The sequence below is a fragment of the Pseudomonas sp. HMSC063H08 genome (genome assembly GCF_001813645.1).
In the GTDB taxonomy this organism is placed as follows: domain Bacteria; phylum Pseudomonadota; class Gammaproteobacteria; order Pseudomonadales; family Pseudomonadaceae; genus Pseudomonas; species Pseudomonas aeruginosa.
This window is the reverse complement of record NZ_KV813599.1, coordinates 1-48,928: the sequence shown is the minus strand read 5'-3', so window position 1 is coordinate 48,928 and position 48,928 is coordinate 1. Positions and strand designations below refer to the sequence as shown.

The window sequence follows — 48,928 nt, the reverse complement described above, 5'->3', positions numbered from 1 at the left end:
CGCATTATAGGGAGATAGAAACTGGCGTCAACGATTATTTCAAAAATAATTCACATAACCGCCGGAAGCGCTTTCAGCCCACCGAAACCGCCTCGCCAGCCGGCTTTTTCTGCGCCAGCAGGTAGAGCCCGACGAGGAAGCCGACCAGGCACAGAGTGACCACGTAGTAAGCCGGCCCCATCGGGCTCTGCTTGAGCAGCAGGGCCACCGCCATCGGCGTCAGCCCACCGAAGATGGCGTAGGCCAGGTTGTAGGAAAAGGACAGGCCGGAGAAACGCACAACCGGTGGGAACGCATTGACCATCACGTAGGGAACGGCGCCGACGATGCCGACGAAGAAGCCGGTCAGTGCATATAAAGGAAAGAGCCAGTCCGGGTGGGCCTTGAGGTTGCCGTAGAAGCTCCAGGACACCAGCGCCAGCAGCACGCTACCGGCGACGAAAGTCAGCCCCGCGCCGAAACGATCCGCCATGCGCCCGGCGACGATGCAGCCAAGGGTCAGGCAGACGATCGCCAGGCTGTTGGCCTTGAGCGCCGTGGCGGCATCGAAGCCGTATACGCTCTGCAGAACGGTAGGGGTCATCAGGATGACCACCACGATCGCGGCCGACAGCACCCAGGTCAGCAGCATCGACACCAGGACGGCGCCACGATGATCGCGGACCACCGCTTTCAACGGCACTTCCTCTGCCAGTGCCTTGCGTTGCTGCAGCTCGGCGAATACCGGCGTCTCGTGCAGCCAGCGGCGCAGGTAGACCGAGAACAGGCCGAACACCCCGCCGAGCAGGAAGGGTATCCGCCAGGCGTAGTCCTGCACCTCTGTCGCGCTATAGAAGCTATTGATCGCAGTAGCCACCAGCGAGCCCAGCAGGATGCCCGCCGTCAGGCCGGAAGTCAGCGTCCCGCAGGCATAACCGACATGCCGTGCCGGTACATGCTCGGCGACGAAGACCCAGGCCCCCGGTACCTCCCCGCCAATCGCGGCGCCCTGGATCACCCTCAGCAGGAGCAGCGCCAGGGGCGCCCAGATGCCGATCTGCGCGTAGGTCGGAAGCAGGCCCATGATCAGGGTCGGCACCGCCATCATGAAGATGCTCAGGGTGAACATGCGCTTGCGCCCGAGCAGGTCGCCGAAGTGGGCCATGATCACGCCGCCCAGCGGCCGCGCCAGGTAGCCGGCGGCGAACAGGCCGAAGGTTTGCAACTGACGCAGCCATTCCGGCATGTCCGCCGGGAAGAACAGCTTGCCGACCACGGTGGCGAAGAACACGAAGATGATGAAGTCGTAGAACTCCAGCGCTCCACCCAGGGCGGAGAGGGACAGGGTCTTGTAGTCGCTGCGGGTCAATGGACGCTGGGCCGGCGCCTCGGGAGCATTCGCGGATGGCATGTCGGGATTGTTCTCTTTATTCGTTCAGCAAGCATGAGCGGGGTTCGACCGGCAGGCGTGTCGACCTGCGACCCGGGGACGCAGGAGCGAAACCATAGCAAATCGACGAATGTCCACACAGTCGGTCGAAGAGAGAACCGGGCGGTCGTCGGCCGCCCTACTCCTCTATATAATGCCCGGGCGCCTCTGAAAGCTGTCCCAAGACCTTGCACCGGCAGGCGTTTTGGGAGAGTTTTCCCCTAAACCGCGCTTGAACAAGAAATCCGGGGGGCACGAGGCCCTTACCTATGATCGAGCTTGAACAAGAAGACCCCATTCCCCAGGGAGACCTGGCCTTGCAGATTACCGCGCTGCCGCGCGAAACCAACGGTTTCGGCGATATCTACGGCGGTTGGCTGGTATCCCAGATGGACCTGGCGGGAACCGCCATGGCCAGCAAGATCGCCGGCGGCCGTATCGCCACCGTCGCCATCGACCGCATGGCCTTCATGGTGCCGGTCGCGGTAGGTGCCCAGCTTTCCTTCTATACCCAGACCCTGGAAGTCGGTCGCAGCTCGATCCGCATGCTGGTCGAGGTGTGGAGCGACGACCCGCTGTCCAGCGAATGGCGCAAAGTCACCGAGGCGGTGTTCGTGTTCGTCGCCATCGATGGCAGCGGGCGCACCCGCCCGGTCCCGCCACGCCGGGGCTAGACGCAGGAACGCCGGCTATCGCCGGCGTTCTTGTTTGCGCGTTCCTCAGGCCCGCACGGGGTTGCCGCGTACCGGCGCATCCCCGGCCACGTAGTACTTCGCCGTGCTGCGCGGCAGCGGCTGGCGACCGCGGATCCTGTCGGCGATCTTCTCGGCCATCATGATGGTGGTGGCATTGAGGTTGCCGGTGATGATCAGCGGCATGATCGACGCATCCACCACTCGCAGTCCTTCCATGCCATGGACCCGTCCCTGGCCATCGACCACCGCCATGTCGTCGCTGCCCATCTTGCACGAGCAGGATGGGTGGAAAGCGGTCTCCGCATGGTTGCGGATGAACTCGTCGAGTTCGGCGTCCGACTGCACGTTCACCCCTGGGCTCAACTCGCGGCCCCGATAGGGGTCCAGCGCCGGCTGGTTCATGATCTCGCGGGTCAGCCGGATGCCGTCGCGGAACTCCTGCCAGTCCTGCTCGTGGGACATGTAGTTGAACAGGATGCTCGGATGCTGGCGCGGGTCCCTGGACTTCAGGTGGATGCGCCCGCGGCTCGGCGAGCGCATCGAGCCCATGTGCGCCTGGAAGCCGTGCTCCTGCACGCCCTTGCTGCCGTTGTAGTTGATCGCCACCGGGAGGAAATGGAACTGGATGTTCGGCCATTCGAACGCTTCGCGGGTTCGGATGAAGCCGCCAGCCTCGAACTGGTTGCTGGCGCCGAGGCCCTTGCCGAGGAACAGCCACTGGGCACCGATGGCCGGCTGGTTCCACCATTTGGTCGCCGGGTAGATCGACACCGGCTGCTTGCAGGCGTACTGCAGGTAGAGTTCCAGGTGATCCTGCAGGTTGGCGCCGACGCCCGGCAGGTCATGCACCACCGGGATGTCCAGGTCGCGCAGCAGGGCCGCCGGGCCGACGCCGGAGCGTTGCAGCAATTGCGGCGAGGCGATCGCGCCGCTGCACACCAATACTTCGCGGCGGGCGTGGGCGGTGACCGGGTTGTCGCCGTTGCCCACCAGGTAGGAGACGCCGATGGCGCGCTTGCCGCTGAACAGGATGCGGTCGCTCAGGGCGTGGGTGACGATGGTCAGGTTGGGCCGGCCGCGGGCCTGGTCCAGGTAGCCGCGCCCGGTGGCGGCGCGACGGCCCTCCGGGGTGACGGTCCGGTCCATGGGGCCGAAGCCTTCCTGCTGGTAGCCGTTGAGGTCATCGGTTCGCGGGTAGCCGGCCTGCACGCCGGCCTCGACCATCGCATGGAACAGTGGGTTGTTGCCGGCCTTCGGCGTGGTCACGCTGACCGGGCCGTCGCCGCCATGGTAGTCGTTGGGGCCGATGTCCCGGGTTTCCGCCTTGCGGAAGTACGGCAGGCAGTCGAGGTAGCTCCAGTCCTCGAGGCCCGGCTCCTTGGCCCAGCCGTCGAAGTCCAGGGCGTTGCCGCGGATGTAGCACATGCCGTTGATCAGCGAGGAGCCGCCCAGGCCCTTGCCGCGACCGCACTCCATGCGGCGGTTGTTCATGTAGGGCTCGGGGTCGGTCTCGTAGGCCCAGTTGTAGCGCCGCCCCTGCAGCGGGAAGGCAAGGGCCGCCGGCATCTGGGTGCGGAAGTCGAAGCGGTAGTCGGGACCGCCGGCTTCGAGCAGCAGGACGCTGACGTCGGCATCTTCGGTGAGGCGGGTAGCGAGTACGTTACCGGCAGAGCCGGCTCCGATGATGATGTAGTCGAATTCCTGGGACATGCAGGCCTTCCTCTTTTCTCGGCATGACACCGGCCGCGACGCTGGCGCGCCGGTGTCTGGAAGTTCGGAATGGCCGGTGTCAGGGAGCGTTGCCTGGGACCGGCCTGGTTAGGGGTTCGAGCGCTGCGTCGAGGCTCAGAACACCGAGGCGTAGTCGCCCAGCTCCACTTGCACGGACTTGATGCGAGTGTAATGAGCCAGGGTGGTGAGACCGTTCTCGCGACCGACACCGGATTGCTTGTAACCGCCGACCGGCATTTCCGCCGGCGACTCGCCCCAGGTATTGATCCAGCAGATGCCGGCTTCCAGGCGATGGATGGCGCGGTGGGCGCGGGCCAGGTCCTGGGTCACGACGCCGGCGGCGAGGCCGTACTCGGTATCGTTGGCGCGGCGGATCGCCTCGTCTTCGTCGTCATAGACCAGGATGCTCATCACCGGGCCGAAGATTTCCTCGCGGACGATGGTCATGTCGTCGCGGCAATCGGTGAACACGGTCGGCGCGACGTAGGCGCCATTGCCGAACGCTCCATCGGTCACACGCTCGCCGCCGCACAGCAGGCGAGCCTTCTGCGCCTTGCCGGACTCGATGTAGCCGAGCACGCTTTCCATGTGCGGGAAGCTGACCAGCGGGCCGAAGTTGGTGTTCTCGTCCTGCGGGTCGCCGAGACGGATGCGCTGCACGCGCTCCAGTACCTTGGCTTCGAAGCGGGCCTGCTGGGAACGGTGGATGAACACCCGGGTGCCGTTGGTGCAGACCTGGCCGGAGCTGAAGAAGTTGGCCATGACGGCGATGTCGGCGGCACGGTCGAGGTCTGCGTCGGGGAAGATGATCAGCGGGGACTTGCCGCCCAGCTCCATGGTCACTTCCTTCAGCGACGAGCTGGAAGCGCTGGCCATGACTTTCTTGCCGGTGGAGGTGCCACCGGTGAAGGAGATCTTCTCGATCAGCGGGTGCTCGGTCAGCCACTGGCCGACTTCGCGTCCGCTGCCGGTGAGCACGTTGAACACGCCGTCCGGCACGCCGGCCTCGGTGTAGATCTCGGCCAGCTTGAGGGCAGTCAGCGGGGTGACTTCGCTGGGCTTGAAGATCATCGCGTTGCCGGCAGCGAGGGCCGGGGCGGATTTCCACAGGGCGATCTGCACCGGGTAGTTCCAGGCGCCAATGCCGGCGACCACGCCCAGCGGCTCGCGGCGGGTGTAGACGAAACTGGTTTCGCGCAGGGGAATCTGCTCGCCTTCGATGGCCGGGACCAGGCCGGCGTAGTACTCGAGCACGTCGGCGCCGGTGACGATGTCCACCGAGCGGGTTTCCGCCAGCGGCTTGCCGGTATCCAGGGTTTCCAGGGCGGCCAGTTCGTCGTTGCGCTCGCGGAGGATGTCGACGGCGCGACGGAGGATGCGCGAGCGCTGCATGGCGGTCATCGCCGCCCACACCTTCTGCCCCTCGACGGCGCTCTGCACGGCCCGCTCGACGTCTTCCCTGGAAGCCCGCTGGACCTTGGCGAGCACTTCGCCGTTGGCCGGGTTGATGGTCTCGAAGGTGGCGCCACTGCTGGCCTCCACGTAGCGACCGCCAATGTAGAGCTTCTGTTCTTCGAATCGGGCCATGTTGCAGTCCTCTCTTATCGGTATCGCAGGCGCAAGGCGGCGCCGCGGGGGTTTTCGTCCCTACCCCGACTGTTTTGCCAACTGCTGGTCGAGGTAGTCGTAAGCGATGTTCAGGGCCTCGTCGGTATCGAAGGCGTCGCCGGTCAGCGCGCCACGCAACCACAGGCCGTCGATCAGGGCCGCCAGGCCGCGTGCCGCGGCGCGGGCGTCGTCCGCCGAGAGCTGGCGGCGGAACTGGTAGCACAGGTTCGAATACAGGCGATGGTCGTTGACCCGCTGCAATCGACGCAGTGCCGGCTGGTGCATGCTGGTCGCCCAGAACGCCAGCCAGGTCTTCATCGCCGGACCATTGACCTGGCTGTCGTCGAAGTTGCCTTCGACGATCGCTCGCAGGTGCGCCCTCGGACTGTCGTCGTAGAGCGCCGCGCGGCGTTCGCGTACGGCCTTGCTCAAGGCGCTGAGCAGGTGCCGCATGGTCGCTTCCAGCAAGCCGTTCTTGTCCTGGAAGTAGTGGCTGATGATGCCGTTGGAAACACCCGCCAGGCGGGCAATCAGGGCGATGCTGGCGTCTCCCATGCCGACCTGATCGACCGCCTCCAGGGTGGCGTGAATCAGTTGCGAGCGGCGGATGGGCTGCATACCGACCTTGGGCATTGCTATCTCCTCTCGTCGATGGGTGCGTGCGGGCACCGACCGACGTCATTGGTGGCCAGTCTATTTTGTTTTTATTGAACGTTCAATCAACTAAGAATAAGCTCGGCGTCCATGAGCGGCTCCCAGCCTGCGTGCAACCTGGCCCGCGCCGTTCATCACCTCGTCGCCGAAGTCCGCCAAGGATCGCAGAATCCGGGCTTCAAGTGGGGTGGCAATGCTGTGTCTGTAGTCCGCGGCCATAAGCCGCCATGCTTTCACTGCCATGGGGTCATCCTCCAATGAGTACTGCTTCGCCAATAAAAACAAACGAGCAGGTACGTCTGAATCCGATCGTGTTCTTCGGCTCGACCGCACTGATCCTGGTTCTGACCGCCGCCCTCATCCTCTATCCCGACAGCGCCGGAGCCTTGCTCGGCCGCATCCAGGCGTGGCTGTCGCACAGCTTCGGCTGGTACTACATGCTGGCCATCGGCGCCTACCTGTTCTTCGTCGCCTGGGTGGCCTTCTCGCGCTTCGGCACCCTCAAGCTCGGCGAGGAGCATGAAAAGCCGGACTTCAGCTACGGCGCCTGGGCCGGCATGCTGTTCTCCTCCGGGATCGGCATCTCGCTGCTCTACTTCGCCGCATCCGAGCCGATCGACCACCTCTACCACCCGCCCGAAGGCGTTCCCGGCAGCCCTCAGGCGGCGCGCCAGGCGCTGCAACTGACCTTCCTCCACTGGGGCCTGCACGGCTGGGCGATCTATGCCCTGGTCGGCCTCGCCGTCGGTTATTTCGCCTACCGCCATCGCCAGCCGCTGGCGTTGCGTTCGGCGCTCTATCCGATCCTCGGCGAGCGCTGGGTGAAAGGCGCCGCGGGCCACGCGGTGGATTGCTTCGGCATCTTCGTCACCCTTCTCGGGCTGGTGACCAACCTGGGCATCGGCGCCTTGCAGGTGTCGTCCGGTCTCGAGTACCTGACCGGCATGCCGCACAGCAAAGGCACCCTGCTGGCGGTGATCCTGGTGATGAGCCTGGTCGCCACCCTGGCGGCGGTCTCCGGTGTCGAGAAAGGCATCCGCCGGCTGTCCAACCTGAATATCGTGCTGTTCAGCTCGCTGCTGCTGTTCGTGCTGGTCTGCGGTTCGACCCTGGAACTGCTCAACGGCTTCGTACAGAACCTCGGCGACTATCTCGACGGCCTGGTGCTGAAGACCTTCGACCTCTACGTCTACACCGGTGCCGGCGCCGGCAAGAGCGAGGAATGGCTGGGCCTGTGGACCCTGTTCTACTGGGCCTGGTGGATTTCCTGGGCGCCCTTCGTCGGTATGTTCATCGCCCGCATCTCCCGTGGTCGCAGCGTGCGCGAACTGGTCTGCGGGGTGCTGCTGATCCCGCTGGGCTTCACCCTGGCCTGGCTGTCGGTATTCGGCAACAGCGCCCTGGACCTGGTGATGAACCACGGCGCGACCGACCTGGGCAAGGCCGCGCTGGAACAGCCGTCGATGTCGATCTACCTGCTGCTGGAACACTATCCGCTGTCGAAGATCGTCATCGGCCTGTCGATCTTCGTCGGCTTCGTGCTGTTCCTCACCCCGGCGGATTCCGGCTCGGTGATGCTGGCCAATCTCTCGCGCAGCGGCGGCGAGCTGGACGAGGACGCGCCGAACTGGCTGCGCATCCTCTGGTCGGCCGTCGTCACGCTAGTCACCATCGGCCTGCTGTTCGCCGGCAACTTCACGGCGATGCAAACCGTCGTGGTGCTCGCCGGGCTACCGTTCTCGGCGGTGCTGATCCTGTTCATGTTCGGCCTGCACAAGGCCATGCGCGCCGACTACGAGGCCCAGGTCGGCGACCGCCGCACCTACCAGCCAGTGCCGGCGCCAACCCAGCACCAGACCTGAATCCGGCGCCGCTAGGGCGCCCTCGCCAATCAGGTGCGTACTTGGCCCGGCGTTTCGCCGGGCCTTTCTTTTCTGCCGCCCGGCGCCCGTCGCATGCCGCAGGAACCGGCGCGCGGGAGCGTGCGAAAGGAAGAACAGACGGAAAAAGCGCGGAGGATAAACGCGAATGCCCGGCAGCGCCGGGCATTCGCAGCGGCCCCGAGCGGGCCTTGGGGGTCAGCCGAGGTTCTTGCCCAGCAGCGCGTGGTACAGCTCGCTGTCGCCGAGCACCCCGACCACCCTGTCCTGCTCCTGCAGAACCAGCTTGTGGCCGGTCTGGTAGCGAATCTGCAGGGCATCGCGCATACGGATGCTGACATCCACCAGGGTCGGTTCGCGGCGCAGCTTCTCCACCGGGTCGCCCTGGCGCCAGCGTTGCAGGTCGATGACGTTGCTGCCCTGGCGCGCGCCCTTGAGCACGTCGCCTTCGCTGAGACCGATCCAGCAGTCGCGGCCCTGGTCGAAGCAGATCTCGTCGTTCTGCCGGATGCACTGGTCGAGGCCACGCATCAGGCTCTGGCCGCACAGCACGTTGAGCGGGTTGGTATGGGCGACGAAGGTACGCACGTAGTCGTCCGCGGGGCTCAGCACGATCTCTTCCGGCTTGCCGTGCTGGATGATCCGGCCGTCCTTCATGATCGCGATGCGGGTGCCGATCTTCAGCGCCTCGTCGAGGTCGTGGCTGACGAACACGATGGTCTTGTGCAGTTGCCGTTGCAGCACCAGCAGTTCGTCCTGCAATTGCTGGCGGATCAGCGGGTCGAGGGCGGAGAACGGTTCGTCCATCAGCAGGATGTCGCCATCCATCGCCAGCGCGCGAGCCAGGCCGACGCGCTGCTGCATGCCGCCGGAGAGCGAGTCGGGACGCTTGTCGCGCCACTGCGAGAGACCGACCAGCTCGAGCTTCTCGTCGATCAGCTTCTTCCGCTCGGCGGCCGGACGGCCCTGCATCTCCAGGCCGAAGCCGACGTTCTCGGCCACCGTCAGCCAGGGCATCAGGGCGAACTTCTGGAACACCATGGCGATGCGCTTGGTGCGCATGGCCTTGAGGGTCGCCGGCGAGCAGTTGGCGATGTCCACCTGCGAACCTTCGTGCTCGATCAGCAGCTTGCCGCGGCTGACCTTGTTCAGGCCGTTGATGCAGCGCAGCAGGCTCGACTTGCCGGAGCCGGAAAGTCCCATCAGCACGCAGATCTCGCCGCGGTTGACGTCCAGGCAGGCGTCCTCGACGCCGAGCACCTGGCCGGTGCGCTTGAGGATCTCGGCGCGGCCGAGGCCCTGGTCGAGGAGCTTCAGGGCTTCCTTGGTGTGGGTGCCGAAGATGACGTCCACATGGTCGAATCGGATCGCGGTCATGGCTTATTTCCCCTTCACGGCGCGCTGCTTGCACACCCGGTCGAGCAGGATGGCGAGCAGGACGATGGCCAGGCCGGCTTCGAAGCCGAGGGAGATGTCGGCGGTGTTCAGCGCGTTCACCACCGGCTTGCCGAGGCCATCGGCGCCGACCAGCGCGGCGATCACCACCATCGACAGGGAGAGCATGATGCATTGGGTGATGCCGGCGGCGATGCTCGGCATCGCGTGCGGCAGCTCGATGCGCGTGAGCAGTTGCCAGCGCGAGCAGCCGAAGGCCTTGCCGGCGTCGAGCAGCTCCGCCGGAACGTCCTGGATACCCAGGCAGGTCAGGCGGATCGGCGCGGCGACGGCGAAGATCACCGTGGAGATCAGGCCCGGCACCACGCCGAGACCGAACAGGGTCAGGGTCGGGATCAGGTAGACGAAGGTCGGTACCGTCTGCATCAGGTCCAGCAACGGCCGCAGCGCGGTGTAGAACCACGGCTTGTGCGCGGCGACGATGCCCAGCGGCACGCCCACGGCGATGCACACCAGGGTGGCGAATATCACCTGGGCGAGGGTTTCCATGGTCTCCTGCCAGTAGCCCAGGTTGAGGATCAGCAGCAACGAGGCCAGGGCGAACACGGTCAGCCCCCAGCTGCGCTGGATGAAATGCACCAGCCCTACCAGCAAGGCGATCAGCACCAACGGGTTGAACCAGAGCAAGCCGTTGGTGACGCCATGGATGAGGAACTCCAGGGTGTCGGAGATCTTGTCGAAGAACGATGCGCCATGCAGGGTCAGCCAGTCGACGAAACCGGCGATCTGCTCTCCCAGCGGGAGCTTGTGATCAGTCAGGAACATAATCAGGGTCCATCAAGAGCGGGAAATGAACGACCGGTCGCCTACTTGGCGAACGCCAGCTTGGCCGCGGCTGCGGCAGGCTGCCCGTCGCGGGTGGTGACACCGGCCAGCCAGGCATCCAGCTGTTCCGGGTGATCCTTCAACCAGGCCTTAGCGGCTTCCTCGGGTTTCTTGTTTTCGTTGAGTACCGCGTCCATCAGCTTGTTCTCCATCTCGAGGGTGAAGCTGAGGTTCTTCAGCAGTTGGCCGACGTTGGCGCACTCCTGGGCGTAGCCCTTGCGCACGTTGGTGTAGATGGTCGCGCCGCCATAGTTGGGGCCGAAGAAGTCGTCGCCGCCTTCCAGGTACTTCATCTGGAAGCGGGTATTCATGGGGTGCGGCTCCCAGCCGAGGAACACCACCCACTGGTTGCGCCGGATGGCCCGCTGCACCTGCGAGAGCATGCCCGCCTCGCTGGATTCCACCAACTTGAACTTGCCCAGTTCGAAGGCGTTCTTGTCGATCATGCTCTGGGCGACGCGGTTGCCGTCGTTGCCCGGCTCGATGCCATAGATCTTGTTGCCCAGCTTGTCGGAGAACTTCGCGATATCGGCGAAGCTGCGCAGGCCGCCGTCGTAGACGTACTGGGGAACCGCCAGGGTGTACTTGGCGCCCTCCAGGTTGGCGCGCAGTGTCTCGACCGTACCTTTCTCGGCGTACTGCTTGATGTCGTTGGTCATGGTGGGCATCCAGTTGCCCAGGAATACGTCGAGGTCGTTGTTGGCCAGGGAGCGGTAGGTCACCGGCACCGAGAGCAGATTGACCTTGGTCTTGTAGCCGAGGGACTCGAGGACCTGGCGGGTGACCGCGGTGGTCACTGTGATGTCGGTCCAGCCGACGTCGGCGAAACGCACCGACGCACAGGATTCGGGCTCCGCGGCCTGGGCTGCCAGCGGTGCGCACAGAGACACGGCCAGCAGCCAAGACTTGCAACCTTTCATAGCGAACTCCTCTGCAGGGTAAGGCGCCGGCGCTACCCCGAAGGGCGCGGCGGTCTGTCTGTATCGGGCCGACCGGTAGCGGCCCTCAGCGGGCAATTCGTGAACGATCATGAAACAGGACGCATCCGTCGCCTACAGGGTGGGTCGCAACCAGTGCAGGCGGGGTCGCATTCAGTACCCGCTGTGTCGCATTCAATCATAGTGGTCTTTGCCGGCGACCAGCGGATGCCGTTTTCGGAGCGGCGCGAGCCCGTTCTCATTCCGACGCCGTGCAGGTGCAGACGCCCCCCGGCCGCAGAGGTTCCCCGATCCGGGCGCGGACGCGGCGCTTTTGGACATGGCCGGGTCGGTGGCGGATGCGGCCCGCCTCGGGGAAAGCCCGATGATGCGCAGGAATCGCGGGCGGAGGAGCCGCCACCCCCACTACGCAGGCACGGATGCCGCGGCAATCCCGGAGGCCGGCATGGCTATCAGTGTGTTCGACCTTTTCAAGATCGGTATCGGCCCGTCCAGTTCGCATACCGTCGGCCCCATGCGCGCCGCCGCGCTGTTCACCGCTGCCCTGCGCCAACGCCAGGCGCTGTCGGCGGTGCGGCGTCTCGAAGTGCGCCTGTACGGCTCGCTGTCCGCCACCGGCGTCGGCCACGGCACCGATCGCGCGGTGATCATGGGCCTGATGGGCGAATGGCCGGATCGTATCGACCCGACCCAGATCGCCCCGCGCATGGCCGCGCTGCTCGATAGCGGCCTGCTGCAACTGGACGGCCGCGTGGCGGTACCGTTCGACTGGGTGCGCGACATGCGCCTGCTCGACGAGAACCTTCCCTACCACCCCAACGCCATGACCCTGGTCGCCTACGGCGAGCAAGACGAACTGCACCAGGAGACCTACTACTCGGTGGGCGGGGGCTTCGTGGTCGATGCGGCACAGGCCGCCTCGGGACAGCTCGACCAGGACCACACGGTGCTGCCCTACGACTTCTCCAGCGCCGAGGAACTGTTGCTGCTGTGCAAGCGCCACAACCTGCGGGTATCCGAGCTGATGCTGGCCAACGAACGCATCTGGCGCAGCGAGACCGATATCCGCGAAGGCCTGCGGCGCATCTGGCAGGCGATGCGCGATTGCGTCGACAACGGGTTGCGCAACGAAGGCATCCTTCCCGGCGGGCTCAACGTGCAACGCCGCGCCGCGCGCCTGCACCGCAACCTGCAGGAGATCGGCAAGCCCAACGTGATCGGCTCGACCCTCAGCGCCATGGAATGGGTCAACCTGTTCGCCCTGGCGGTGAACGAGGAGAACGCCGCCGGCGGACGCATGGTCACCGCGCCCACCAACGGCGCGGCGGGGATCATCCCGGCGGTGCTGCACTACTATATGAAGTTCAATCCCGACGCCCAGGACCGCGACGTCGTCGACTACCTGCTGGCCGCCGCCGCGGTGGGCATCCTGTGCAAGAAGAACGCCTCGATTTCCGGCGCCGAGGTCGGCTGCCAGGGCGAGGTCGGCTCGGCCTGCGCGATGGCCGCCGCCGGCCTGGCGGAAGTCCTCGGCGCCACCCCGGCGCAGGTCGAGAACGCTGCCGAGATCGGTCTGGAACACAACCTCGGGCTGACCTGCGACCCGGTTGGCGGGCTGGTCCAGGTGCCCTGTATCGAGCGCAACGCGATCGCCGCGGTGAAGGCCATCAACGCGGCGCAAATGGCCTTGCGCGGCGACGGCCAGCATTTCATCTCGCTGGACAAGGTGATCCGCACCATGCGCGACACCGGCGCCGACATGCACGACAAGTACAAGGAAACCTCGCGCGGGGGCCTGGCGGTGAACGCCATCGAGTGCTGAACCGGAATTGCTCACGAAACGATCGAGACGCCACTTTTTGGCGCATATGACGCGTGACCGGGCGGTCGCCATCCGTCACACTGCGGGGTAACGGCTCGCCGCCCGTCGTTACCTTTGTCGCCACGGCCGCTGCCCCGCCTTCTCGCCGGGGGCCGCCCTGGTGCTACCGAAATGCCCAGGCGCGCGGCGCGCCGCCAGCCGTCGCCCATGCTGTCGTTGTGCCAGGCCCGAGTGGAAATGCCGGGCTAAAGCCTTCCGGCTTTTTTGATTGAACGACCAATCAATATAGGCATGGCATTTGCCTTGCTCTGGTTACAAGCAACGCCGACGGCGTGGCCCAAGCAGCCACCCGGAAATTCCAACAATCATAAAAAAAGCCTCGTGAGAGGCCTGCTTGCTCAGCGTGAGGAGATACACCCATGACCACGTACGCGCCCGGAGTTCCGCCACAGAACCGAAATCCGCAGTCCATCGGCTTCCTGCTGCTGGATAACTTCACCCTGATCTCCCTGGCCTCGGCGGTGGAACCGTTGCGCATGGCCAACCAGCTCTCGGGACGCGAACTCTACCGCTGGCATACGCTGAGCCTGGACGGCCGCCAGGTCTGGGCCAGCGACGGCCTGCAGATCACCCCCGACGCCGGTACCGACAACGCCCCGGCAGTGGATTGCGTGATCGTCTGCGGCGGCGTCGGCATCCAGCGCAGCGTCACCCGCGAGCACGTCACGTTCCTCCAGGCCCAGGCCCGCCAGGGTCGGCGCCTCGGCGCGGTGTGCACCGGCAGTTGGGCGCTGGCCCGCGCCGGCCTGCTCGACGGCTACGATTGCAGCGTGCACTGGGAATGCCTGGCGGCGATGCAGGAAGCCTTCCCCCGGGTGGCCATGAGCACCCGCCTGTTCTCCATCGACCGCAACCGCTTCACCTCTTCCGGCGGCACCGCGCCGATGGACATGATGCTGCACCTGATCGGCCGCGAGCATGGCCGCGAGCTGTCGGCGGCGATCTCCGAGATGTTCATCTACGAGCGCATCCGCAACGAGCAGGACCACCAGCGCGTGCCGCTCAAGCACATGCTCGGCACCAACCAGCCGAAGTTGCAGGAGATCGTCGCGCTGATGGAGGCCAACCTGGAGGAACCGATCGACCTCGACGAACTGGCGGTCTACGTCAACGTCTCGCGTCGCCAGCTCGAGCGGCTGTTCCAGAAGTACCTGCACTGCTCGCCGTCGCGCTACTACCTGAAGCTGCGCCTGATCCGCGCCCGCCAGTTGCTCAAGCAGACGTCCATGTCGATCATCGAGGTGGCCTCGGTCTGCGGCTTCGTCTCCACCCCGCACTTCTCCAAGTGCTACCGCGAGTACTTCGGCATCCCGCCGCGCGACGAGCGCCAGGGTCAGCCGCTGGGCCAGCCGGTGGTGCTGATGCCGATCCCGCAGGACCTGGCGCTGATGCCCAACTCCTCGGCGCTGTCGGCCCTGAGCCAGGCGCAGGGCGAGTCGACCTTCGCCAGCGTGCGGATCTGACCGCGCGTCCCTGCCCGCCCGTCCACGGGGGCGGGCAGGGCCTTGTCAGCCCCGCGGCACCAGCGCCGGCAGCAGTTGCCGGGAAATCGCCTCGCGCACCGCCGGCAGCAGCGTGGCGTGCCCGCCGAGCATGTCCTCCACCAGCCGCCGCAGCGCCTGGGCGCGCTCCGGGCTGAGGCCGCGCACGGCGTATTCGCAGGCCTGCTCCGGAGTCGAGTCCGGCGGCACGCTGAAGCCCAGCGCCTGCAGGCGTTCGCGGAAATCGTCCTGGTCGATCAGATCGGCGTGCATCATCGCGGCAGCTCCTTCGATGGGGATTGCCATCGATTCTGCTGAGCCCACGTCGCTCCCGGCAAGGGGGCTGTCCCGCCTGGACATGGGCAGGTCGTTTTCGGCTAATTCGACCGTCAGCGACACCGCCACAATCACCTCCAGCGGCTTGCGGAATGCAGCGGACGGCTTCCGGAAAACGCCAGACTCACACTGAGGGCCGTTCCTGGCTCCTTTTTCATCCCCCTCCGCGCGTCGGGCGCGGCAGGGGGATCTTTTTACCGGGAGCCGGCTAGCCGGCGCCGAGTCCCGCCCGACAGTGTTCCCAGAAGCGCTCGAAGCCCGGCGAGAGGAACTTGTCGCGCTGGCGCAGCATGTAGAAACGCCGGCGCAACGGCGGCAGGCTGCTGCGCAGTTCGACCAGCGCGCCGGAGGCCAACTGTTCCTCGACCACCCAGCGCGAGAGGCAACTGATGCCCAGCCCGGCGGCGACGCTGTGCTTGATCGCCTCGGAGCTGCCCAGGTCCAGGCTGTCTTCCAGGTAATGCAGGTGGCCCAGCAGGGCGTGGCTGACCTCCTCGCGCGTGCCCGAGCCGGGCTCGCGCAGCAGCCAGCGCGCACGGCGCAGGGCCTCGCGGGAGACCTGGGTGCGCAAGGCCAGCGGGTGGCCGGGCGCCGCCACCACGATCAGGCTGTCCTCGAGCCAGGGCTCCACCCGCAGGCCCGGCTCGTGGCAGGGGCCTTCGATGAGGCCGATGTCCGCCGCGAAGGTCACCACGTCCTGCACCGCCGAACCGGTGTTGCCGATGCTGGCGTTGACCCTCACCCCCGGCTGCTCCCGCTCGAAGGAGGCCAGCAGGCGTGGCAGCACGTAGTTGCCGATGGTGCTGCTGGCCGCCACCGTCAGGCTCGCCTGGGGCGCGGCGGAAACCGCGAACTGCTGCTCCAGTTGCGCCACCCCGTCGAGCAGGCGCAATGCCTGGGGCAGGAAGCGGCGGCCGACCTCGTTCAGTTGCAGGCGCTTGCCGACCCGGTCGAACAGGCGCGTGGAAAGCTGCGACTCCAGCTCGTTGAGCGCAGCGCTGGTGGCCGACTGCGACAGCGAGATGGATTCCGCCGCCGCCGTGGTACTGCCGCAGCGAGCCACCGCACAGAAGATCTGGAGCTGACGGAAACTGAGGGCCATGGACTCACCTACCTGTTTTTCAGGTATTTAATACAGAAACTATTCGTTTCACAAATTCATGCCCGCTACCTAACCTGCGTCCCGTGACCTCACCTGAGGAGCGAAGGATGCACACCCTCCCCGTCAAGACCGGTACCAGACCCCTGGCCCAGGTCCAGAAACTCATCCCCGGCCTGCTGCTCAGCGCCGCCCTGGCCGGCGCGGCGATCCTCCTGGGTCGTTCGCAATGGTTGCAGCACAACGGCATCAGCGCGCTGACCCTGGCCATCGTGCTCGGCATCGTCGTCGGCAACACCCTGTACCCTCGGATCGCCGCCGGCAGCGCCGCCGGCGTCGGCTTCTCCAAGCAGATCCTGCTGCGCGCCGGGATCATCCTCTACGGCCTGCGCCTGACCTTCCAGGACATCGCCGGCGTCGGATTGCACGGCGTGCTGCTGGACGCCCTGATGCTCGCCAGCACCTTCGGCCTGGCGTGCCTGCTCGGCACCCGGCTGTTCGGCCTGGACCGCACCACCACCCTGCTGATCGGCGCCGGCAGTTCGATCTGCGGCGCCGCCGCGGTGATGGCCACCGAGCCGGTGGTGCGCGGCCGCGCCGAACAGGTCGCGGTGGCGGTCTCCACCGTAGTGGTGTTCGGCACCCTGGGCATCTTCCTCTATCCGGCGCTGTTCCAGTTCGACCAGGACTGGGGGCTGCTGCCACGCGACCCTGGCACCTGGGGCGTGTACATCGGCGCCACGGTGCACGAGGTGGCCCAGGTGGTCGCCGCGGGTCGCTCGATCGGCATAGAGGCAGCGGATACCGCGGTGATCGCCAAGATGGTCCGGGTAATGATGTTGGCGCCCTTCCTGATCCTGCTCTCGGCCTGGCTGGCACGCGACAAGGCGCACCGCCGGCAGCACAGCGGCGCGACCAAGATCACCATTCCCTGGTTCGCCGTCGGCTTCGTACTGGTCGCCGGGCTCAACTCGCTGGTCAGCCTGCCGCCGGCGCTGGTCAGCCACGTCAACGACCTCGACACCTTCCTCCTGGCCATGGCAATGGCCGGCCTCGGCCTTGGCACGCACCTCTCGGCGATCCGCCGCGCCGGCCTCAAGCCGCTGCTGCTGGCCGCCCTGCTATTCGCCTGGCTGGTGCTCGGCGGTGGATTACTCACCCGCCTGGCGCTCGCCTGAGTCCTCCGCCAGGAAGCCCTGCACGGCCCGTCGCAAGGCCTCGTGCAGGGCTTCCACCTCGTCGATGCCGTGGCCGCGCAGGCAGCCATGGACCAGCCCGTTTCCCGGATAGAACCCTGCCTCGCCACCCGCCGCGCGTAGCGCTGCGCCATAGCGCTCGCCGTCGTCGCGCAGCGGATCGAATTCGGCGACCGCCACGAAGGCCGGCGGCAGGCCAGTGAAATCAGCGGCCTCCAGGGGCAGCGCCAGCGGCTGTCGGTGCAGCGCCGCCAGCGGCAGGTAGGCGTCCAGGCACGCCTGCACATCGCCGAGGCCGAGCAACGGCGCGTCGACGCAGTCGATCCGCGAGGGCGATGGCGCGGCGGACAGCAAGGGATAGAGCAATATCTGCGCAGCCGGCGACGGCGCGCCGCCATCGCGCAGGGCCAGGCACAGCGCCGCCGCCAGGTTGCCGCCGGCGCTGTCGCCGGCCACCAGCAGGCGTCGCCCATCCAGCGCTTCGTCCAGCTCGCCCAGGCTCAGCGCCTGCCAGGCACGCAGGCAATCCTGCAATGCCGCCGGGAACGGATGCTCCGGCGCCAGTCGGTAATCCACCGCCAGCACCAGCAGGCCCAGGCGCGCCGCCAGGTCGGCGCAGATGAAATCGTGTGAATCGAGGCCGCCGAGCATCCAGCCACCACCGTGCAGGTAGAGCAGCGCCGGCCAACCGCCGGGCGGTGCCGGGCGGTCGGGGCGATAGCGGCGCACGCGCACCGGCGGCGCGGCCGGCAAGCAGGAGTCGAGCACCCGCAAACCGGCCGGGCGCGGCGGCGCGAACGCCTGGCACATCCGCGCGTAGGCCGCACGTTGCGCATCCAGGCGCGGACTGTCGCTGGCGAACGCCCGGCTGTGCTCGACGAAGCGCCACATCGCCGGAGACAGCGGATACTTCGCAGCCATCGCGCTCAGCGCAGCGGCGGCAGGCCGATCACCCGACCGACACCTTCCGGCACGGGGAGCGCGCGATGTGCCTCGGCGAGCGCCTCGACCCGCGCCAGCACCTCGCCTGCGAACGGCACCGAGCGCGGGCCGTCGAGGCTGACGTGGAGCAGCATCTGCTCGCTCAGCGCCAGCGCCTGCCCGCTGCCAGGCAGGTACAGGGCATGGTGGATATGCAGGCGCTTGCGATCGTGACCGAGCAGTTGCGTGCGCACCTCGACCCTGGCGCCCTCCTTCACCTCGTGGAGGAAGTTCAGGTGGCATTCCAGGGTGAACAGCGAGTGTCCGCTGGCGTCGCGGTTCTGGCTGTCCAGGCCGATATGCGCCATCAGCGCATCGGTGGCGTAGCTGAACAGCAGTAGGTAGAAGGCATCGCGCAAGTGGCCGTTGTAGTCCACCCACTCGGGCAGGACCGGCGTCTCGTAGGTCGTCAGGGCTTGGCTCATGGCATGCTCCGTGGTTGCGCTCCGCCCGGCGGGGCGGAAGGCGCGTCATGTCACTCGGCGAAGGCGAAGCCGTGCCGGGCCTTGGTTTCCCTGATCGCCCCGAGCACCGCCAACAGGCAGTCGTCGCGGTAGCGCTCAAGCTCGGCGATGCTGCGCGCACCCTGCTGCTCGGCGGTGCCCTCCACCACTCGGTCGATCAGGGCCTCGGTGAGTTCCGGCGCCGGCAGGTAGGTCCAGGGCAATTGCAGCGCCGGGCCGAACTGCGCCATGAAGTGGCGCATGCCGGCGTTGCCACCGGCCAGGGTGTAGGTCAGGAAGGTGCCCATGAACGACCAGCGCAGGCCGGCGCCGAAGCGGATCGCATCGTCGATCTCGCCGGTCGTGGCCACGCCGTCGTTGACCAGGTGCAGCGCCTCGCGCCAGAGCGCCTCGAGCAAGCGGTCGGCGATGAAGCCGGGCACTTCCTTGCGTACGTGCAGCGGACGCATGCCCAGCGACTCGTAGACCCGCATCGCCGCCCGCACGGCCTCGACAGCGGTGCGTTCGCCGCCGACCACCTCCACCAGCGGCAGCAGGTAGACCGGATTGAAGGGGTGGCCGACCAGGCAGCGCTCGGGGTGGCTCGCCTCGGCGTAGAACTCGCTGGGCAGCAGGCCCGAGGTGGACGAACCGATCAGCACGTCGGGCCGCGCCGCGGCGCTGATCCTGGCGTGCAGGTCGAGCTTCAGGTCGAGCCGCTCGGGGGCGCTCTCCTGGATAAAATCGGCGTCGCCTACGCATTCCTCGATGCTCGCGACGAAACGCAGGCGCTCCTGCGCCGCGCCGGGCGCCAGGCCCTGTTTCCGCAAGGCCGGCCAGGCATTGGCGACGCGCGCGCGCAACGCCGCTTCGGCGCCCGGCGCCGGATCCCAGGCGACGACGTCGAGGCCGTGGGCCAGGGCGCGGGCGATCCAGCCGCTGCCGATGACGCCGCTACCGAGGGCGGCGAAGGTCTTGATCTCGGTGACGAAGGACATGGACATCTCCAGAAGGTTGTTCCCGCCCCCGACGGGGCGGGGAGGAAGAAATCAGCGCGGCTTCAGGTTCATCCTGCGGCGCCCTTCCGCCGGGCTCAGGGCACGCCCGCCGAGGCGCTCGATGATCTCGATGGCGCGCTCCACCAGGCTGCCGTTGCTCGCCGGCACGCCCTTGTCCAGCCAGATGTTGTCCTCCAGGCCGACCCGCACGTTGCCGCCCAGCAACATGGCCTGGGCGACCATCGGCATCTGCGTGCGGCCGATGCCGAAGCCGGCCCAGGTCGCCCCCGGCGGCAGGTTGTCGGCCATCGCCTTCATGGTCGTGGTATCGGCCGGCGCGCCCCAGGGAATGCCCAGGCAGATCTGGAACAGCGGATCCTCCAGCAGCCCTTCCTTGAGCATCTGCTTGGCGAACCAGAGGTGGCCGGTATCGAAGATTTCCAGCTCGGCCTTGACCCCCAGCTCGGTGATGCGCCGGGCGCCGGCGCGCAGCTGCGCAGGGGTGGAGACGTAGATGTAGTCGCCGTCGCCGAAATTGAGGGTGCCGCAGTCCAGGGTGCAGATTTCCGGCAGCAGCTCCTCGACATGCCTGAGCCGCTCCAGCGGACCGACCAGGTCGGTGCCGGCACCGAACTCCAGAGGCTGCTCGCCCTTGCCGATCTCCAGGTCGCCGCCCATGCCGGCGGTGAGGTTGATGATCACGTCGGTGTCGCTTTCGCGGATACGCTCGACCACTTCGCGGTACAGCGCCACGTCGCGACTGGGCTTGCCGGTGGCGGGGTCGCGGACGTGGCAGTGGGCGACGGTGGCGCCGGCCCTGGCCGCCTCGATGGCGGCCTCGGCAATCTGTTTCGGAGTGACCGGGATCGCCGGATGCCGGCCGACGGTATCGCCGGCGCCGGTCACCGCGCAGGTGACGATGACTTCATGGTTCACGGTGGTAGCTTCCTGTATTCGGGGTGTACGAAGCCCCGCCCGGCCGCGCCGGGCGGAACGGATAGGTGCGGGTTACTTCAGCGAGGCCTGGAGCGCGGCCAGGCCGTCCTTGCCGTCGAAGGTGCTCACGCCATCCAGCCAGGCCTTCAGCGGCTCGGGGTTGGCCTTCAGCCACTGGCGCGCGGCGTCGAGGGGCTGGGTGCGATCGAGGATGGGCGCCATCACCTGGCTGACCTGGGCGCTGCTGAAGCGCAGGTTGTGCAGCAGCCGGGCGACGTTGCCGCACTGAGCCTGGTAGCCGGCGGCGGTCATGGTGGAGACGGTGGCCGCGCCTTCGTCGGGACCGAACACATCCTCGCTGCCGGTGAGGTAGGTCATGTCGATCTGCAGGTTCATCGGATGCGGCTTCCAGCCGAAGAACACCACCCACTGCTTGCGCTTGATCGCCCGCTTCACCGCCGTGAGCATCCCGGCCTCGCTGGACTCCACCAGCTGGAAGCCCTTCAGGCCGAAACGGTTGTCGTCGATCATCTTCCGGGTGATGCGGTTCGAGCCGCTGCCCGGCTCGATGGCGTAGATGCGGCCGCCAAGCTTGTCCTTGAAGCGGGCGATGTCGGCGAAGGTCTTCAGCCCACCCTCGGCGACGTAGCTCGGCACCGCATAGGTGGACTGCGCGTCGGCCAGGGTCGGCGGCTCGATCACTTCGATCCGGCCTTTGTCCAGGTAAGGCCTGGCGACCGGCTGCATGGTCGGTTGCCAGTAGCCGAGGAACAGGTCCAGCTGCTTGTCGGCCAGGCCGGCCAGGACGATCTGTTGCGAGGCGCTGGTCTGCTTCACCTGGTAGCCCAGGCCGTCGAGCAAGGCTTCGGCCACGGCACTGCTGGCGACCACGTCGGTCCAGTTCACCGTGCCCAGGCGCACCGTGCGGCACTCCTCGGGTTCGGCGGCCAGGGCGGCGCCACTGGCCAGGAACAGCAGGGCGCAGCCCAGCTGGCGAATCGTCGTCTTCATCGGTCTCCCCTCGTGCGGCTATTGATTGTTTTTCTGCGAGGTGGGCGCCGGCCCCTTGCGAGACCGACCCTGGCGACCAAGGTACGCAGCCGGGACGGCGGCGAAGCGCACTGCGGCGACCAGCTCTTGCACTGCAGCGACCTGGCCATTGCCAAGCGCGGCGGGCCTGCGCTACACACAGGCTGCGCAACCTCAACCCCGGAGCGCCCCATGTCCCAGGACTTCTGGTTTCTCCTGCTGCCCGGCTTCTCGGTAATGGGCTTCGTTTCCGCCGTGGAGCCACTGCGCGTGGCCAACCGCTTCCACGCCGACCTCTACCGCTGGCACGTGCTCAGCGCCGACGGCGGTCCGGTGCTGGCCAGCAATGGCATGTCGGTGAACAGCGACGGCGCGCTGGAGCCGTTGAAGAAAGGCGACCTGCTGTTCGTGGTGGCCGGCTTCGAGCCGCTGCGGGCGGTCACCCCGGCACTGGTGCAGTGGCTGCGCAAGCTCGACCGCAACGGCGTGACCCTCGGTGGCATCGATACCGGCAGCGTGGTGCTGGCCGAGGCCGGTCTGCTCGACGGGCGCCGCGCGACCCTGCACTGGGAAGCCATCGACGCCTTCCAGGAGTCCTACCCGCAACTGAGCGTGACCCAGGAGCTGTTCGAGATCGACGGGCCGCGCATCACCTCGGCCGGCGGCACCGCCTCCATCGACCTGATGCTCGACCTGATCGCCCAGGCCCACGGTCCGCAACTGGCGGTGCAGGTTTCCGAGCAGTTCGTGCTCGGCCGCATCCGCCCGCGCCAGGACCACCAGCGCCTGCAGGTGGCGACCCGCTATGGCGTGAGCAACCGCAAGCTGGTGCAGGTGATCGGCGAGATGGAGCGGCATACCGAGCCGCCACTGACCACCCTGGAGCTGGCCGAGCGCATCCAGGTCACCCGCCGCCAGCTGGAACGGCTGTTCCGCGTGCACCTGGACGACACGCCCTCGAACTTCTACCTCGGCCTGCGCCTGGACAAGGCCCGCCAGTTGCTGCGCCAGACCGACCTCAGCGTGCTACAGGTGAGCCTGGCCTGCGGCTTCGAGTCGCCGTCGTACTTCTCCCGCAGCTACCGCGCGCGCTTCGCCGCCAGTCCCAGCCAGGATCGCGCGGTGCTGCCGCTCAAGGCTCCCGCAGCCACGCCGCCAGGCGCGCCAGCAGGGCATCGCACGCCTCGAGCTGAGCGAGGCTGACGAACTCGTCCGGCTTGTGGCCCTGGTCCATGCTGCCGGGACCGCAGATCACCGCCGGGATACCGGCCTGGTGGAACAGCCCGCCCTCGGTGCCGAAGGCCACGGTGGAGAAATCCGTCGAACCGCTGAGCAGGCCGATCAGCTCCGCCGCCTGGCTGTCGTCTGCGGTGAGCAGGCCGGGATAGGCCGATAGCGGCGTGAAGCGGATATCGGTACTTCGCTCCACCGCGCGCATCCGCGGCAGCAGTTCGCTTTCGGCATAGTCGCGGAGTTCCTCGGCGACCTGCCGCGGGTCGTCCGCCGGCAGCGCGCGGACCTCGAAGTCGAAGCGGCACTCGGCGGGCACGATGTTCAGCGCCCGGCCGCCCTGGATCAGTCCGGTCTGCACCGTCGAGTAGGGCGGGTCGAAACGCCGGTCGTGGCGCTCCGGCACCGCCAGGCGCGCGCCGATCTCGCCGAGGCGGCCGATCAGCCGCGCGGCGTATTCGATGGCATTCACCCCCTGCGGCGCGTAGGCCGAATGGCAGGCCGCGCCGTGCACCTCGCAGCGCATGGCCAGCTTGCCCTTGTGGCCGAGCACCGGCTTCAGCTCGGTGGGCTCGCCGATGATGCACAGCAACGGCTTGTGCGGACGCCGCTCCAGCGCCGCGAGCAGCGAACGGACGCCCAGGCAGCCGACTTCCTCGTCGTAGGAGAACGCCAGGTGCACCGGCAGGCGCAACGGCGCGGCGAGGAACGCCGGGACGGCCGCCAGCACGCAGGCCAGGTAGCCCTTCATGTCCGCCGTGCCACGCCCGTAGAGGCGACCATCGCGCTCGCTGAGCCGGAACGGCGGCACGCTCCAGGCCTGGCCGTCCGCCGGCACCACGTCGGTATGCCCGGAAAGGCAGACGCCGCCACGGTCGCTGGGGCCGATGGTGGCGTAGAGATTGGCCTTGCGGCCGTCGGCGTCGAAGAACAGTTCGCTGTCGACGCCGAAACCCGCCAGGTAGTCGCGGACGTAGTCGATCAGCGCCAGGTTGGACTCGCGGCTGACGGTGTCGAAGGCCACCAGGTCGGCGAGGATGTCGCGGCTGCCGGGCATGTCGGGCTCCAGGGCGCAGGTCTCGCGCTGCGCCGTCGAGGAAGGGAACGACCCGCTCACTCGTCGCCGGGCACGCCGTAGCTCGGCGCACGGGTCGGGTCGAGGGCGCGGGTCACATAGTCCTGCATCTGCGGCTTGTAGGCGAGCCACAGTCGCTCGAGCTGGCCGATGGGGTCGTGCTCGGCCCAGTCGACGCGCAGGTCGACCACCGGCCAGAGCAGGTCGCCGACCACCGACAGCGCCGCCGAATGCACCGGCCCGGCTTCGCCACCAGCGGCCAGCGCGGCACGCATCGCCGCCAGCAGGCGCTCGGCGAGCAGGCCTTCGGCGTTCTCGAAGGCATCCACCATCGCCTCGATCACTTCCGGCGCGGCCAGCAGGTTGCCGGCCGCCACGCATTGTTCGCCGGCCCGCGCATGGTGCACGCCGAGCGCCTCGCGGCCGGTGAACAGCGCGGTGCGGCCGTGCTGGTCGATCACCGTGACCTGGCGATACTGGCCATAGCCGTTGCTGCTCAGCGCCTGGTCCAGCGCTTCGCCAGGGGCCAGGCCCTGGTCGAGGCGGTCGAGGATCTGCGGGCCGAGCGCCGGCAGGGTGATGTTCTGCGTAGCCACCGCGCCGGTGCCGGCGCGCAGCCAGGGACAACGGGCGCCGACGGCGATGCTCGACGAGCTGATGGCGATGCCCAACTGGCCGGTTTCGGCGCAGCGGCCGACGATGGAAAAGGTCATGGCGCGCGCCTCCTCATTGCTGCCAGTCGTCGGGAATCACCGCGATCACGTCGATCTCCATCAGCCACTGCGGCTGGCCGAGGGCCGAGACCACCAGTCCGGTGGAGATCGGGAACACCCCTTTGAGCCACTTGCCGACTTCGCGATAGACCGGCTCGCGGTAGCGCGGATCGATCAGGTAGGTGGTGGTCTTGACGATGTGCGAGAGGTCGCTGCCGGCTTCCTCAAGCAGTTGCTTGACGTTCTTCATCGCCTGCTCGGCCTGGGCGCGCGGGTCGCCGAGGCCGACCAGGTTGCCGTCGAAGTCGGTGCCGACCTGGCCGCGCACGTACACCGTGTTGCCGGCGCGCACGGCCTGGCAGAGATCGTTGTCCAGGGACTGGTTGGGGTAGGTGTCCTTGGTGTTGAACATGCGAATGCGGGTATGGGTAGGCATCAGCTGACTTCCTGGAGGCTGGTTTGCGGAGCTTGCGAGGCGCGGTCCTGTTCCTGGCGCTGGGCGGCGTCGCGGTATGCGAGGTACTTGCGCTGGATGGCGATGTGGTCGGCGACATGGCGCGCGTCGTGCCAGACGCCCCAGATGAACGAGGAGCCGCGCCGCGACAGCCAGGGCAGGCCGATGAAATACACGCCGGGTTCGCTGGACACGCCACGCTGGTGGCGCGGCTTGCCGTCGCGGTCGAAGGCATCGACCTGCAGCCAGCCGAAGTCGACGGCATAGCCGGTGGCCCAGATGATGCTGCCCACCCCGGCCTCGGCCAGGTCCAGTTCGAGGATCGGATCGGTCACGCACTGCGGGTCCGGCAGCCGGCGGCGCGCCTCGGGCTCTTCCGGCAGGTCGAGGCCGTTGCGGGCGATATAGGCGTCGGCGGCGTCGAGCAACGCCAGGTAGTTCTCGTCGCCGCGCGCCAGGTTCTCCGCCAGGTCCGGCCGGAAGGTCGCGACGCCGTCGACGAAGGATTCGGTCAGTCCGACCAGGGTCACGCCCTGATGCGCCAGGGCGCGGAAGTCCACGGTATGTCCGCCGCGGGCACCGCTCACGGCGATGGTCACATGCTCGCGCCCGGGCTTGGCGACTTCCGCATCCCATTCGCCGAGCACGCCCAGCCACCAGCAGAAGTCGCGGTTGCGGTAGGAACGCGGCGGACGGTCATGAGCGCCCACCGAGAGGTAGACCTGGCGCCCGGCACGTTGCAGCTCGTCGGCGATCTGTACCCCCGACGAACCGGCGCCGACCACCAGTACCGCACCTTCGGGCAGCTGCTGCGGGTTGTAGTAGTGGGCCGAGTGGAACTGCCGGATACGCTCGTCGCGCGGCGCGATCGGCGGGATCACCGGACGCTGGAACGGGCCAGTGGCGGCGACCACGCGGTTGGCCTCGATGGTCCCGGCGGAGGTTTCCACGGTGAAGCCGGGGCGGCCGACATTGCGCACCACCTTCCTCACCTCGACGCCGGTACGGATCGGCGCGTCGAATTTCTTCGCGTAGGCCTCGAAATAGGCCGCCACCTGGTCCTTGCCGGGGAAACCGTCGGGATCGATGTCGAATTCCATTCCCGGGAAGCGGTCGTGCCAGGCCGGGCCGTTGGCCACCAGCGAGTCCCAGCGTCCGCTGCGCCAGGCCTCGGCGATGCGGTTGCGCTCCAGGACCAGGTGCGGCACGCCGAGCCGGCTCAGGTGCTCGCTCATCGCCACGCCGGCCTGGCCGGCGCCGACGACGAGGGTGTCGGTCTTTTCCACGGTCCCGTCCGTGCGCGAGGGCAAGGCGGTGCGATTCAGGTCGGTCATGGCTCGGTTCCTCGGACTCTGGTCGTTCTTGTTCTGCGGTTGCGTGATGGCCGCATTCTGTTCAGAGCCGGGGAATAGCGAAATTATGATTTTTGTAGTCGCTGGCTAGGGAAAAGCTGCACGCCCGCGCGGTCGGCGGGCGGCAGAGGCGTCGCTCAGGACCTGCCGACGATCTGGCGAGCTGGAGAAACCGGGCGAAAACGGCCGGGGAAGCGGAGTCTCCGAACGGCAACCGAGTTTTCCGAAGCCGTTTCCAACGCGGTTTTGCCGACGTACAGAGTCCGCGAAGGTTTTCAGAGGATCGGCGAGACCAGCCGCGCCACGCGCATCCCCAGTTGCTGCAGGCGGCGCACGCTGCGGCGGTCTTCCGGAGTGAATTCGAGCGACTCGGCGAAGTCCGCCTCGAGCATCGCCTCCACCTCACCGGCGAAGCCCTCGTCGACGGTCACCACCATCACCTCGAAATTCAGCCGGAACGAACGGTTGTCCAGGTTGGCGCTGCCGACGGCGGCGGTGTCGCGGTCCACCAGCACCACCTTCTGGTGGAGGAAGCCGGGCTGGTAGCGGAACACCTTGACCCCGGCACGGATCGCCTCCAGCGCGTAGAGGCTGGACGCGGCATACACCGTGCGGTGGTCCGGGCGCGAGGGGATCAGCAGGCGCACGTCGACGCCGCGCAGCACCGCCAGGCGCAGGGCGGCCATCACCGCTTCGTCGGGAACGAAATACGGCGAGGTGATCCAGACCCGCTCGTGGGCGGCGTTGATCATCTCGACGAAGAACAGCGAGCAGGTTTCCTGGGCATCCGCCGGGCCGCTGGCGACCACCTGGCAGAGCGCGCCCTCGCTGTCGTACTGCGGCGGCAGGATCAGCGGCGGCAGGCTGTGGGTCGCCCAGTACCAGTCCTCGGCGAAGCTTTCCTGCAGGCACGCCACCGCCGGCCCGCGCAGTTCCATGTGGGTGTCGCGCCAGGGCGCCAGCGGCGGCTTCTCGCCGAGGTACTCGACGCCGACGTTGTGCCCGCCGACGAAACCGCACTCGCCATCCACCACCACGACCTTGCGGTGGTTGCGGAAATTCACCTGGAAGCGGTTGAGCATGCCGCTGCCGGTGCTGAAGCCGTGCACCTGCACGCCGCCCTGGCGCAGCCGCTCGACATAGCGGTGCGGCAGCGCGTGGCTGCCGATGGCGTCATAGAGGAAGAACACCTCGACGCCGTTGGCCGCGCGTTCCAGCAGCAGTTGCTGGAGGCGCTGGCCGAGGGCGTCGTCGCGGACGATGAAGAACTGCACCAGGATCACCTGGCGGGCGGCGGAGATCGCCTTGAACATCGCTTCGAAGCTGGCCTCGCCGTTGACCAGCAGGCGCACCCGGTTGTTCGCCAGGGTCGGCGTGCGGGTCATCCGCACCAGCGCCTTGAGCCCCTTGTAGCCGCTGACCTGGCGGGCCGCCAGGGCCTCCTCGACCCAGGGACGCCAGTCCAGCTCGGCGGCCGCCAGGTGCATCTCGCGGTTGGCCTGGCGCCGCGCCTCGATGTAGGCGTCGAAACGGCTGCGACCGAACACCAGGTACGGCAGCAGGGTCAGGTACGGCATGAATACCAGCGAGGTGGCCCAGGCGATCGCGCCCTGTGCGGTGCGCACGGTGAGCACGGCATGGATGGCGGCGACGAAGCCGAGTACCTGGATGCCGACCAGCAGCAGGCCGAGGTAGGTGGTGGAGGTCATTGCGCGAGGTCGATCCTTGTCCACTCCGGTGGCGGCCATCATAGCCCTCTCCGGGGTAGGTCTGGCCAGCCTGGCAAACAGCCAGGGGGCGAGGCGGGATTGGCAGGATCCGTGGGATCGACGTCATTCGGCCGCGCTCGCCCTGCCCTACGCTGTTCCCATCGAAAACCACCGCAGACCGAGGAGCCCGCCATGAGCGACGTCCGTCCCCCGCTTCCCCCCTTCACCGCCGAAACCGCCGCGCAGAAGGTCCGCGCCGCCGAGGACGGCTGGAACAGCCGCGACCCGCAGCGCGTCTCGCTGGCCTACAGCCCCGACAGCGTCTGGCGCAATCGCTCGACCTTCGTCCGCGGCCGCGAGCGGATCGTCGAATTCCTCAGCAGCAAGTGGCAGCGCGAGCAGGAGTACCGGCTGATCAAGGAACTCTGGGCGTTTACCGGCAACCGCATCGCCGTGCGCTTCGCCTATGAATGGCACGACGACTCGGGCAACTGGTTCCGCTCCTACGGCAACGAGAACTGGGCGTTCGATGAGCAGGGCTTGATGTACGAACGTCACGCCAGCATCAACGACCTGCCGATCCGCGAGGACCAGCGGCTGTTCCGCTGGCCGCTGGGGCGCCGGCCGGACGACCATCCGTCGCTCGGCGAACTCGGACTCTGAACCCGCGCCGGCAGGAGCGCGCGCACTCCCCGTTGGCGGCCCCGGGCGGCCAGCGCCTGTTCCATCCGCGACATTGCCCTCCGTCGTTGCGGTCGCACGCTTGACGCTTTCGGCACGACCCTGGTCGTTTTCGGGCCGGGTCGCGCCGGGCCCCGACGATATGCTGCCCCCAAAGCGTCGGCACAAGTCCCGGCGCGCCCAGCCTGAAAGGGGTATGCCAGATGAGCCCAGCCGAATTGCACGCCGACAGCATCGTCATCGACGGTCTGATCATCGCCAAGTGGAACCGCGAACTGTTCGAGGACATGCGCAAGGGCGGCCTGACCGCCGCCAATTGCACCGTATCGGTATGGGAAGGCTTCCAGGCGACGGTGAACAATATCGTCGCCAGCAACAAGCTGATCCGCGACAACAGCGACCTGGTGATCCCGGTGCGCAGCACCGCGGACATCCGCAAGGCCAAGGAGCAGGGCAAGACCGGCATCCTCTACGGCTTCCAGAATGCCCACGCATTCGAGGACCAGATCGGCTACGTCGAGGTGTTCAAGCAGCTCGGCGTGGGCATCGTGCAGATGTGCTACAACACCCAGAACCTGGTCGGCACCGGCTGCTACGAGCGTGACGGCGGGCTCTCCGGCTTCGGTCGGGAGATCGTCGCGGAGATGAACCGGGTCGGCATCATGTGCGACCTCTCCCACGTCGGCAGCAAGACCTCCGAAGAGGTCATCCTCGAATCGAAGAAACCGGTCTGCTACTCCCACTGCCTGCCGTCCGGCCTCAAGGAACACCCGCGCAACAAGTCCGACGAGGAGCTGAAGTTCATCGCCGACCATGGCGGCTTCGTCGGCGTGACCATGTTCGCGCCGTTCCTCAAGAAAGGCATCGACTCGACCATCGACGACTACGCCGAGGCCATCGAGTACGTGATGAACATCGTCGGCGAGGACGCCATCGGCATCGGCACCGATTTCACCCAGGGCCACGGCCACGACTTCTTCGAGTGGCTGACCCACGACAAGGGCTACGCCCGGCGCCTGACCAACTTCGGCAAGATCGTCAACCCGCTGGGCATCCGCACCGTCGGCGAATTCCCCAACCTCACCGAGACCCTGCTCGAGCGCGGCATGCCCGAGCGCGTGGTGCGCAAGGTGATGGGCGAGAACTGGGTAAGGGTCCTGCGCGACGTCTGGGGCGAGTAACTCCCGGCCCACTCCCGACTCGTCGCCTCTTCCTCCAGGGAGGGGCATTGCATCGCACCCATCTTCCCTCTCCCCGCCTCTCTCCCCGAAGGGAGAGAGGGAGTCTAAAGAATCGGAGCTTACACCATGGCCAAACACGCCCCCCAACTGCCCATCGAGGTCGACAGCGAGACCGGCGTCTGGACCACCGACGCCCTGCCGATGCTCTACGTACCGCGACATTTCTTCGTCAACAACCACATGGGCATCGAGGAAGTGCTGGGCGCCGACGCCTACGCCGAGATCCTCTACAAGGCCGGCTACAAGTCCGCCTGGCACTGGTGCGAGAAGGAAGCCGAATGTCACGGCCTGGAGGGCGTGGCGGTGTTCGAGCACTACATGAAGCGCCTGTCCCAGCGCGGCTGGGGCCTGTTCGAGATCGAGCGGATCAACCTCGAGGAAGGCACCGCCGAGGTCCGCCTGCGGCACTCCGCCTTCGTCTACGTCTACGGCAAGGTCAATCGCAAGGTCGACTACATGTTCACCGGCTGGTTCGCCGGCGCCATGGACCAGATCCTCGCCGCCCGCGGCAGCAGCCTGCGCACCGTGGCCGAACAGGTCTACAGCGGCGCCGAGGACGGTCACGAAGACGGCCTGTTCGTCGTCAAACCCCTGTAAGCCGAGGAAAGGGTCATGGCCTTCGAAGCAATGTTCCAGCCGATCCAGATCGGCAAGCTGACCATCCGCAACCGCGTGCTCTCCACCGCCCACGCCGAGGTCTACGCCACCGACGGCGGGATGACCACCGAGCGCTACGTGAAGTACTACGAGGAAAAGGCCAAGGGCGGCATCGGCCTGGCCATCTGTGGCGGCTCCTCGGTGGTCGCCATCGACAGCCCGCAGCAGTGGTGGAGTTCGGTGAACCTGTCCACCGACCGGATCATCCCGCACTTCCAGAACCTGGCGGACGCCATGCACAAGCACGGCGCCAAGATCATGATCCAGATTACCCACATGGGGCGCCGTTCGCGCTGGGACGGCTACCACTGGCCGACCCTGATGTCGCCGTCGGGTATCCGCGAGCCGGTGCACCGCGCCACCTGCAAGACCATCGAGGTGGAGGAGATCTGGCGGGTCATCGGCAACTACGCGCAGGCCGCCCGCCGCGCCAAGGAAGGCGGCCTGGACGGTGTCGAGCTGTCCGCCGTGCACCAGCACATGATCGACCAGTTCTGGAGCCCGCGGGTCAACAAGCGCACCGACGAATGGGGTGGCAGCTTCGAGGGGCGCATGAAGTTCGGCCTCGAGGTGCTCAAGGCGGTGCGCGCCGAGGTCGGCGAGGACTTCTGCGTCGGCATGCGCATCTGCGGTGACGAGTTCCACCCGGACGGCCTGTCCCACGAGGACATGAAGCAGATCGCCAAGTACTACAGCGATACCGGCATGCTCGACTTCATCGGCGTGGTCGGCTCCGGCTGCGACACCCACAACACCCTGGCCAACGTCATCCCCAACATGACCTTCCCGCCGGAGCCGTTCCTGCACCTGGCGGCCGGCATCAAGGAAGTGGTCGACGTGCCGGTGCTGCACGCGCAGAACATCAAGGACCCGAACCAGGCTACGCGCATCCTCGAAGGCGGCTACGTGGACATGGTCGGCATGACTCGCGCGCACATCGCCGACCCGCACCTGATCGCCAAGATCAAGATGGGCCAGGTCGACCAGATCAAGCAGTGCGTCGGCGCCAACTACTGCATCGACCGCCAGTACCAGGGCCTGGACGTGCTGTGCATCCAGAACGCCGCGACCTCCCGCGAATACATGGGCGTGCCGCACATCATCGAGAAGTCCGCCGGACCGAAGCGCAAGGTGGTGGTGGTCGGCGGCGGGCCAGCCGGGATGGAAGCGGCCCGCGTGGCGGCCGAGCGCGGCCACGACGTGACCCTGTTCGAGAAGAAGGAGCAGCTCGGCGGCCAGATCACCACCGCCGCCAAGGCGCCGCAACGCGACCAGATCGCCGGCATCACCCGTTGGTACCAGCTGGAGCTGGCGCGCCTGGGCATCGACCTGCGCCTGGGCACCGCGGCCGACCCCGAGACCATCCTCGACCTGCGCCCGGACGTGGTGGTGCTGGCCAACGGCGGACATCCGTTCCTCGAGCAGAACGAACACTGGGGCGCCGCCGACGGCCTCGTGGTGAGCAGCTGGGACGTGCTCGACGGCACGGTCGAGCCAGGCAAGAACGTGCTGGTCTACGACACCATCTGCGAGTTCAGCGGCATGTCGGTGGCGGACTTCCTCGCCGACAAGGGCGCCCAGGTGGAGATCGTCACCGACGACATCAAGCCGGGCGTGGCCATCGGCGGCACCACCTTCCCCACCTACTACCGCAGCATGTATCCCAAGGAAGTGATCATGACCGGCGACCTAATGCTGGAGAAGGTCTACCGCGAGGGCGACAAGCTGGTGGCGGTGCTGGAGAACGAATACACCGGCGCGCGGGAAGAGCGGGTGGTCGACCAGGTGGTGGTGGAAAACGGCGTGCGCCCCGACGAGAGCCTCTACTACGCGCTCAAGCAGGGCTCGCGGAACAAGGGCCAGATCGACGTCGAGGCGCTGTTCGCGATCCAGCCGCAGCCCTGCCTCAGCCAGCCCGGAGAAGGCTACCTGCTGTTCCGCATCGGCGACTGCGTGGCCCAGCGCAACACCCATGCGGCGATCTATGACGCGCTGCGCTTGTGCAAGGATTTCTAAGACACGCCTCGTGGCATCCGACCGGCACGGCCGCCCCCCCTCTCCCGCAAGCGGGAGAGGGGGCCGATCCAGCGCCGCCTGACGTCCCGCAGGGAGACCAGAAATGCTCGACACCCTCCTTCCCGTTCTGCTCTTCGCCGCCCTGGCACTTGCCGTGCTCGGCGCCGCGAAGCGCTTCCTCATGTGGCGCCGCGGCCGACCCGCCAAGGTCGACTGGATCGGCGGCCTCTTGCAGATGCCGCGTCGCTACCTGGTGGACCTGCACCATGTGGTAGAGCGCGACAGGTACATGTCCAGGACCCACGTCGCCACCGCCGGCGGCTTCGTCCTGGCGGCGCTGCTGGCGATCCTGGTACACGGTTTCGGGCTGCACGGCCGGATCCTCGGCTTCGCCCTGCTGGCGGCCACGGCGCTGATGTTCGTCGGCGCGCTGTTCGTCGCCCGCCGCCGCCTCGACCCACCGTCGCGGCTGTCGAAGGGCCCCTGGATGCGCCTGCCGAAGAGCCTGCTGGCGTTCGCCGCGAGCTTCTTCCTCGCCACCCTGCCGGTGGCCGGCATCCTGCCGGAAGGCTTCGGCGGCTGGTTCCTCGCCGGCCTCCTCGCCATTGGCGTGGTCTGGGGCGTGTCCGAGCTGTTCCTCGGCATGACCTGGGGCGGGCCGATGAAGCACGCCTTCGCCGGTGCCCTGCACCTGGCCTGGCACCGCCGCGCCGAACGCTTCGGCGGCGGCCGCTCCACCGGCCTCAAGGCGCTCGACCTGGCCGATCCGCAGGCGCCGCTGGGCGTGGAAAAACCCAGCGACTTCACCTGGAACCAGTTGCTCGGGTTCGACGCCTGCGTGCAGTGCGGCAAGTGCGAGGCGATGTGCCCGGCGTTCGCCGCCGGCCAGCCGCTGAACCCGAAGAAGCTGATCCAGGACATGGTCATCGGCCTGGCCGGAGGCAACGACGCGAAGTTCGCCGGCAGCCCCTATCCAGGCAAACCGCTGGGCGAGCACGGCGGCGGCCCGCACCAGCCGATCGTCGCGCTGGATGGCAAGGCCCTGGTCGACGCCGACACCCTATGGTCCTGCACCACCTGCCGGGCCTGCGTCGAGGAGTGCCCGATGATGATCGAGCACGTCGACGCCATCGTCGACATGCGCCGCCACCTGACCCTGGAGAAAGGCGCCACGCCGAACAAGGGCGCCGAGGTGCTGGACAACCTGATCGCCACCGACAACCCCGGCGGTTTCGCCCCCGGCGGCCGGTTGAACTGGGCGGCCGACCTGAACCTGCCGCTGATGAACGAGAAGAAGAGCGCCGACGTGCTGTTCTGGGTCGGCGACGGCGCCTTCGACATGCGCAACCAGCGCACCCTGCGCGCCTTCGTGAAGATCCTCAAGGCGGCCGCGGTGGACTTCGCCGTGCTCGGCCTGGAGGAGCGCGACAGCGGCGACGTGGCGCGCCGGCTGGGCGACGAGGCGACCTTCCAGAACCTGGCCAGGCGCAATATCGCGACCCTGGCGAAATACCGCTTCACCCGCATCGTCAGCTGCGACCCGCACAGCTTCCATGTGCTGAAGAACGAATACGGCGCCCTCGGCGGCGACTACCAGGTACTGCACCACAGCACCTTCATCGACGAACTGCTGCGCGCCGGCACACTGCAACCGGGCCGCAGCAAGGCCGGCAGCGTCACCTACCACGACCCCTGCTACCTGGGCCGCTACAACGGCGAGTACGAGGCGCCGCGCAACGTGCTGCGCGCACTCGGCATCGAGGTCAAGGAAATGCAACGCTCCGGCTTCCGCTCGCGCTGTTGCGGCGGCGGTGGCGGCGCGCCGATCACCGACATCCCCGGCAAGCAACGGATTCCCGACATGCGCATGGCCGACATCCGCGAGACCGGCGCCGAGCTGGTGGCCGTCGGCTGCCCGCAGTGCACCGCGATGCTCGAAGGCGTGGTGGCACCGCGGCCGGAGATCAAGGACATCGCCGAGCTGGTGGCGGAAGCGCTGATAGAGCAGGCGGAAGCGCCGGCAAAAAAGCCGGTGCGGCGTGAAGCCGTGGCGGAGGTGCATTGATGAGAGTGTCGAGCTTCACATCAAATCCGCTGCTGACCGGGGCAGCACGGATAGCGGCCTCTCCCTCCAGGGAGGGGGCCGCGGGATTGGGTAGCCGCAGCCACAGGAAGCATTCCGCATGAACGACATCGTCCGTCGCGATCCACGCGCCGAATGGATCGCCCGCAACCGCCTGCATCCGCTGCATGCGGCCATGCACTCCGCCCAAGGCGGCGAGGTGCGCTGGATGGGCCCCCACGGCGTGGTCCGCAAGAACCCGCACGCCGTCGGCTTCGTCGGCCCCAACGGCATCCGCCGCATCGATCGCTCCGGCGGCCAGCAGGGCAGCGGCGCGCGCCGCGCCAGCGCAGTGCAGGAAGCGCAGTTGCCGCTGCATGTGGTCGAGCAACCGGCATTCCTCGTCGCGGTGGTCCCGGACATGGTCGGCGGCCGTCTCTCCAGCCACGACAAGGACCTCCTCGGACTGGCCCGCAAGCTCGCCGGCAACGACGGCGCGGTGCTCGCCGTGGTGTTCGGCGAACACAAGGAAAGCGCCTTCGACAACGCCGGCGTCGACCGCCTGCTGCACCTCGCCGGCGGCGAGTACGACGGCTACGCGCCCGAGCAGCGAATACTCGCCCTGCGCAACCTGGAGAACCAGCTCGCCCCGCGCCACTGGCTGTTCCCGGACAGTCGCAACGGCGGCGGCGAACTGGGCCGGCGCCTGGCCGCTGCGCTCGGCGAACGGCCGGCCGGTCGCGTCTGGCAGGTCGAGGACGGCCGCTGCATCGGCCGCGCCGGCGCCGGCCGCGAGGACATCCAGCGCGCCCTGCCGCGCCTGCTGCTGGCCGCGGCGGAATGCGCCGAGCCGGTCAGCGAAACCCGCCATGAGGCTCGCGAACTGCACATGGCCGCGCAGGTGGCGCGCAACCTGCCACGCATCGAGGACCTCGGCCCGGTGACCGTGGACCCGGCGCGGATCCCCATGGCCGAGGCCGAGTTCATTCTCTCCGGCGGCAACGGCGTGCAGGACTGGGCGCTGTTCCACCAGGCCGCCGCCGCCCTCGGCGCCACCGAGGGCGCCTCGCGGGTGGCGGTGGACGACGGGCACATGCCGCGCAACCGTCAGGTCGGCGCCACCGGTACCTGGGTCACCGCGCGGGTCTACCTGGCGGTGGGCATCTCCGGGGCGATCCAGCACCTGCAGGGCATAGGCGCCTGCGACAAAGTGGTGGCGGTGAACCGCGACGCCGGCTGCGACATGATCAAGCGCGCCGATCTCTCGGTGATCGGCGACTCGACGGAAATCCTCCGCGCGCTGATCCGCCTGGCCGAGGCACATCGCAACGGCGCCGCCCGCGATGCGGCCTGAACCCGCTTCCACGTACCTTTCATCGGTATCGAACCATGACTGAGCTGAACATCGTCGCGCTGGTCTCCATCGGCGCCCACCCCGCCTCCGGACGCCCGCGCCGCGCCGAACAGGACGCCCGCGCGGTGGAACTCGGCCTGCGCCTGAGCGGCCCGCGCCTGCAAGTGCTGCACGCCGGCGACCCGCACGCCGAGGCGCTGCGCGGCTATCTCGGCATGGGCCTGGAACGCTTGTCCGTGCTGGAACAGCCGGCCGGCGCCGACGCCCTGCCCGCACTGGCCGAGCACCTGCGCGACTCCCGCGCGCAACTGGTGCTCACCGGCAGCCAGGCGGAAACCGGGGAAGGCTCCGGGATGCTGCCCTTCCTCCTCGCCGAGCGCCTCGGCTGGCCACTGGTGGTCGGCCTGGCCGAGGTCGAGAAGGTCGAAGACGGCAGCGCCCAGGTCCTCCAGGCTCTGCCTCGCGGCCAGCGACGCCGACTGCGGGTACGCCTGCCGTTCGTCGCCAGCGTCGACAATGCCGCGCCGGTGGCCCGGCAGAGCGCCTTCGGCCCGGCTAGGCGTGGCGAGATCGAGGCCCATGAGGTGGAGGTGGTCGACGACCCGCTGCTCGCCGAAGACAGCCTGCAACCGGCCCGGCCGCGCCCGAAGCGGCTCAAGGTAATCAAGGCGAAGACCGGCGCCGAGCGGATGAAAGCCGCCACCGCCAAGGCCTCCGGCGGTACCGGGCAGGTACTCAAGGATCTTTCGGCGGAAGCCGGCGCCGAAGCCATCTTCAAGCTCCTGCGCGAGGAAGGCGTGATCCGCTGAAGCGGGTCAGAACGCACTGTGCGCCAGATCACAAGTTATGACGTGGTGACGATAAATTATTGTATTACGATAATTTATTCCCTAGTTTCGCCATCCAGACGCGAAACACACAGGGGAACCCGGCATGGCGCTGTCCACGCATCTCAGCAACCACAAGCTCTATCTGCTCGGCATGCTCTGCGCCATCCTGGCCTGGGGCATGGCCTGCATCGAACTCGGAGCGAACACCCACCTCTGGTTCTCCGGCCTCAGCGAGCAGGGCTACCTACAGGCCTGGAGCGATGAAATGCCGCGCCTGGCCAGCGACGGCTTCGTCCTGTCCTGGAGCAGCCGGGCGCTGCTGATGCTGCTGGACTACCTGCCGACCCTGCTTTCCGCGTTCGGCCTGGTGCTCACCGGCCTGTTCTTCCGCCGCCTGGCCAAGGGCGAACGCTGGTCGCAGCGCAACGCCAGGACCCTGGTGCACATCGGCCTGCTGTCCTTCCTGGCACTCTTGCTCCAGCCATTTATCAATACGCTGCAAGGTCTTGTACTATCTCTCGACCTGCCCGACGGCGAGCGTGTCCTGAGCGTTTCGATAGGACTCACTTCCGAAGCGGCCTACGAGTTCCTCAAGGCGATCTTTCTCTGCTCGTTCGGCCTGATGATGAGCGAAGCCAGGAAACTGGACGAAGAAGTAAGAGCCTTCATATGACGACCCCATGATCATCATCCGACTAGACGTCATCCTGGCGAAGAACAAGGTCCGCTCCAAGGAGCTGGCGGAAGCCATCGGTATCACCGAACAGAACCTGTCCCTGCTGAAGAACGGCAAGGTCAAGGGCATCCGCCTCGACACCCTGGAGAAGATCTGCGCCTTCCTGGACTGCCAGCCGGGCGACATCCTGGAATACGTCGCGGACGACTGATCCCCGCTCCACCCTTTCCCAACCAGAAACCATGAACAGACACCTGAACCTCTCGGGCGTTGCGCTCGCGCTCGCCCTGATCTCGGGCTGCGGCCCCTCCGTCCGCTACCAGTACGTGATGCCGCCGAGCGAGGCGGGACGCACCTGCGTCGCCCAGTGCCGCACGCAACAGAGCCAGTGCGAAAGCCTCGCGCGCCTGGAATGGCAGAACGAAAACCGCCTGCGCGAAGCGGAACGGCGCAGCTACCACTATTGCAGCCAGGGCAAGAGCAAGAAGCAGGCGCGCAAGGAATGCCTGGCGCCAGGCTATTCCTCCTCGTTCGGCTACAACGGCTTCGGCGGCTCCGGCAACTTCAACTGCAGTTCCGACTACGACCGCTGCTTCACCGACATCTGCGGCGGCACCATCCGCCGCATCGTCGAGCAACCTCAATGATCGGAGTATCCCCATGAGCCGACGCCTCTTCCCTCTCCTGCCGTTCCTGTTCCTGGTCGGCTGCGCCCAGGGCTATCCCTCCTTCTCCGGCATCCTTCCGGACGTCCGCGTCAGCGGCGACGAACGCAGCTACGCCGAGCGCGCCGATGACTGCCTGAAGCGGCGCAACTGCCCACCGGCCACCGATCGCGATCCCTTCGTCGCCGACCCCGGGCACTACTCGCTGGGCGGCAGCTTTCACTGGTGAAGCCGGGTGCCGAAGCCTGGCAACCGACCACGGACCTGGCTTCGGCAGGCGCTTTTCTTTATCCTGCGCGCCCTTTGAACGACTGGGACGAGATCATGCTGGAGAACACCCTGGAACGCCTGGAAACCCTGGTAGCCGAGCTGCTGCAACAGAACCAGGCCCTGCGCGACAGCCACGACCAGCTTCAGCAGCAGCTGCGCCAGGCCACCGAGGAAAACGAAACCCTGCAACTCTCCATGCTCGAGCAGGAAGAAAAGCAGAGCGGCACCCAGGCCCGCCTGGAAGCCCTGGTCGAGCGCCTCAGCGCGCAGCAACCGGTTAGCGCATGAGCCGCGACGGCGTCCAGGTCCTGTCGATCCTCGGTCGGGACTATTCGATCCGCGTGCCGGCCGGCGAGGAGAGGGCCCTAGCGGACGCCGCCGCGTTGCTGCAAGCGGAAGTGGACGCCAACAAGCGCAAGTTTCCCTACGTCACCAGCAACGAGCTGGTGGTGCTCTCCGCGCTCAATCTCTGCGCCCGCCAGCTCGGCGCGAACGACGGCGAGTCGCCGCGCCTGCGAGCGGTGGAGCAGCGCCTGGAGGCGCTGGTCGAGCGGATCGCCGGGGCATCCGGCTAGTCGCGCGTCTGCGGACTCGCCCAATACAGCTGCCGATGCCCGCGCGCCTGGTAGTCCTTGACCAGCGCGCAGGCCTCGTCGCGCGTCAGGTCGCGGCGCATGACGAAGGCATTGCCGTTGTCGTCCTGGCGCCACAGGCACCAGCGCGTTTCCTCCGCCGGCTTCGCCGCCACCGCGTCAGGCCTTCAGGGTCGAAGTCTTGCGCAAGCGCAGCGCGAGCATGACCAGCAACACGCCGAAGAACACCGCGTAGGCGCCGATCACCCAGACCACCGCCAGCGCCCCGGCGCCGGGGTTGGCGATCATCAGCACGCCGAACAGCACCGAGATGGCGCCAGAGAGGATCATCCACCATTCGTTCTGGATCGACTTGCGCAGGCGGATCGCCGCGACGATCTGGAAGATGCCCATCGCCAGCGCCCAGCCGGCGATGATCAGGAGCAGGCCGATGGCGGTCAGTTGCGGCCAGAAGAACGCAACCAGGCCGGCCGCCACGCCGATCACCCCGACCAGCGCCAGCGGCCAGTTGAACTGCCCATCGCTGCGCATGTTGAACGCGGCGATCAGGGCGAACGCTCCGTCCACCAGCGCGTAGGCGCCCCAGAACAGCACCAGCACGGTCAGCGCCAGGGCCGGCGAGAGCAGGGTCAGGACGCCGAACACCAGCGCCGCCACGCCGCGCAGGGCCACCAGTTTCCAGTGCTTGCCCAGTTCGGCCCACAGGGGATTGTTTTCCACGCTTGCCTCCAGAGGCCGCCCTTGAGCGGCCCGTTCAGGTTGAGTCCTCCCACCTTAGTCCTTTTGCCGGGAGGCTGTCAGGGGGCGGAGGCGGGAGGCAAGGCGAGCGCGCGGGCTCAGGGCCGGGACTTCTCCGCCGGCCGCTGGCGGCGCCAGCAGGCGAACAGGTTCCAGGCCAGCAGCAGGCTGACGAAAGCGGAACTGACGTAGAACAGCAGGTTGTCCATGACCTTTCCTCCGCAGCGGCGCCCCGCCAGGGGGCGCCTCGTCCGGCTTAGCTGCCGGCCACCTTGCGCACGTGGGCGGACTCCTCGCCGAGGTTGTTCAGCATGCGCTCGCTGTACCAGTCGAGGAAATTGATCACGCCGAACTCGTAGGTCTTCGAGTATGGACCAGGCTGGTAGGCGTCGGAGTTGATCCCGCGCTGGTTCTCCTCGGCCAGCCGGCGATCCTGGTCGTTGGTCGCGTCCCATACCTCGCGCAGGCGCGCCACGTCGTAGTCGACGCCTTCCACCGCGTCCTTGTGCACCAGCCATTTGGTGGTGACCAGGGTTTCCTGGGCGCTGATCGGCCACACGGTGAAGACGATCAGGTGGTCGCCCATGCAGTGGTTCCAGGAGTGCGGCAGGTGCAGGATGCGCATCGAGCCGAGGTCGGGGTTCTTGATCCGGCCCATGAGCTTCTTGCTGCCCTGCTTGCCGTCCATGGTCATCGACACGGTGCCGTCCAGCAGCGGCATGCGCACGATGCGATTGCGCAGGCCGAAGCTGGCGTGGGCGTACGGGATCTTCTCGGCGTCCCAGGCGCTGGTGCAGGCCGCCACCTGGTCCTTGAACGCCTGGCTGGCGCGCGGGTCGGTGACGTCGTCCCACTCCAGCAGGGTCTTCAGCAGTTCCGGGTGGGAGCCGTTGCAGTGGTAGCACTCGCGGTTGTTCTCGATCACCAGCTTCCAGTTGGCGGCTTCGCGGATGGTGGTCTGCACCGCCACCTTGGCGTTCTCCATGTCGTACGGCTCCATGTAGTGCTCGAGCGTCGCCAGGAAGTCGTCGATGGCCGGCGGGTTCTCCGCCAGGCTGATGAAGATGTAGCCGCCGGCGGTCTTCACCTGGATCGGCTTCAGGCCGTACTCCTTCATGTCGAAGTCGGCGCCCATCTCGGTGCCGGCGAACAGCAGGCGGCCATCCAGCTCGTAGGTCCACTGGTGGTAGGGGCAGACCAGCTTGGCCACCTTGCCCTTCTCGCTCACGCACAGGCGCGAGCCGCGGTGCCGGCAGACATTGTGGAAGGCATGCACCTGGCCTTCGGCGCCACGGATCACCAGGACCGGGTTCTTGCCGATCTGCAGGGTGAGGAAATTGCCCTTGGCGGGAATCTCGCAGGTCATGCCGGCGATCAGCCATTCCTTGTGGAAGATCTCCTGCATGTCGATCTCGAACAGGCGCTGGTCGCAGTAGAAGGGCTGCGGCAGCGAGAAGCTGTGGTCGCGGCTGCGCAGCATGTCGGCGGTGGCCTTGCGGGCCGGTTCCAGGGGATCGCCGAGACTCAGGGTGGAAGTGACGTCCATCGGTAACTCCTCATGCCGCCCCCGCGCGGGTGGCGGCGGAAAAAGTGGCTGATACGGTTGCTACGCAAGGTGGCGTTCACAGCCTTCCTCATCCCGGCGCGGCGTCCGGAATCCCGCCCTGCCGATGGACGGGCCCCGCCGTGGCGGGAATGAAGGTCAGTCGCTCTACACGTCCGGGCTCTACCCTCCCGGGGTTCATGCAAACCCTCGTCTCGGCTGGTCTGGAGTGTGGGCCCGCGCCCGCCGCCGACCTTATCCATGGGCGACATGACCGCATCCGTTTCCGACGCTCCGGACCGCGCCCCAGCAGGCAGGTCGCGATAAGCATGTAAATGTCGCTGGCAGGTAAATGAGCGGCCACGGCGATGCGCACAATCCGCCCCATCAGGCCATCGTTCGGCCCCGTGCGCACGGAGAGATCATCATGTCGAGCAACTTCCTCAATCCGGTCACCACCCAGACCTGGGCCAACGGCCGGCACCTCGTGCGCTGCGTCAAGGTCATCCAGGAAACCTGGGACGTGCGCACCTTCTGCTTCATGGCCGACCAGCCGATCCTGTTCTTCTTCAAGCCGGGCCAGTTCGTCACCCTGGAGCTGGAGATCGACGGCGAGCCGGTGATGCGCTCCTACACCATCTCCAGCTCGCCCTCGGTGCCCTACAGTTTCTCCATCACCATCAAGCGGGTGCCGGGCGGGCGGGTTTCCAACTGGCTGCACGACAACCTCAAGGAAGGCCAGGAGCTACCGGTGCACGGTCCGGTCGGCCTGTTCAACGCCATCGACTTCCCGGCCGACAAGGTGCTGTTCCTCTCCGGCGGGGTCGGCATCACCCCGGTGATGTCCATGGCGCGCTGGTTCTTCGATACCAACGCCAACGTCGACATGGTCTTCGTCCACAGCGCCCGTTCGCCGAAGGACATCATCTACCACCGCGAGCTGGAGCACATGGCCTCGCGGATCGACAACTTCAGCCTGCACATCATCTGCGAGCGCCACGGCCTCGGCGAAGCCTGGGCCGGCTACCGCGGCTACCTGAACCTGCGCATGCTGGAACTGATCGCCCCGGACTTCCTCGAACGGGAAATCTTCTGCTGCGGGCCGACGCCCTACATGAGCGCGGTGAAGCACCTGCTGCAGGGCCACGGCTACGACATGAGCCGCTACCACGAGGAAGCCTTCGGGCCGACTCCGCCGGAGGTCCGCGCCGACGTCAGGGAACTGGCCGCGGAAGCCGCCGAGGCGCCGGAGGTACCGGTCGCCGACCAGCACCAGGTGGAATTCACCGCCACCGGCAAGAGCATCCGCGTCAGCCCCGGGGAAACCGTGCACGCCGCCGCCGCCAAGCTCGGCCTGCACATTCCGAAGGCCTGCGGGATGGGCATCTGCGGCACCTGCAAGGTAATGAAGACCGCCGGCGAGGTGGAGATGGAGCACAACGGCGGGATCACCGACGAGGATGTCGCCGAAGGCTACATCCTCTCCTGCTGCAGCGTGCCCAAGGGCGACGTGGTCATCGACTACTGAGGGCGCGAGGGAAACGCCAGGCGCTCCCAGTAGCGCCGCCGCGGCAGTTCCTCGGCCGGCAGCCAGCGTCCGGCGCAGGCCTGCAGCGGCTCGGCGGGAGCCTTCAGCAGCGAGTCCAGGGCCAGCACGTAGCGCCCCGTCCCCGCGCAGCGGAAGCACAGGTCGTCGTCGAAGCTGTCGAAGCACGGGTACTCGCCGAGGTCGTCGCGGTAGCGACGCAACGTCCGCTCTTGCACGTCGAGCAGCAGCAGGCGCCACTGGTCCCGCTCCAGCTCGCTTTCCTCGTAGCGCTGGACGTGCCGGGTCAGCGCCAGGTAGCGACCGTCCGCCGACCAGATCATTGGCGCCGCCAGGTTGCCCAAGCCGATGCCCGACGCGGTCAGCAGGTAGCCGTCGCGGCTGAACCCGGCGCGCACGTCCTCGTCGCGGTGCATGCCCTCGTAGTGGAAACCGAAGCCCCAGGCGGCGTCCTTCGCGCCCACTGACGGCAAGACGAAGTCGCCGTCGCTCCAGGGCCGCGGCGGTGCGTCCAGCCAGCGCGACGCGGGGCACAGCCGCCAGGCCGTGCCATCGAACGCCACCCGCGCCTGCTCGTAGTAATGCCGCCAGTCGTCGTGGAAGCGGCCGAATGCGTGCCAGGCGCCGGGCTCGGGCAAGCCTTCGTCGAAGCGGCGCAACAGGCCGGGGTCGCCTTCGCCCGGCCCGCCCGGCGGCTGGTAGGCGTTGCGGCCGAGCAGGTGGAGCAGATGCACCTGGCCATCGATGAAACCTTGCAGGTGTAGATCGGCCAGCGGCTCGGCGAGCCACTCCAGACGCCGCTCCCGGCTATCGAGTATGGCCAGGCGCTGCGGCAGGGTCGGCGCCTCGGCGAAGGCCACCAGGGCCAGGTAGCGACCGCAATCGGACACGCGGTGGTCGAGCGTCCACTCGCCATCCAGGCGCCAGTCGCCCAGGCGCAAGGCATAGGCGCCGCGCTCCGCCTCCTGATCGTCGCGCAACCACTCCCAGACGGCCCGGCTGCCATCGGCCAGCGGTGCGCTCTGCAACAGGCATCCCGGCCTGCCGGCCGCGCCATCCAGGGGCAGCAACAGGTCCAGGCGCGGCATGTCGGCCTCGCGCCAGCGCGGCCGGTCGTCCGCATCGCGAGCGTGCAGAAGGTAGAGGCTGGAATGGCTGTACGAACCCAGCGTGCCGTAGCGTTCGTAGGTCAGGCAGGGTTGCGCCAGGTCCAGGCCGAAGCGCAGCCAGCCATCCTCCAGCCCGAGCAGTTCGGGCCCGCCGGCATGGGGCTCGGCGGGCAACGCCGACCACGGCGCGCCCAGCGCACGCAGGCCGCCGTCCTCTCGCCAAAGCCAGTAGGTATCCTGCCCCAGGGGCTCGCCTGCTGCCTGCAGCGCCAGCGCCCGGCCGTCATCGTTCCAAGCCAATGGCGGCGCTTCCCGCGACAGGTAGAGGCCGCTGGCCTCGCCGTTTATCCACAGCTCGCCGCGGTTGGCGCGCAGCGGCGCGAAAGGATCGTCCAGGGCCAGCAGGCTGGCCGGCAGCCAGGGGCGGATTTCCAGCGCGGGCCCGCCAAGCGGGGACGGTAGCGGTTGCGCGCGCAGATCCCCGCTCCAGCGCTGCCATTCGCTTTCGGGCAGCCAGAGGTCGCCGATGGCAACGAAGGCCTCGGCCTCGCTGCCGGCCTTGAGCGCCTGCAGCTCGAGGCGCTGCGGTGCGTTGGACGTCAGCGGGCTGTGCCGGCCGATCACCTCGCGCTCGGTGACGCTGTCCAGCTCCCAGAAGTTGTCCACGGCACAGCGGTAAAGCAACCGCTCCTGCCGGTCGAAGATCGCCAGGCCCCACGCGCCTCGGCTCGGTATCGGCGAAACGAAGTGGCGGCCATCGCTGGAAAAGCGTGCCGAAGGATTGCAGTCGGGGATGAAGCAACCGTCGGGCATCAGGTAGTGGCATACCAGCGGGCCGCCCATGGCGATCTCGCCGCCGTCGAACAGGCGGATCGCCTCGCCCTCGGGGGTTCGCTCGGGCGCTTCGCCGCCCCAGGCGCTACCTCCCGCCGGCAGCGGTACGTCCAGCGCCTGCGGAGCCTGGCGCTCCAGGCGCAGGCCACGCTCGAAACGGATCTGCAGCAGCACGCCGCCGATCACCGCCAGCAAGCCACCGCCCAGTCCCAGCCAGAAGCCCGGCAGTGCCTGGCCCAGGGCGATGCCGCCACCCAGAACCCAGAAGAACAGCGCCTGTTGCAGGCGATACGGCACCTTGCCGCGCCAACGATCCATGGCCCACTCGGCGCCCAGCAGCAGCGCCCAACCCAGCGCTACCAGCGGCAACGGCAGGAGGACGCCAAGGGCCACCAGCACGGCGATCCAGGCGATCTCGCCGAGGCCTTCGAGCAACAAGCGGCCGAGCGGCTTGTCTGACATCCGATCATCCATGATCCATCCCACTTTCCTGGCAAAAGCCAAGGGTAATCAAGGCTCCGGCCAACCACCAGAGCCATCGCGCAGCTCTGTCCTTCTCATACTTGAAAACACCAGGGCGCCAAGGTTGTCCACATTCGGACTGGAATTCCATACAGGTGTCTTCTCGCCACCTTGGCGTTCTCGACGATCGATTGTAAGCATTTGAAGTTAAAGGTAAAAACGACAACTTCAAGTTGGTTTCAGGCTCCAGGAACAAAGCCCTTGCCGATCTCTGGAGAGGCCTTTCGAGGGTAGGTTGATAACAGACTTATCCACAGACCGTGTGGTCCATGAGACCCCCTGATACCCCGCGGGTCAACGATCGCTATACCGACGATGTCCACTCGCCCTGGCGCATGGGCTCCGCCAGCACATCCGGCTACCCTCCGGGTGAATCGCGCTTCTCCTCCGCTCGCGCTAGGCGCAGTCTCCTGCTCATTTAACGATCAATCCGCCAGAGACCCCGCCGTCCGGCCGCCCCAAGCGTGAGCGAACAATTTTTCCACAGGGCTTTACACTCCCCTTGGGGAAAACCAGAAAAATATTCACAGGATGAAGAAAAAACCTGGCCTATTCTGGCTCTTCATCCCTTCCCGCCCGGCCTGACCATTTATTGACCAACTCCATGCAGGCCTTACCTTATAAGGCTTACAGAACTATCCATACAGGTTGTCCACAAGGCTTTCCAGGCCTTTTGTGAGCAACCCTGCGTTTGTGCACATGTCCCCTAAAGCAAGCCGGCAGCCTGTTGACAGAAAATCCGCTCAATTCTTGACCAATAGCCTGGAAGGCGCGGGCCCTCTGGCTCCCAGCATTCTATAAACAGGCTCTGCACACTGACCTCAACAGGAATTGGGGGAAATTCCCGGCGGCAGCCGCAACCGCTGTTCCAGCGCCATCGGAGCGGGAGAATTTTGTCTTTTTCCTCAAGCCGTTACGTCCGCGCAGGGGGGTTGCGGCATTTGCCCCCACTTCGCTCCTTGCTTTTCTATCCACAGGCCTGTCTGGGTCCCGCAGGGACAATGTCCGTCACCGTTTCGTCAGCGCTTTTCACCTGAACCTTCATCGTCCTTTCACAAACGGCTGTTTTCGCTCAAAAACCGACCAACCTCCGAAGAGCCCGGCAGGGCGCCGCGCGGAAGCGACTGCGAACACGTTATTCACATTCGACTCCACAGTGTTTGTGGATTGGCCAGGTTCTCCTGGCATGGGAGTGGAACCGCGTGGATAAAGGCTTTCAACACCCCCGGCGGAGATAGGGAGGGTGTTGCCGGGGGCACTTTTGCATAGCTCCCGAACAGTTAGCCCACAGAGTTATCCACAGGAGATGAGGAAAGAGCGGCCGCCCCGGTTCATGGAGGCGGCCGAGAGCGGACTCAGGCGCCCATCACCAGGCGGATGTCCCGCGCCAGTTCGCGGACCCGCTCGATATCGGTATCCCAGGAACACATGAAACGCGCGCCACCTTCACCGATGAAGGTGTAGAAGCGCCAGCCGCGCGCGCGCAAGGCTTCGATCGCCGGCTCGGAAAGCTGCAGGAACACGCCGTTGGCTTCTACCGGGAACATCAGGCTGACGCCGGGAACGTCGGCCACCAGCTCGGCCAGCAGGCGCGCGCAGCGGTTGGCGTGATCGGCGTAGCGCAGCCAGGCATCGTCCTGCAGTACGCCGACCCAGGGCGCGGCGAGGAAGCGCATCTTCGAGGCCAGTTGGCCGGCCTGCTTGCAGCGGTAGTCGAAGTCCTCCGCCAGGTCGCGGTTGAAGAACAGGATCGCCTCGCCCACCGCCATGCCGTTCTTGGTGCCGCCGAAGCAGAGCACGTCGACCCCGGCCTTCCAGCTCAGCTCCGCCGGCGAGCAGCCGAGGAAGGCGCAGGCGTTGGAGAAGCGCGCGCCGTCCATGTGCAGGTGCAGGCCGAGTTCCTTGCAGGTGGCGCTGATCGCCTTCAACTCGTCCGGGCGGTACACCGTGCCGACCTCGGTGGCCTGGGTGAGAGTCACCACGCGCGGCTTCGGATAGTGGATATCCTGGCGCTTGAGAGCGATGTCGCGGATCGACGCCGGGGTCAGCTTGCCGACCTCGGTCTGCGCCAGCAGCAGCTTGGAGCCGTTGGAGAAGAACTCCGGCGCGCCGCACTCGTCGGTCTCGACGTGGGCGGTCTCCGAGCAGATCACGCTGTGGTAGCTCTGGCACAGCGCGGCCAGGGCCAGGGAGTTGGCGGCGGTGCCGTTGAAGGCGAAGAACACTTCGCAATCGGTCTCGAACAACTGGCGGAAGTAGTCCGAAGCGCGCGCGGTCCACTGGTCGTCGCCATAGGCGCGCTCGTGGCCGCGGTTGGCTTCGGCCATCGCCGCCCAGGCTTCGGGGCAGATACCGGAATAGTTGTCGCTGGCGAACTGTTGGGTGTTATCGGTCATGTGGGCCTCGGATGGAACGGTTGCCGAGCCCTCGTGGGGCTCCGTGCGGTCGCGCCGGTACGGGTAGGTGCCGGCACAGTCTGTCAGGGTAGCTTGGTCAGCTTCATCTGCTCGACGAACGGCACCAGCACCTGGCGCATCGCCGTGGCGCTGCCGCCATTGGGCATGTCGCGGGTGCTGAGGGTCAGTACGTAGCGGTTCTTGATCACTCCGCTGAGGGTCGAGACGCCCTCCTCGCCCTTGGCCGGGACCATCACCCCCAGCGGGTCGCCCATTCGCGTGGTATCGATCAGCGGCAGGTAGTCCTCGCCGCCGAAGCGCTCGGCGGTGCCGTTCTTCAGGGCGGTCTCGCGGGTCTTGTGGAGCAGGGTCAGGTTGGTCTGGGTCATCTCGCGCAGCTTGTCCTGCGCCGCCCGATAGGCCACCGCGTCGCCCTCGGTCGGCGGCGCCGGCAGGCCGGTGTCGGTGAGGACGATCTCCAGGCGCTTGCTGCCGTCGGCGGCGCCGAAGACCACGGTGGCATCGTTGTAGCCGCACTGGCGGGAGAGGAAGTCGTAGCCGAACAGTGGCTTGCCGGCCGGCGGCAAGGCCACTTCGAGTTCATGGCCGGTGCAGGAATCGGCCGGCAGCGCAGGCGCGGCGGCCTGCTTTTCATCGCCGCCCCCGCACCCTTGCAGGGATGCGCCGAGCAGCACGGCGGAAAGGAAGATCAGCGGGCGTTTCATGGTGTTCTCGCAAGACGAAGAGCACGCAGTTTAGCGCCAGCCCGGGGCGTTCCGCATCGGTTGCCGAATCCCACCGCCATGTCGCAAACGCACCTCCCCGTGGCGTGCATAGGCATCTGGGCCGGCAGGGCCGGTCATACCATCGCTGGCAAAGGGACCGCGTGTCCCGTTGCAGCCATTCCGGCGCGGTTCCGGCGCCGCAGGGAGACCCAGCGATGTTCAGCAAGCATGACCAGATCCGCGGCTACGACGACGAACTGCTCGCCGCGATGGACGCCGAAGAGGCCCGCCAGGAAGACCATCTCGAACTGATCGCCTCGGAGAACTACACCAGCAAGCGGGTCATGCAGGCGCAGGGCAGC

General features: G+C 67.1%; 45 protein-coding genes and 1 pseudogene. 21 read left to right on the top strand and 25 right to left on the bottom strand.

The window, feature by feature from the left end:
- Positions 1-73: 73 nt before the first annotated feature.
- The gene (locus tag HMPREF2924_RS28790) at positions 74-1,390 is read right to left on the bottom strand and encodes an MFS transporter (protein WP_003096675.1); all 1,317 of its coding nucleotides are present in this window, start codon (positions 1,388-1,390) and stop codon (positions 74-76) included.
- A 287-nt stretch (positions 1,391-1,677) separates the two neighbouring features.
- On the opposite strand from HMPREF2924_RS28790, the gene HMPREF2924_RS28785 reads away from it, so the two are divergent.
- Entirely contained in the window at positions 1,678-2,082 is a 405-nt protein-coding gene (locus tag HMPREF2924_RS28785; RefSeq protein ID WP_003096677.1) for an acyl-CoA thioesterase, read from the top strand.
- A 45-nt stretch (positions 2,083-2,127) separates the two neighbouring features.
- Here HMPREF2924_RS28785 and betA read toward each other — a convergent pair whose 3' ends face one another.
- From betA to betI, 3 genes are all read right to left on the bottom strand, one after another.
- Positions 2,128-3,813, bottom strand: a complete 1,686-nt coding sequence (gene betA / locus HMPREF2924_RS28780; RefSeq protein ID WP_003136284.1) for a choline dehydrogenase — start codon at positions 3,811-3,813, stop codon at positions 2,128-2,130.
- A gap of 135 nt (positions 3,814-3,948) precedes the next feature.
- Positions 3,949-5,421 carry a betaine-aldehyde dehydrogenase gene (betB, locus tag HMPREF2924_RS28775; RefSeq protein WP_003111336.1) on the bottom strand — a complete coding sequence of 491 codons (1,473 nt, stop codon included), beginning with the start codon at positions 5,419-5,421 and terminating at the stop codon, positions 3,949-3,951.
- Between the two features lie 60 nt (positions 5,422-5,481).
- Positions 5,482-6,075, bottom strand: a complete 594-nt coding sequence (gene betI, locus HMPREF2924_RS28770) for a transcriptional regulator BetI (RefSeq protein WP_003096684.1) — start codon at positions 6,073-6,075, stop codon at positions 5,482-5,484.
- Positions 6,076-6,407: 332 nt separating this feature from the next.
- Here betI and HMPREF2924_RS28765 point away from each other — a divergent pair, with 332 nt between their 5' ends.
- Complete coding sequence (locus HMPREF2924_RS28765) at positions 6,408-7,958, top strand: BCCT family transporter (RefSeq protein ID WP_003122396.1); 1,551 nt, start codon at positions 6,408-6,410, stop codon at positions 7,956-7,958.
- A 216-nt stretch (positions 7,959-8,174) separates the two neighbouring features.
- Here the strand turns inward: HMPREF2924_RS28765 and choV are convergent, their stop codons facing one another.
- From choV to HMPREF2924_RS28750, 3 genes are read right to left on the bottom strand one after another with little or no spacing between them, the layout of a single operon-like run.
- Positions 8,175-9,353 (bottom strand): choline ABC transporter ATP-binding protein, encoded by a 1,179-nt coding sequence (gene choV / locus HMPREF2924_RS28760; RefSeq protein WP_003096690.1) that lies wholly within the window; start codon positions 9,351-9,353, stop codon positions 8,175-8,177.
- A 3-nt stretch (positions 9,354-9,356) separates the two neighbouring features.
- Positions 9,357-10,196 (bottom strand): choline ABC transporter permease subunit, encoded by an 840-nt coding sequence (choW, locus tag HMPREF2924_RS28755; RefSeq protein ID WP_003096692.1) that lies wholly within the window; start codon positions 10,194-10,196, stop codon positions 9,357-9,359.
- 41 nt (positions 10,197-10,237) lie between these two features.
- Positions 10,238-11,176, bottom strand: coding sequence for a choline ABC transporter substrate-binding protein (locus HMPREF2924_RS28750; RefSeq protein ID WP_003104841.1), 939 nt, complete (start codon positions 11,174-11,176; stop codon positions 10,238-10,240).
- A gap of 463 nt (positions 11,177-11,639) precedes the next feature.
- Between HMPREF2924_RS28750 and HMPREF2924_RS28745 the strand changes: the two genes are divergently transcribed.
- Complete coding sequence (locus HMPREF2924_RS28745) at positions 11,640-13,016, top strand: L-serine ammonia-lyase (protein ID WP_003136285.1); 1,377 nt, start codon at positions 11,640-11,642, stop codon at positions 13,014-13,016.
- A gap of 419 nt (positions 13,017-13,435) precedes the next feature.
- On the top strand, positions 13,436-14,539 hold the full coding sequence (locus HMPREF2924_RS28740) for a choline metabolism transcriptional regulator GbdR (protein ID WP_003096699.1): 1,104 nt from the start codon (positions 13,436-13,438) through the stop codon (positions 14,537-14,539).
- Positions 14,540-14,584: 45 nt separating this feature from the next.
- On the opposite strand, the gene HMPREF2924_RS28735 is transcribed toward HMPREF2924_RS28740, so the two are convergent.
- Positions 14,585-14,833, bottom strand: a complete 249-nt coding sequence (locus HMPREF2924_RS28735) for a hypothetical protein (protein ID WP_003096701.1) — start codon at positions 14,831-14,833, stop codon at positions 14,585-14,587.
- 268 nt (positions 14,834-15,101) lie between these two features.
- Positions 15,102-15,995 (bottom strand): LysR family transcriptional regulator, encoded by an 894-nt coding sequence (locus tag HMPREF2924_RS28730; protein WP_003142060.1) that lies wholly within the window; start codon positions 15,993-15,995, stop codon positions 15,102-15,104.
- A gap of 107 nt (positions 15,996-16,102) precedes the next feature.
- On the opposite strand from HMPREF2924_RS28730, the gene HMPREF2924_RS28725 reads away from it, so the two are divergent.
- Entirely contained in the window at positions 16,103-17,170 is a 1,068-nt protein-coding gene (locus HMPREF2924_RS28725) for a YeiH family protein (RefSeq protein ID WP_004364690.1), read from the top strand.
- Here HMPREF2924_RS28725 and HMPREF2924_RS28720 read toward each other — a convergent pair.
- From HMPREF2924_RS28720 to HMPREF2924_RS28700, 5 genes are all read right to left on the bottom strand, one after another.
- Positions 17,144-18,109 carry an acylcarnitine hydrolase gene (locus HMPREF2924_RS28720; RefSeq protein ID WP_004364692.1) on the bottom strand — a complete coding sequence of 322 codons (966 nt, stop codon included), beginning with the start codon at positions 18,107-18,109 and terminating at the stop codon, positions 17,144-17,146. The two genes, HMPREF2924_RS28725 and HMPREF2924_RS28720, sit on opposite strands and share 27 nt — an antisense overlap.
- 5 nt (positions 18,110-18,114) lie before the next feature.
- On the bottom strand, positions 18,115-18,594 hold the full coding sequence (locus tag HMPREF2924_RS28715) for a thioesterase family protein (RefSeq protein ID WP_003106030.1): 480 nt from the start codon (positions 18,592-18,594) through the stop codon (positions 18,115-18,117).
- 50 nt (positions 18,595-18,644) lie between these two features.
- Positions 18,645-19,610 (bottom strand): L-carnitine dehydrogenase, encoded by a 966-nt coding sequence (locus tag HMPREF2924_RS28710; RefSeq protein ID WP_003106031.1) that lies wholly within the window; start codon positions 19,608-19,610, stop codon positions 18,645-18,647.
- Positions 19,611-19,661: 51 nt separating this feature from the next.
- Positions 19,662-20,546, bottom strand: coding sequence for a 3-dehydrocarnitine:acetyl-CoA trimethylamine transferase CdhC (locus HMPREF2924_RS28705; protein WP_003096716.1), 885 nt, complete (start codon positions 20,544-20,546; stop codon positions 19,662-19,664).
- Between the two features lie 72 nt (positions 20,547-20,618).
- Entirely contained in the window at positions 20,619-21,557 is a 939-nt protein-coding gene (locus HMPREF2924_RS28700; protein WP_004364694.1) for a choline ABC transporter substrate-binding protein, read from the bottom strand.
- A gap of 210 nt (positions 21,558-21,767) precedes the next feature.
- Here HMPREF2924_RS28700 and cdhR point away from each other — a divergent pair, with 210 nt between their 5' ends.
- On the top strand, positions 21,768-22,778 hold the full coding sequence (gene cdhR, locus HMPREF2924_RS28695; protein ID WP_003114442.1) for an HTH-type transcriptional regulator CdhR: 1,011 nt from the start codon (positions 21,768-21,770) through the stop codon (positions 22,776-22,778).
- Here the strand turns inward: cdhR and argE are convergent.
- The 5 genes from argE to cls all read right to left on the bottom strand — a co-directional run bounded on the left by argE (position 22,708) and on the right by cls (position 28,147).
- Positions 22,708-23,862, bottom strand: coding sequence for an acetylornithine deacetylase (gene argE, locus HMPREF2924_RS28690; RefSeq protein ID WP_003106035.1), 1,155 nt, complete (start codon positions 23,860-23,862; stop codon positions 22,708-22,710). The two genes, cdhR and argE, sit on opposite strands and share 71 nt — an antisense overlap.
- A 56-nt stretch (positions 23,863-23,918) precedes the next feature.
- Positions 23,919-24,593, bottom strand: coding sequence for a DUF1028 domain-containing protein (locus HMPREF2924_RS28685; RefSeq protein WP_003106037.1), 675 nt, complete (start codon positions 24,591-24,593; stop codon positions 23,919-23,921).
- A gap of 13 nt (positions 24,594-24,606) precedes the next feature.
- Positions 24,607-25,029 carry a RidA family protein gene (locus tag HMPREF2924_RS28680; RefSeq protein WP_003096732.1) on the bottom strand — a complete coding sequence of 141 codons (423 nt, stop codon included), beginning with the start codon at positions 25,027-25,029 and terminating at the stop codon, positions 24,607-24,609.
- Positions 25,029-26,381, bottom strand: coding sequence for a flavin-containing monooxygenase (locus HMPREF2924_RS28675; RefSeq protein ID WP_004364698.1), 1,353 nt, complete (start codon positions 26,379-26,381; stop codon positions 25,029-25,031). Before HMPREF2924_RS28675 ends, HMPREF2924_RS28680 begins: the two co-directional genes overlap by 1 nt.
- A gap of 293 nt (positions 26,382-26,674) precedes the next feature.
- On the bottom strand, positions 26,675-28,147 hold the full coding sequence (gene cls / locus HMPREF2924_RS28670; protein ID WP_004364699.1) for a cardiolipin synthase: 1,473 nt from the start codon (positions 28,145-28,147) through the stop codon (positions 26,675-26,677).
- A gap of 153 nt (positions 28,148-28,300) precedes the next feature.
- Here cls and HMPREF2924_RS28665 point away from each other — a divergent pair, with 153 nt between their 5' ends.
- From HMPREF2924_RS28665 to HMPREF2924_RS28605, 13 genes are all read left to right on the top strand, one after another.
- Complete coding sequence (locus HMPREF2924_RS28665) at positions 28,301-28,771, top strand: nuclear transport factor 2 family protein (RefSeq protein WP_004364701.1); 471 nt, start codon at positions 28,301-28,303, stop codon at positions 28,769-28,771.
- Between the two features lie 221 nt (positions 28,772-28,992).
- On the top strand, positions 28,993-29,970 hold the full coding sequence (locus tag HMPREF2924_RS28660) for a dipeptidase (protein ID WP_003106042.1): 978 nt from the start codon (positions 28,993-28,995) through the stop codon (positions 29,968-29,970).
- Positions 29,971-30,096: 126 nt separating this feature from the next.
- Positions 30,097-30,627 carry a DUF5943 domain-containing protein gene (locus HMPREF2924_RS28655; RefSeq protein WP_003107282.1) on the top strand — a complete coding sequence of 177 codons (531 nt, stop codon included), beginning with the start codon at positions 30,097-30,099 and terminating at the stop codon, positions 30,625-30,627.
- A 15-nt stretch (positions 30,628-30,642) separates the two neighbouring features.
- Complete coding sequence (gene dgcA, locus HMPREF2924_RS28650) at positions 30,643-32,703, top strand: dimethylglycine demethylation protein DgcA (RefSeq protein WP_003096745.1); 2,061 nt, start codon at positions 30,643-30,645, stop codon at positions 32,701-32,703.
- A 103-nt stretch (positions 32,704-32,806) separates the two neighbouring features.
- Positions 32,807-34,768, top strand: coding sequence for a dimethylglycine demethylation protein DgcB (dgcB, locus tag HMPREF2924_RS28645; protein WP_003136289.1), 1,962 nt, complete (start codon positions 32,807-32,809; stop codon positions 34,766-34,768).
- 118 nt (positions 34,769-34,886) lie between these two features.
- Positions 34,887-36,119 carry an electron transfer flavoprotein subunit alpha gene (locus HMPREF2924_RS28640; RefSeq protein WP_023094951.1) on the top strand — a complete coding sequence of 411 codons (1,233 nt, stop codon included), beginning with the start codon at positions 34,887-34,889 and terminating at the stop codon, positions 36,117-36,119.
- 35 nt (positions 36,120-36,154) lie between these two features.
- Positions 36,155-36,928, top strand: a complete 774-nt coding sequence (locus HMPREF2924_RS28635) for an electron transfer flavoprotein subunit beta (RefSeq protein WP_003105716.1) — start codon at positions 36,155-36,157, stop codon at positions 36,926-36,928.
- A gap of 124 nt (positions 36,929-37,052) precedes the next feature.
- Positions 37,053-37,622 (top strand): hypothetical protein, encoded by a 570-nt coding sequence (locus HMPREF2924_RS28630; RefSeq protein WP_003136292.1) that lies wholly within the window; start codon positions 37,053-37,055, stop codon positions 37,620-37,622.
- A 7-nt stretch (positions 37,623-37,629) separates the two neighbouring features.
- Positions 37,630-37,836, top strand: a complete 207-nt coding sequence (locus HMPREF2924_RS28625; protein ID WP_003096753.1) for a helix-turn-helix domain-containing protein — start codon at positions 37,630-37,632, stop codon at positions 37,834-37,836.
- A 31-nt stretch (positions 37,837-37,867) separates the two neighbouring features.
- On the top strand, positions 37,868-38,272 hold the full coding sequence (locus HMPREF2924_RS28620) for a hypothetical protein (RefSeq protein ID WP_003114450.1): 405 nt from the start codon (positions 37,868-37,870) through the stop codon (positions 38,270-38,272).
- 13 nt (positions 38,273-38,285) lie between these two features.
- A complete protein-coding gene (locus tag HMPREF2924_RS28615; protein WP_003124303.1) occupies positions 38,286-38,519 on the top strand; it encodes a hypothetical protein in 234 nt (77 codons plus the stop codon).
- A 95-nt stretch (positions 38,520-38,614) separates the two neighbouring features.
- Positions 38,615-38,848: a hypothetical protein gene (locus tag HMPREF2924_RS28610; protein WP_003105710.1), complete on the top strand. Its 234-nt coding sequence runs from the start codon at positions 38,615-38,617 to the stop codon at positions 38,846-38,848.
- Entirely contained in the window at positions 38,845-39,135 is a 291-nt protein-coding gene (locus HMPREF2924_RS28605; protein WP_003105708.1) for a cell division protein ZapA, read from the top strand. The genes HMPREF2924_RS28610 and HMPREF2924_RS28605 overlap by 4 nt, the downstream gene beginning before the upstream one ends.
- On the opposite strand, the gene HMPREF2924_RS28600 is transcribed toward HMPREF2924_RS28605, so the two are convergent.
- The 3 genes from HMPREF2924_RS28600 to gbcA form a co-directional block, all read right to left on the bottom strand.
- Positions 39,132-39,308, bottom strand: a complete 177-nt coding sequence (locus HMPREF2924_RS28600) for a hypothetical protein (RefSeq protein WP_003136295.1) — start codon at positions 39,306-39,308, stop codon at positions 39,132-39,134. The genes HMPREF2924_RS28605 and HMPREF2924_RS28600 overlap by 4 nt on opposite strands.
- A gap of 4 nt (positions 39,309-39,312) precedes the next feature.
- Positions 39,313-39,873 (bottom strand): HdeD family acid-resistance protein, encoded by a 561-nt coding sequence (locus tag HMPREF2924_RS28595; RefSeq protein WP_003096765.1) that lies wholly within the window; start codon positions 39,871-39,873, stop codon positions 39,313-39,315.
- A gap of 274 nt (positions 39,874-40,147) precedes the next feature.
- Positions 40,148-41,437: a glycine-betaine demethylase subunit GbcA gene (gene gbcA / locus HMPREF2924_RS28590; protein ID WP_003096766.1), complete on the bottom strand. Its 1,290-nt coding sequence runs from the start codon at positions 41,435-41,437 to the stop codon at positions 40,148-40,150.
- A 424-nt stretch (positions 41,438-41,861) separates the two neighbouring features.
- On the opposite strand from gbcA, the gene gbcB reads away from it, so the two are divergent.
- A complete protein-coding gene (gbcB, locus tag HMPREF2924_RS28585; RefSeq protein WP_003096769.1) occupies positions 41,862-42,962 on the top strand; it encodes a glycine-betaine demethylase subunit GbcB in 1,101 nt (366 codons plus the stop codon).
- Here gbcB and HMPREF2924_RS28580 read toward each other — a convergent pair.
- The 3 genes from HMPREF2924_RS28580 to HMPREF2924_RS28570 all read right to left on the bottom strand — a co-directional run bounded on the left by HMPREF2924_RS28580 (position 42,956) and on the right by HMPREF2924_RS28570 (position 48,566).
- On the bottom strand, positions 42,956-45,385 hold the full coding sequence (locus tag HMPREF2924_RS28580) for a hypothetical protein (RefSeq protein ID WP_031690702.1): 2,430 nt from the start codon (positions 45,383-45,385) through the stop codon (positions 42,956-42,958). The two genes, gbcB and HMPREF2924_RS28580, sit on opposite strands and share 7 nt — an antisense overlap.
- Positions 45,386-46,800: 1,415 nt before the next feature.
- The gene (locus tag HMPREF2924_RS28575; RefSeq protein WP_003096773.1) at positions 46,801-47,841 is read right to left on the bottom strand and encodes a threonine aldolase family protein; all 1,041 of its coding nucleotides are present in this window, start codon (positions 47,839-47,841) and stop codon (positions 46,801-46,803) included.
- An 83-nt stretch (positions 47,842-47,924) separates the two neighbouring features.
- The gene (locus HMPREF2924_RS28570) at positions 47,925-48,566 is read right to left on the bottom strand and encodes a hypothetical protein (RefSeq protein WP_003096775.1); all 642 of its coding nucleotides are present in this window, start codon (positions 48,564-48,566) and stop codon (positions 47,925-47,927) included.
- Between the two features lie 215 nt (positions 48,567-48,781).
- On the opposite strand from HMPREF2924_RS28570, the pseudogene glyA reads away from it, so the two are divergent.
- Positions 48,782-48,928 (top strand): annotated as a pseudogene (gene glyA, locus HMPREF2924_RS35690) (serine hydroxymethyltransferase); the annotation flags it as partial.

Bases quoted from the DNA above. Each gene is read 5' to 3' on its own strand.
- HMPREF2924_RS28790 (WP_003096675.1), bottom strand. From the start codon at position 1,390: ATGCCATCCGCGAATGCTCCCGAGGCGCCGGCCCAGCGTCCATTGACC.
- betB (WP_003111336.1), bottom strand. From the start codon at position 5,421: ATGGCCCGATTCGAAGAACAGAAGCTCTACATTGGCGGTCGCTACGTG.
- HMPREF2924_RS28580 (WP_031690702.1), bottom strand. From the start codon at position 45,385: ATGTCAGACAAGCCGCTCGGCCGCTTGTTGCTCGAAGGCCTCGGCGAG.
- HMPREF2924_RS28660 (WP_003106042.1), top strand. From the start codon at position 28,993: ATGAGCCCAGCCGAATTGCACGCCGACAGCATCGTCATCGACGGTCTG.
- HMPREF2924_RS28680 (WP_003096732.1), bottom strand. From the start codon at position 25,029: ATGCCTACCCATACCCGCATTCGCATGTTCAACACCAAGGACACCTAC.
- cls (WP_004364699.1), bottom strand. From the start codon at position 28,147: ATGGCCGCCACCGGAGTGGACAAGGATCGACCTCGCGCAATGACCTCC.
- HMPREF2924_RS28700 (WP_004364694.1), bottom strand. From the start codon at position 21,557: ATGAAGACGACGATTCGCCAGCTGGGCTGCGCCCTGCTGTTCCTGGCC.
- HMPREF2924_RS28750 (WP_003104841.1), bottom strand. From the start codon at position 11,176: ATGAAAGGTTGCAAGTCTTGGCTGCTGGCCGTGTCTCTGTGCGCACCG.
- HMPREF2924_RS28575 (WP_003096773.1), bottom strand. From the start codon at position 47,841: ATGACCGATAACACCCAACAGTTCGCCAGCGACAACTATTCCGGTATC.
- HMPREF2924_RS28710 (WP_003106031.1), bottom strand. From the start codon at position 19,610: ATGTCCTTCGTCACCGAGATCAAGACCTTCGCCGCCCTCGGTAGCGGC.
- argE (WP_003106035.1), bottom strand. From the start codon at position 23,862: ATGCCCGGCAGCCGCGACATCCTCGCCGACCTGGTGGCCTTCGACACC.
- HMPREF2924_RS28720 (WP_004364692.1), bottom strand. From the start codon at position 18,109: ATGGCTGCGAAGTATCCGCTGTCTCCGGCGATGTGGCGCTTCGTCGAG.
- HMPREF2924_RS28675 (WP_004364698.1), bottom strand. From the start codon at position 26,381: ATGACCGACCTGAATCGCACCGCCTTGCCCTCGCGCACGGACGGGACC.
- HMPREF2924_RS28630 (WP_003136292.1), top strand. From the start codon at position 37,053: ATGGCGCTGTCCACGCATCTCAGCAACCACAAGCTCTATCTGCTCGGC.
- HMPREF2924_RS28620 (WP_003114450.1), top strand. From the start codon at position 37,868: ATGAACAGACACCTGAACCTCTCGGGCGTTGCGCTCGCGCTCGCCCTG.
- HMPREF2924_RS28610 (WP_003105710.1), top strand. From the start codon at position 38,615: ATGCTGGAGAACACCCTGGAACGCCTGGAAACCCTGGTAGCCGAGCTG.
- HMPREF2924_RS28655 (WP_003107282.1), top strand. From the start codon at position 30,097: ATGGCCAAACACGCCCCCCAACTGCCCATCGAGGTCGACAGCGAGACC.
- HMPREF2924_RS28570 (WP_003096775.1), bottom strand. From the start codon at position 48,566: ATGAAACGCCCGCTGATCTTCCTTTCCGCCGTGCTGCTCGGCGCATCC.
- HMPREF2924_RS28740 (WP_003096699.1), top strand. From the start codon at position 13,436: ATGACCACGTACGCGCCCGGAGTTCCGCCACAGAACCGAAATCCGCAG.
- dgcA (WP_003096745.1), top strand. From the start codon at position 30,643: ATGGCCTTCGAAGCAATGTTCCAGCCGATCCAGATCGGCAAGCTGACC.
- HMPREF2924_RS28625 (WP_003096753.1), top strand. From the start codon at position 37,630: ATGATCATCATCCGACTAGACGTCATCCTGGCGAAGAACAAGGTCCGC.
- HMPREF2924_RS28665 (WP_004364701.1), top strand. From the start codon at position 28,301: ATGAGCGACGTCCGTCCCCCGCTTCCCCCCTTCACCGCCGAAACCGCC.
- HMPREF2924_RS28725 (WP_004364690.1), top strand. From the start codon at position 16,103: ATGCACACCCTCCCCGTCAAGACCGGTACCAGACCCCTGGCCCAGGTC.
- HMPREF2924_RS28715 (WP_003106030.1), bottom strand. From the start codon at position 18,594: ATGAGCCAAGCCCTGACGACCTACGAGACGCCGGTCCTGCCCGAGTGG.
- choW (WP_003096692.1), bottom strand. From the start codon at position 10,196: ATGTTCCTGACTGATCACAAGCTCCCGCTGGGAGAGCAGATCGCCGGT.
- dgcB (WP_003136289.1), top strand. From the start codon at position 32,807: ATGCTCGACACCCTCCTTCCCGTTCTGCTCTTCGCCGCCCTGGCACTT.
- HMPREF2924_RS28605 (WP_003105708.1), top strand. From the start codon at position 38,845: ATGAGCCGCGACGGCGTCCAGGTCCTGTCGATCCTCGGTCGGGACTAT.
- HMPREF2924_RS28745 (WP_003136285.1), top strand. From the start codon at position 11,640: ATGGCTATCAGTGTGTTCGACCTTTTCAAGATCGGTATCGGCCCGTCC.
- HMPREF2924_RS28685 (WP_003106037.1), bottom strand. From the start codon at position 24,593: ATGACCTTTTCCATCGTCGGCCGCTGCGCCGAAACCGGCCAGTTGGGC.
- cdhR (WP_003114442.1), top strand. From the start codon at position 21,768: ATGTCCCAGGACTTCTGGTTTCTCCTGCTGCCCGGCTTCTCGGTAATG.
- HMPREF2924_RS28785 (WP_003096677.1), top strand. From the start codon at position 1,678: ATGATCGAGCTTGAACAAGAAGACCCCATTCCCCAGGGAGACCTGGCC.
- HMPREF2924_RS28635 (WP_003105716.1), top strand. From the start codon at position 36,155: ATGACTGAGCTGAACATCGTCGCGCTGGTCTCCATCGGCGCCCACCCC.
- gbcA (WP_003096766.1), bottom strand. From the start codon at position 41,437: ATGGACGTCACTTCCACCCTGAGTCTCGGCGATCCCCTGGAACCGGCC.
- HMPREF2924_RS28735 (WP_003096701.1), bottom strand. From the start codon at position 14,833: ATGATGCACGCCGATCTGATCGACCAGGACGATTTCCGCGAACGCCTG.
- gbcB (WP_003096769.1), top strand. From the start codon at position 41,862: ATGTCGAGCAACTTCCTCAATCCGGTCACCACCCAGACCTGGGCCAAC.
- betI (WP_003096684.1), bottom strand. From the start codon at position 6,075: ATGCCCAAGGTCGGTATGCAGCCCATCCGCCGCTCGCAACTGATTCAC.
- HMPREF2924_RS28640 (WP_023094951.1), top strand. From the start codon at position 34,887: ATGAACGACATCGTCCGTCGCGATCCACGCGCCGAATGGATCGCCCGC.
- betA (WP_003136284.1), bottom strand. From the start codon at position 3,813: ATGTCCCAGGAATTCGACTACATCATCATCGGAGCCGGCTCTGCCGGT.
- HMPREF2924_RS28615 (WP_003124303.1), top strand. From the start codon at position 38,286: ATGAGCCGACGCCTCTTCCCTCTCCTGCCGTTCCTGTTCCTGGTCGGC.
- HMPREF2924_RS28730 (WP_003142060.1), bottom strand. From the start codon at position 15,995: ATGGCCCTCAGTTTCCGTCAGCTCCAGATCTTCTGTGCGGTGGCTCGC.
- choV (WP_003096690.1), bottom strand. From the start codon at position 9,353: ATGACCGCGATCCGATTCGACCATGTGGACGTCATCTTCGGCACCCAC.